This window comes from Streptomyces aureoversilis (assembly GCF_042657885.1).
Lineage (GTDB): Bacteria > Actinomycetota > Actinomycetes > Streptomycetales > Streptomycetaceae > Streptomyces > Streptomyces aureoversilis.
In genome coordinates, this window is the sequence record NZ_JBHSKJ010000004.1 from 1 (window position 1) to 57,671 (window position 57,671).

At 69.4% G+C, this 57,671-nt stretch carries 47 protein-coding genes, 1 tRNA gene and 3 pseudogenes (1 of these 51 running past the window's edge); 25 read left to right on the forward strand and 26 right to left on the reverse strand.

The window, feature by feature from the left end:
* Positions 1-860: 860 nt before the first annotated feature.
* From ACFPP6_RS07820 to ACFPP6_RS07830, 3 genes are all read right to left on the reverse strand, one after another.
* The gene (locus ACFPP6_RS07820; RefSeq protein WP_382038531.1) at positions 861-1,442 is read right to left on the reverse strand and encodes a hypothetical protein; all 582 of its coding nucleotides are present in this window, start codon (positions 1,440-1,442) and stop codon (positions 861-863) included.
* Complete coding sequence (locus ACFPP6_RS07825) at positions 1,443-2,942, reverse strand: helix-turn-helix domain-containing protein (RefSeq protein ID WP_382038532.1); 1,500 nt, start codon at positions 2,940-2,942, stop codon at positions 1,443-1,445.
* 137 nt (positions 2,943-3,079) lie between these two features.
* The gene (locus tag ACFPP6_RS07830; RefSeq protein ID WP_382038534.1) at positions 3,080-3,385 is read right to left on the reverse strand and encodes a hypothetical protein; all 306 of its coding nucleotides are present in this window, start codon (positions 3,383-3,385) and stop codon (positions 3,080-3,082) included.
* A 210-nt stretch (positions 3,386-3,595) separates the two neighbouring features.
* Here ACFPP6_RS07830 and ACFPP6_RS07835 point away from each other — a divergent pair, with 210 nt between their 5' ends.
* The 3 genes from ACFPP6_RS07835 (at position 3,596) to ACFPP6_RS07845 (ending at position 4,480) form a co-directional block, all read left to right on the forward strand.
* On the forward strand, positions 3,596-3,817 hold the full coding sequence (locus ACFPP6_RS07835; RefSeq protein ID WP_382038536.1) for a hypothetical protein: 222 nt from the start codon (positions 3,596-3,598) through the stop codon (positions 3,815-3,817).
* A 2-nt stretch (positions 3,818-3,819) separates the two neighbouring features.
* Positions 3,820-4,035, forward strand: coding sequence for a hypothetical protein (locus ACFPP6_RS07840; protein ID WP_382038538.1), 216 nt, complete (start codon positions 3,820-3,822; stop codon positions 4,033-4,035).
* Between the two features lie 250 nt (positions 4,036-4,285).
* Positions 4,286-4,480 carry a hypothetical protein gene (locus tag ACFPP6_RS07845; protein ID WP_382038540.1) on the forward strand — a complete coding sequence of 65 codons (195 nt, stop codon included), beginning with the start codon at positions 4,286-4,288 and terminating at the stop codon, positions 4,478-4,480.
* A gap of 280 nt (positions 4,481-4,760) precedes the next feature.
* On the opposite strand, the gene ACFPP6_RS07850 is transcribed toward ACFPP6_RS07845, so the two are convergent.
* Positions 4,761-4,964: a hypothetical protein gene (locus ACFPP6_RS07850; protein WP_382038542.1), complete on the reverse strand. Its 204-nt coding sequence runs from the start codon at positions 4,962-4,964 to the stop codon at positions 4,761-4,763.
* 30 nt (positions 4,965-4,994) lie between these two features.
* Positions 4,995-5,321, reverse strand: coding sequence for a MerR family transcriptional regulator (locus tag ACFPP6_RS07855; protein WP_382038544.1), 327 nt, complete (start codon positions 5,319-5,321; stop codon positions 4,995-4,997).
* Between the two features lie 743 nt (positions 5,322-6,064).
* Between ACFPP6_RS07855 and ACFPP6_RS07860 the strand changes: the two genes are divergently transcribed.
* Positions 6,065-6,340: an ATP-binding protein gene (locus ACFPP6_RS07860; RefSeq protein WP_382038546.1), complete on the forward strand. Its 276-nt coding sequence runs from the start codon at positions 6,065-6,067 to the stop codon at positions 6,338-6,340.
* A gap of 687 nt (positions 6,341-7,027) precedes the next feature.
* On the opposite strand, the gene ACFPP6_RS07865 is transcribed toward ACFPP6_RS07860, so the two are convergent.
* Positions 7,028-7,417, reverse strand: a complete 390-nt coding sequence (locus ACFPP6_RS07865) for a hypothetical protein (RefSeq protein ID WP_382038547.1) — start codon at positions 7,415-7,417, stop codon at positions 7,028-7,030.
* A gap of 45 nt (positions 7,418-7,462) precedes the next feature.
* The gene (locus ACFPP6_RS07870; RefSeq protein WP_382038549.1) at positions 7,463-8,962 is read right to left on the reverse strand and encodes a hypothetical protein; all 1,500 of its coding nucleotides are present in this window, start codon (positions 8,960-8,962) and stop codon (positions 7,463-7,465) included.
* A gap of 328 nt (positions 8,963-9,290) precedes the next feature.
* Between ACFPP6_RS07870 and ACFPP6_RS07875 the strand changes: the two genes are divergently transcribed.
* Positions 9,291-9,629 carry a hypothetical protein gene (locus tag ACFPP6_RS07875; RefSeq protein WP_382038551.1) on the forward strand — a complete coding sequence of 113 codons (339 nt, stop codon included), beginning with the start codon at positions 9,291-9,293 and terminating at the stop codon, positions 9,627-9,629.
* A gap of 1,392 nt (positions 9,630-11,021) precedes the next feature.
* Here the strand turns inward: ACFPP6_RS07875 and tpg are convergent.
* The 4 genes and pseudogenes from tpg to ACFPP6_RS07895 form a co-directional block, all read right to left on the reverse strand.
* Positions 11,022-11,577, reverse strand: a pseudogene (gene tpg / locus ACFPP6_RS07880) (telomere-protecting terminal protein Tpg).
* 6 nt (positions 11,578-11,583) lie between these two features.
* A pseudogene (locus ACFPP6_RS07885) lies at positions 11,584-11,871 on the reverse strand (telomere-associated protein Tap); the annotation flags it as partial.
* A 355-nt stretch (positions 11,872-12,226) separates the two neighbouring features.
* Entirely contained in the window at positions 12,227-12,691 is a 465-nt protein-coding gene (locus ACFPP6_RS07890) for a recombinase family protein (RefSeq protein WP_382038553.1), read from the reverse strand.
* A gap of 564 nt (positions 12,692-13,255) precedes the next feature.
* Positions 13,256-13,408 (reverse strand): hypothetical protein, encoded by a 153-nt coding sequence (locus ACFPP6_RS07895; protein ID WP_382038555.1) that lies wholly within the window; start codon positions 13,406-13,408, stop codon positions 13,256-13,258.
* Positions 13,409-13,605: 197 nt separating this feature from the next.
* On the opposite strand from ACFPP6_RS07895, the gene ACFPP6_RS07900 reads away from it, so the two are divergent.
* Entirely contained in the window at positions 13,606-14,382 is a 777-nt protein-coding gene (locus ACFPP6_RS07900; RefSeq protein WP_382038557.1) for a hypothetical protein, read from the forward strand.
* Entirely contained in the window at positions 14,379-16,400 is a 2,022-nt protein-coding gene (locus tag ACFPP6_RS07905; protein ID WP_382038559.1) for a Z1 domain-containing protein, read from the forward strand. Before ACFPP6_RS07900 ends, ACFPP6_RS07905 begins: the two co-directional genes overlap by 4 nt.
* Before the next feature lie 1,622 nt (positions 16,401-18,022).
* Here ACFPP6_RS07905 and ACFPP6_RS07910 read toward each other — a convergent pair.
* A tRNA-Met gene (locus ACFPP6_RS07910) sits at positions 18,023-18,099 on the reverse strand.
* A gap of 335 nt (positions 18,100-18,434) precedes the next feature.
* On the opposite strand from ACFPP6_RS07910, the gene ACFPP6_RS07915 reads away from it, so the two are divergent.
* The 3 genes from ACFPP6_RS07915 to ACFPP6_RS07925 all read left to right on the forward strand — a co-directional run bounded on the left by ACFPP6_RS07915 (position 18,435) and on the right by ACFPP6_RS07925 (position 25,929).
* Positions 18,435-21,521 (forward strand): helix-turn-helix transcriptional regulator, encoded by a 3,087-nt coding sequence (locus ACFPP6_RS07915; RefSeq protein ID WP_382038561.1) that lies wholly within the window; start codon positions 18,435-18,437, stop codon positions 21,519-21,521.
* Positions 21,522-22,577: 1,056 nt separating this feature from the next.
* Positions 22,578-23,525, forward strand: a complete 948-nt coding sequence (locus ACFPP6_RS07920; protein ID WP_382038563.1) for an alpha/beta fold hydrolase — start codon at positions 22,578-22,580, stop codon at positions 23,523-23,525.
* Positions 23,526-25,503: 1,978 nt separating this feature from the next.
* Positions 25,504-25,929: a hypothetical protein gene (locus ACFPP6_RS07925; RefSeq protein ID WP_382038565.1), complete on the forward strand. Its 426-nt coding sequence runs from the start codon at positions 25,504-25,506 to the stop codon at positions 25,927-25,929.
* A gap of 637 nt (positions 25,930-26,566) precedes the next feature.
* Here the strand turns inward: ACFPP6_RS07925 and ACFPP6_RS07930 are convergent.
* Positions 26,567-26,716 (reverse strand): hypothetical protein, encoded by a 150-nt coding sequence (locus ACFPP6_RS07930; protein ID WP_382038566.1) that lies wholly within the window; start codon positions 26,714-26,716, stop codon positions 26,567-26,569.
* 18 nt (positions 26,717-26,734) lie between these two features.
* On the opposite strand from ACFPP6_RS07930, the gene ACFPP6_RS07935 reads away from it, so the two are divergent.
* A complete protein-coding gene (locus ACFPP6_RS07935; protein WP_382038568.1) occupies positions 26,735-27,376 on the forward strand; it encodes a hypothetical protein in 642 nt (213 codons plus the stop codon).
* 60 nt (positions 27,377-27,436) lie between these two features.
* Positions 27,437-27,601 carry a hypothetical protein gene (locus tag ACFPP6_RS07940; protein WP_382038569.1) on the forward strand — a complete coding sequence of 55 codons (165 nt, stop codon included), beginning with the start codon at positions 27,437-27,439 and terminating at the stop codon, positions 27,599-27,601.
* Positions 27,602-27,663: 62 nt separating this feature from the next.
* Here the strand turns inward: ACFPP6_RS07940 and ACFPP6_RS07945 are convergent, their stop codons facing one another.
* On the reverse strand, positions 27,664-28,353 hold the full coding sequence (locus ACFPP6_RS07945; RefSeq protein ID WP_382038571.1) for a DUF4345 domain-containing protein: 690 nt from the start codon (positions 28,351-28,353) through the stop codon (positions 27,664-27,666).
* Between ACFPP6_RS07945 and ACFPP6_RS07950 the strand changes: the two genes are divergently transcribed.
* Positions 28,352-29,089 carry a hypothetical protein gene (locus ACFPP6_RS07950; protein ID WP_382038572.1) on the forward strand — a complete coding sequence of 246 codons (738 nt, stop codon included), beginning with the start codon at positions 28,352-28,354 and terminating at the stop codon, positions 29,087-29,089. The genes ACFPP6_RS07945 and ACFPP6_RS07950 overlap by 2 nt on opposite strands.
* A gap of 3,256 nt (positions 29,090-32,345) precedes the next feature.
* Here ACFPP6_RS07950 and ACFPP6_RS07955 read toward each other — a convergent pair.
* On the reverse strand, positions 32,346-32,501 hold the full coding sequence (locus tag ACFPP6_RS07955) for a hypothetical protein (protein ID WP_382038574.1): 156 nt from the start codon (positions 32,499-32,501) through the stop codon (positions 32,346-32,348).
* A 79-nt stretch (positions 32,502-32,580) separates the two neighbouring features.
* Positions 32,581-33,186 carry a Ku protein gene (locus ACFPP6_RS07960; protein WP_382038575.1) on the reverse strand — a complete coding sequence of 202 codons (606 nt, stop codon included), beginning with the start codon at positions 33,184-33,186 and terminating at the stop codon, positions 32,581-32,583.
* A 225-nt stretch (positions 33,187-33,411) separates the two neighbouring features.
* Here ACFPP6_RS07960 and ACFPP6_RS07965 point away from each other — a divergent pair.
* From ACFPP6_RS07965 to ACFPP6_RS07985, 5 genes and pseudogenes are all read left to right on the forward strand, one after another.
* Positions 33,412-35,037 (forward strand): annotated as a pseudogene (locus tag ACFPP6_RS07965) (beta-ketoacyl synthase N-terminal-like domain-containing protein); the annotation flags it as partial.
* Between the two features lie 188 nt (positions 35,038-35,225).
* Positions 35,226-41,120, forward strand: a complete 5,895-nt coding sequence (locus ACFPP6_RS07970; RefSeq protein WP_382038577.1) for an SDR family NAD(P)-dependent oxidoreductase — start codon at positions 35,226-35,228, stop codon at positions 41,118-41,120.
* 5 nt (positions 41,121-41,125) lie between these two features.
* Positions 41,126-41,473, forward strand: a complete 348-nt coding sequence (locus ACFPP6_RS07975; RefSeq protein ID WP_382038579.1) for a hypothetical protein — start codon at positions 41,126-41,128, stop codon at positions 41,471-41,473.
* 56 nt (positions 41,474-41,529) lie between these two features.
* Positions 41,530-41,721: a hypothetical protein gene (locus tag ACFPP6_RS07980; RefSeq protein WP_382038581.1), complete on the forward strand. Its 192-nt coding sequence runs from the start codon at positions 41,530-41,532 to the stop codon at positions 41,719-41,721.
* A 431-nt stretch (positions 41,722-42,152) separates the two neighbouring features.
* Positions 42,153-43,175, forward strand: a complete 1,023-nt coding sequence (locus tag ACFPP6_RS07985; RefSeq protein ID WP_382038583.1) for a PIN domain-containing protein — start codon at positions 42,153-42,155, stop codon at positions 43,173-43,175.
* Between the two features lie 73 nt (positions 43,176-43,248).
* Here ACFPP6_RS07985 and ACFPP6_RS07990 read toward each other — a convergent pair whose 3' ends face one another.
* From ACFPP6_RS07990 to ACFPP6_RS08025, 8 genes are all read right to left on the reverse strand, one after another.
* Positions 43,249-43,416 (reverse strand): hypothetical protein, encoded by a 168-nt coding sequence (locus ACFPP6_RS07990; RefSeq protein ID WP_382038585.1) that lies wholly within the window; start codon positions 43,414-43,416, stop codon positions 43,249-43,251.
* 284 nt (positions 43,417-43,700) lie between these two features.
* Positions 43,701-43,883: a hypothetical protein gene (locus ACFPP6_RS07995; RefSeq protein WP_382038587.1), complete on the reverse strand. Its 183-nt coding sequence runs from the start codon at positions 43,881-43,883 to the stop codon at positions 43,701-43,703.
* 11 nt (positions 43,884-43,894) lie between these two features.
* Positions 43,895-44,371, reverse strand: a complete 477-nt coding sequence (locus tag ACFPP6_RS08000; RefSeq protein WP_382038588.1) for a hypothetical protein — start codon at positions 44,369-44,371, stop codon at positions 43,895-43,897.
* Positions 44,372-44,469: 98 nt separating this feature from the next.
* Positions 44,470-44,793 (reverse strand): hypothetical protein, encoded by a 324-nt coding sequence (locus tag ACFPP6_RS08005; RefSeq protein ID WP_382038590.1) that lies wholly within the window; start codon positions 44,791-44,793, stop codon positions 44,470-44,472.
* A 140-nt stretch (positions 44,794-44,933) separates the two neighbouring features.
* Entirely contained in the window at positions 44,934-45,080 is a 147-nt protein-coding gene (locus ACFPP6_RS08010) for a hypothetical protein (protein WP_382038591.1), read from the reverse strand.
* Between the two features lie 969 nt (positions 45,081-46,049).
* The gene (locus ACFPP6_RS08015) at positions 46,050-46,466 is read right to left on the reverse strand and encodes a hypothetical protein (RefSeq protein ID WP_382038592.1); all 417 of its coding nucleotides are present in this window, start codon (positions 46,464-46,466) and stop codon (positions 46,050-46,052) included.
* A 233-nt stretch (positions 46,467-46,699) separates the two neighbouring features.
* On the reverse strand, positions 46,700-47,101 hold the full coding sequence (locus tag ACFPP6_RS08020) for a hypothetical protein (protein WP_382038594.1): 402 nt from the start codon (positions 47,099-47,101) through the stop codon (positions 46,700-46,702).
* A gap of 295 nt (positions 47,102-47,396) precedes the next feature.
* Positions 47,397-48,014 carry a CBS domain-containing protein gene (locus ACFPP6_RS08025; protein WP_382039211.1) on the reverse strand — a complete coding sequence of 206 codons (618 nt, stop codon included), beginning with the start codon at positions 48,012-48,014 and terminating at the stop codon, positions 47,397-47,399.
* Between the two features lie 326 nt (positions 48,015-48,340).
* Between ACFPP6_RS08025 and ACFPP6_RS08030 the strand changes: the two genes are divergently transcribed.
* From ACFPP6_RS08030 to ACFPP6_RS08050, 5 genes are all read left to right on the forward strand, one after another.
* Entirely contained in the window at positions 48,341-50,014 is a 1,674-nt protein-coding gene (locus ACFPP6_RS08030; protein ID WP_382038596.1) for a TIGR03767 family metallophosphoesterase, read from the forward strand.
* A gap of 314 nt (positions 50,015-50,328) precedes the next feature.
* Entirely contained in the window at positions 50,329-50,847 is a 519-nt protein-coding gene (locus ACFPP6_RS08035) for a hypothetical protein (RefSeq protein WP_382038598.1), read from the forward strand.
* A gap of 312 nt (positions 50,848-51,159) precedes the next feature.
* Positions 51,160-51,756, forward strand: a complete 597-nt coding sequence (locus ACFPP6_RS08040) for an SMI1/KNR4 family protein (protein ID WP_382038600.1) — start codon at positions 51,160-51,162, stop codon at positions 51,754-51,756.
* 1,459 nt (positions 51,757-53,215) lie between these two features.
* Complete coding sequence (locus ACFPP6_RS08045) at positions 53,216-53,830, forward strand: hypothetical protein (protein WP_382038602.1); 615 nt, start codon at positions 53,216-53,218, stop codon at positions 53,828-53,830.
* A 142-nt stretch (positions 53,831-53,972) separates the two neighbouring features.
* Positions 53,973-54,752 (forward strand): transposase, encoded by a 780-nt coding sequence (locus tag ACFPP6_RS08050; protein ID WP_382038604.1) that lies wholly within the window; start codon positions 53,973-53,975, stop codon positions 54,750-54,752.
* A gap of 345 nt (positions 54,753-55,097) precedes the next feature.
* Here ACFPP6_RS08050 and ACFPP6_RS08055 read toward each other — a convergent pair whose 3' ends face one another.
* Positions 55,098-55,226, reverse strand: a complete 129-nt coding sequence (locus tag ACFPP6_RS08055; protein WP_382038606.1) for a hypothetical protein — start codon at positions 55,224-55,226, stop codon at positions 55,098-55,100.
* Positions 55,227-55,471: 245 nt separating this feature from the next.
* The gene (locus ACFPP6_RS08060) at positions 55,472-55,846 is read right to left on the reverse strand and encodes a hypothetical protein (protein ID WP_382038608.1); all 375 of its coding nucleotides are present in this window, start codon (positions 55,844-55,846) and stop codon (positions 55,472-55,474) included.
* A gap of 401 nt (positions 55,847-56,247) precedes the next feature.
* Between ACFPP6_RS08060 and ACFPP6_RS08065 the strand changes: the two genes are divergently transcribed.
* Both ACFPP6_RS08065 and ACFPP6_RS08070 read left to right on the forward strand, forming a co-directional pair.
* A complete protein-coding gene (locus tag ACFPP6_RS08065; RefSeq protein WP_382038609.1) occupies positions 56,248-57,291 on the forward strand; it encodes a winged helix-turn-helix domain-containing protein in 1,044 nt (347 codons plus the stop codon).
* 204 nt (positions 57,292-57,495) lie between these two features.
* Positions 57,496-57,671: the 5' portion of a helix-turn-helix domain-containing protein gene (locus tag ACFPP6_RS08070; protein WP_382038611.1), read on the forward strand. It continues 520 nt past the right edge of the window; only the first 176 of its 696 coding nucleotides appear in the window; its start codon is at positions 57,496-57,498; the stop codon falls past the right edge of the window.

Below are 57,671 nucleotides of genomic sequence, written 5' to 3' on the forward strand. Positions count from 1 at the left end.
GCGCGCGGTCTCCTCCGGAGACACGACGCGACGCTCGTTCCGAGCGTCAAGACGGCTGCGGCGCTCCGCGCCGCCAGGTCGAGTCCCGGCCCGGGCCGTCACCTTCGGTAACGGCGGGGTGGTGCGGCGCCGTGGCGGTCGAACGGTGGGGCTGGCAAGGAGAGGGGGTCCCGGTCGGGGGCCGGCTGTTGTCCGCCGGACCGTCCTGGGCCTCTCAAAATGCCTCTGACCTGCATCTTCTGACGCACTGTGTAGTTCCTGGGACCGGGCTCCACCACCACCAGGCCGTGGGCCGTCTCCCGGGGCCCGACCTCCGGCCGACTCCCCGTCGGGACCGCTCCGCGCTCCCGACCATCACAGCATGCACCCGTGCTCGAATCCCCGTCAAGCCACCCCGGCCGATCCCGTAGCTGACCAGACATCAGAAACACCTCTCACGAGAGGTCTACACCAATCCTGCAGGCCCGACGAGGCCGACCACACCCGACAACCGGCGCCGGCTCCCCACACACCACCGGCAAGCACCCGACAGACGCCACCACGACACCCCACCAAGACCCCTGAACGACCCGCTGAACAGCCAAAACAACGACCGACAGACGGAGGGGGGCAAGACGCCACACGAGGACGCCAGACGGCCACACAGCAGCCCAGCACAGCACGACGAGGAAACCTGACGAGACGTCAGCAATCAGGATTCGGCACCAACCCCCGCGACCCCCAACCACCCCACCCCCAACCCACGAATGCAAAAAACGCATCCACCACCCAACACAAAACCCAACCCAACGAATACCAAAACCGCATACCAAAACACCCCGACCCCATTCAGGAACGGGGGGCTTTGTGCTGATGGAGACTCAGGCGAATCCGACTGCGGAGACGTAACTGTACGCGTCGTATTCCGAGTCGAGGTCACAGATGATGTCGTCCCAGATGGCGTCTAGGGTCTGGTCATCGCCGGTGGCCCAGGCGTTGACCATGTCGTCCCATACATATCGGACGGTGATGCTGCGCTGCTCGATGTCGCGCCTGCGCTTTTCGTGGACGCGGCTTTGGTCGACGGGGTAGATCTCCATGCGGGTGCCGCGGCCGCCGTTGTTGAGGTGGCGGGCCAGGGCACCGGAGCGGACGAGGTTGGCGGCCCGGTGTTCGAGGTAGGCGCGCTCGATGCGGTCGAGGTTGACGGGGCGAGGCTTGCGGGTGCCTGCCTGCCAGGCCCGGATGACGGCGGGCCTGGCAGTGACGCCGGCCGCGGCGAGCGCTTCGCGGCCGCGGGGGCTGTCGAGGTAGCCCAGGCGGGCTTTGAGCCCACGCGGGGAGTCAACGGGGGACTTGAAGCCGCCTGCTTTGACGATTTCCTGCAGTTGCTTCTGCAGGGCTTCCCACCCGGGCATGCCCTGGGCGCCGTAGTGCCCGAAATCCTTCCAGCGACCGGCCATTTACTGACTCCCCCCAAGGGTGTAGGACTTACCGTCCTTTTCCTTCATTTCCGCGAGGCTTCGTCCCTCGGGAAACACCTTGCGCCAGTCTCCACCGGCTACTTGGAGTTCGTCCGTGCCGGAGATTTCTACTACGGTGAGCCCTGCCGCGTGTGCCTTGCGTGCCTTCAGCCAGAGGTTGGCGAAGGACTGGGAACGGATGATGTGCATCCAGTCCGGGCGGCGAATCTCGCGATTCATAGTGGACTCACCGATGGTCGACACGAACTTAGAATACATGGATTTCACGTATTCCAGGGTCAGTTCGTCGCCTTTCTCGATGGCTTCTTTGCGCACATCCCGCAGGGTTTCCCGGAGTTTTTTCAGCAGTGCCTCACTGCTGCCGGAGGTCCACGATTCGTGGATTACCGGTGCCTCGCAGAGTTCCTCACGGTGGCAGCGCTGCAAAAGACGCAGCGTCGGTTCCGTGACCCAGAGGGGTCCGGGTTCCTGGCGGGCGCCGAGGGGGTTGGGGAGGTCGGGGTGCTCCCAGGCGGGGGGCTCGATGCGGTGGATGCCAGCTCGCTTGGTGTGGTGGGTGCCTGAGGTGTCGTGCTGCAGTTGCCCGATGGGCAGGTGGGTAGTCATGGCGGACAGGTAGGCGGCGTTGACGTCCAGGACGTGCACGTCGACCGGCACGTCAGAGGCTTTGGCGGCCTTGATGAAGGCGTTGTTCCGCCACTTGGGGCGGCCTTCCCAGATGTCGTCAGCGCCTTTCTGGGACTTCTTCTTGAGGATGTCGCTGGTGGGCGGGAATTCGCTGTGTTCGTAGCGGCCGCCGATGCGGGACTGCCGGAAGAGCTCCATGACGTCGGGGATGGCCTGTTTGATGAGCAGGGCCTGTGCTGCCTCGGTGTCGCCCTCGGCGGTGATCAGGGCGTCTTTGACGGCCGCGCCGATGCGTTCCATGAGCGGCGCGGCGGTGCTGCTTGCAGGGTGACGTCGGGTGATGGCGGTTGACGGGGTGTCCGCTGGCTGCTCGGTGACGGGCTGCTGGCCCGTGGTGGGGGCGGTGGCGGGCGCCGGGCTCTGCGGCGGCGCGGCAGGCTCGTTCGGGGCCTGCGGGGGGCCGGGCGCAGGGGCGGGTGCCGGTGCGGCCGGGGCCGGGGCCGGCTGTTCGGGGGCGAACGTGGCCGGAGGAGCTGCGGGTGTCTGCTCCGGGGCGGCGGCCGCGGGGAGCGTGGTCTGCACGCCGTGGCCGGGGGTGGGGTGGTGCGGGGACAGGCGGGATGCGGCGTGGGTCGGGCCGGCGAGCAGGTCGAGGACTGTCATGCCGTAGTGCGCGGCCAGGCGGTCGCAGTCGTCGAGGGACCAGTGCATCAGGCCTTTCTGCTTCCGGCTGACCTGCGTCTGCGAGAGGCCGATGCCCGCGCCCAGGTCCGTCTGGCGCTCGCCGGTCTGTGTCATCAAGGCCGTCACCGTGAGGCGCAGCAACGCCTCCGTGCTCAGCGTCGTTGTCATGCCTCCATTTTAGCCTAGGGAATGCTGATTCTGCATACAGAATCCTGAATCAGCATGCCGGATTTCCGTTCGATCCCATGCGAACGGGGCCCTCGCGTTGGCCGCGGGCCCCGTTCGTCGTGCCGGTCGGCAGGTCGTCAGCCACCGATGGCGCGCAGGTACGCCAGCGTCTCCCGGGCGGCCTGCCGGTTGGCGTCCTCCCCGGCCGCCTCCGCCAGGCGCTCGAACTCTTCCATCAGGCCGGCGAGCCCGCCCAGGACCACCACGGGAACCGGGACGGTCTGGACGGCGGCCAGGGCTGCGCGGGCGCGTGCGGCCGGCGATTGCAGGTCGGTGTCGTCGTCGGCGGGGATCAGGGCGCGGCGGCCTCTCCCCAGGGTGGGGCCGGTGCCCTCGCGGTCGCGGGTGTCGCGCAGGGCAGGCGTGGGAGATGTGGTGGTCATGCCCGCAGTCTCCCGCGTCACCCACACGGGCCCCGGCACCGGCTCCGCCGCCGCGTTCCCCCCGGCCGGCGCTCGGCCAGGGGGGGCGTCTAGCGGCCTGGAGGACGCACTCCGGAGGATGAGTCACCCCGCCAGAGGCACATCACGAGACATGCCCGTCCCTTCACTCTAGACTCAAACGGGTATTTCCCCTCATAAAAGGAGAAATTCATGGGCCTCGGGATTGATCCGACCAAGCTCGTCTCCAACGGCGGGTACTTGAATGCGCACGCGCCGGACAAGCTCGCCAAGGACCTGAGCGTCCAGGAGGCGTGGGCGGCGTTCACCGCGACTGTCTCCAAACTGGATCCGAAGCAGCAGCGGGATGTCGCCAACAGGATTGCGGTGGGTGTCCTGGCTGCCATCGGCGGCATCGTGGACGAGGAGGGCTGATCATGCCGTATGCGAAGGCAGGCAACCAGACCTATTTCATCCCGCAGGGCGTGGCCGACTCGCTGGGCTACAAGGACCCGCACGCAGGTGTCAGCGGAGAACAGGGCAGTGACGTAGTCGAGGCGATCAAGCTGTTCAACGCCATCGCCAAGTCGCTGGGCGCGGAGCAGGTACCCATGCTGAATCTGGCGAACATCGTCAGGATGACGGACACGTGACGGAGAACCCTCAGAGAGTGCGGTGGGGAGATCGACCGAGGTGAGCCCAGAAGGTGCCATGGGGGATGCCAGGTGTTTCCAGCGGATGCAGGCTTCCTCGCCCTGTGCGCCCAGAGCTATGATCCACCCCTGAACTGAACGCGTTCAAAATGGGGGTGGCTGATGTCAGGGCAAGGCATGAGGGAAGCCACTGCGTATCGAAGTCCCCGGTCCGGCATCAACTCCTGTGCCACAGAAGGGGTGTGACGCCGTGGGTGCCGGCCTTGGCCTGCTCTTCTTTCCTCTCGCCCTCTATTTCGTGCTGGCACTGTTCCTCTGCCGCAAGGTGGCCGCACGCACCACTCCGGCGGTCACGTGGATGTTCATCACGGGGCTGCTCGTCCTGCCGGGCGGGCTCATCGTCGCTTGGTGGCTGACTGGGGTGGTCGCACAATCGGGTTCCTAGCGGGAGCTCCGTTGTACGGACGGTTCGCCCGCCAGCACCGCTATCCCTGTCTCCGCCTGGCTCCGGGCAGGCAGTCTCACGCCCGTGGCCGGTCGGCCACGGGCTGGCCATTACACCTGAGATTCGGCCACGGGATCTGAGATCCCACAGCCGGTGGCGCGGCGACGGTCACCCGCACAGTCTCCCGCCCGGCCCTGCACCGGCTCGTGCCCGGGGCGGGCGGCCGAGGCAGGCCTCGGCCAGGCCGACTCGAACCTGCCCTGCCGCGGCCGCCGGTGGGTCAGCGGCGGCGCAGGCGCCGGGCGAAGCGCCGGACGGCCAGTTCGTGAGCAACCACCGGGCCCGCGTAGTGAACGAGGATGAAGCCGGCCCCGCCGGCGAACGTCACCCACGGGCCGAACAGCGCGTCAATGGTATAGGCCCAGCCGCCCTGGTGGGGCCACCACTCGCCGTCGCGGGTGATCAGGTCGTTCCGGAGTAGCAATCGGTTCGGGCAGGTCGGTATCGAACGCCGCTACGAGGTGGTGCCCTGGGCGCGCAGCTCCTCGTTGATGCGCAGGGCTTCTTCGAGCTGGTCTTCGAGGATGACGATGCGGCAGGCGGCCTCGATGGGGGTGCCCTGGTCGACGAGTTCGCGGGCGCGGGCGGCGATGCGGAGCTGGTAGCGGGAGTAGCGGCGGTGGCCGCCTTCGGAGCGCAGGGGGGTGATCAGGCGGTGCTCGCCCAGGGCGCGGAGGAAGGCGGGGGTGGTGTCGAGCATCTCGGCGGCCCGGCCCATGGTGTAGGCGGGGTAGTCGTCGTCGTCGAATTTGTCGGCGGGGCGGGTACTGCGAGGGGGCATAGACCTCTTCTTTCGGGGGCGCGTCGAGGGGCCCGGGTGCCGTACTGGCACCCGGGCCCCGAGCTTTCAACACCATCTACCGGCTGACTGGGCCGGCTGTCTGTTTCCGCTGGTCCGCCTGGGATGGCGGAGCTGCGGGGATCGCGGTTGCGTGACCGGGGACCACCTTCCAATCCGGGGCCTGCGGTACCCGGGCGGACTTCTTCCTCGCCCGGGCGATCCTGATGGCGTCTGCTCCTTACCTCATTCGGTTACTCGGGTTTGTACTGCTGGATACCGCGGGGTACTGCGCGCGGCCCCTGGGGCCGCCCGGCCCGGCAGCCAGTGCCGGAACCCAACGATTCCCGGCCCCGTCACTCCACTGCCGTTCCGCCTACTGCTTGACCTGCTTGCACGGCAGTTCATCTCTGCCGTGCCCTCTTCGACTCCGTGGGTACGAAAAAACAGTAACCCCGCAACAAGCCCATGTCTACTGTCACCGCTACAGATTTTCTTCAGGGGTGACGCTTGGACTTCTGTCTCACCTGCACCCGAAAGAGTGCCCCCCAGGGTTGAAGCCGGGCTCGGCGGGCACAAGCCGACGCAAAGGCAGGGTGGCAGCGCATGAACAACACGAAGACGACCCGCACAGCAGCCCCACGACCCCAGGGGTTCTTGAAGGCCACAGCTCTGCCGACATCACTCGGGCCCGTGGCATCGCCCGCACCTTCGCCGACGTCCTGGGCCCCGTTCAGGGCCCCCAGGTGGCGGAAACCCTCACTCTTGTTGTCTCCGAACTCACCACCAACGCCCTGCGGCACGGCGGCGGCCGCTACATCCTCCGCCTCGCCACCACCGCCGGCACGGTGGACGTCGCTGTCAGCAACCTCAACCCCGCACCCCGGCGCGAGCGTGCCCCCGACCTCAACGGTGGCTCCGGCGGGTTCAGATGGCACATGATCCGCTACCTCACCAGCAAGGTAGCCGTCACTCCCGGCCCCGGACCTGTCAAGATCATCCACGTCCGCCTACCACGATGACCCCACCCTTAAGGGCCTTGCACCGCTTGCCCCACCCTGCAACCCCAAGCGCATGGCCGCCCTGGGCTTCGGCCGGGCCAATTCTCATGCTCCCCCGGGCCACCTGACGCACTCATGGGCCGTCGGGCACTCAGCCACACGTGCGCGGCCGGGCTTCCGTATCCTGCCTCGCTGGCCACGCACCCACTACGACACCGGCGGCCTGGCGGTGGAGACGGCGGATCTGGTGGTGCCGGACGAGCGGTGGTCCGTCACCTACGACGTCCCACCACCCACGCCGGCGCACGGCTGAAGACGCGGGCACATCACATTCGTGGCCCCGCGTAAGCCGAGGAGGGGAACGACTCGTGACTGCACCACCGCACCGCTCACCCGGAGTCAGGGCCTTCGACGCCCTGGCCTCACCCGCGCTGCTCCTTCAACTTTTCACCGTCGGCTGCCCGTCGAAGTCCGTGCCGGGCAGGTCGCCAAAGCAGGTCATCAGCGCAACTCCGTCCGATGTCGCTCCCATGCCGTTCTGCTCACTCACGCAGGCGCCTGCAGTCGACGACCGGTCGCGACGTGAGCTCCTCAACCCGTTCCTTTAGATCGTATTCCTGGCGGCCTGGGAGTGGCGTTGTCCGCAGAAGCGCCCCCTCTGAATTCACAGCTGAGCTTCAGGGGGTCACCGCATCGCATCTGCCACGCCTATTTCGCCGACCGGAGCGCCTGCACCGCGTCCGTCAGTTCCATGAGGCGCTCCTGCCCGACTGCGGGCACCTGGAAGCCCGCTGCACGGGCCCGGCCGACGAACTCGTCCGGCAGAGCAAGGTGATAAGTGGTCACGTAGAACGAGAGATCTCCTCGCCACACCCATTCACCGTCGGTGAACAGGGAACCACCACCCACGATGGTCTCACCCGATCCCAGCACGTCGTCCACCACACCCATGGACGCGAAGAGCACGTGCCCGCCGCGCAGGTAGGCCGCGATCCCCTGCTCGTCGGGGCCGGGCGCATTCCTCACGACATCACGGATGCTGCCCACGGAGCCGGGGGTTGCGGGCCAGGTCTCTTCGTGGAAACCGAGGACCTTCATGGGGCAGTTCCTTTCGCTGGGTCAGTCGAGGCGGCAGTGGAGATGTCAGTCAAGAAGGGGAAGGAAGGTCCGCCAATAGCCACCATTCTGCACCTCCGGTTCCTGACCCTTGCCACGGGACGGATAGATACCCACCTCGTGCGTCGGCGCCGTCACCGGAACCTTCATCTCATTCGCCAGCGCCTGGGCGGCGGGAATGCCCACTGCACCCTCCTTGAGGGCACCGGTGTGGCAAGAGATGAGCCTGATCGGTCCCCCCTTGTAGCTGGGGTTGTTCCGAATCGCCTCGGCGATGTGACCCGCGCTCACTTCACCCGGCGGGAAGTCCACCCCAGCGGCGTTCTTCCTGCCGGGCATGAAGAAGCCCTTGTCGTTACCGTGCACGATGATGTCGTGGTGGCCCTCGGTCCGGGCCGTCATCTCCCGGTTCAGCTGGGTCATTTGGTCATACCCGATCGTGGTCAGGTCCGGCTCAAGGTACACATGGTCGCCGGTCGAGAGCACGATATCGCCGGGCTCCTCGGGAGACGCCGGAACTCTCGACTTGGGGTCGTCCGGTGCGACGTAGTCGGACCGCATCGTGTGCGAGACGCCGTCGGCGCCGCGCGGCAGCGCGGTGTCCTCACCGTGGAAGGACGAGAGCTGGTCTCCCGCCGCGCTGTCAGGGGACGGAGCCTCCCAGGGGTCAGGAGCCTCGTCACCCGAACCGTCCCTAGCGGGCCCATCGCCGGGCTCCGGAGTGTCGGACAGGCCTTCCGACTGCTCCGAGGGGACGGTGTCCGGCACCTCGGCCCGCTCCTCTGCCGCCGAGTCCTCCGCAGGGGCATCAGCCCCTTCCACCTCCCCGTCGCCGGAGTCCTCCGCAGCCGCCGGTTCCGGAGCGTCATCCGTCTGCTCTGCGCCCGCGCCGTGGGCCTCTACGGGCCCTGATTCGGAGTCTGCGCCCGCCGCATTCACAGGTTCCGGGGCATCGGTCTGCTCGGCCGCCTCCGGCTCCGGAGTGTCGCTTTCTTCTGCGTCCGTCGGTTCCGGGGCGTCGTCTGTCTGCTCGACATCCGCCTCGCGTGCGTCTGCCGGGCCGGTTCCCGGGTCTGCGTCTGCGTCTGCGTCTGCCGCATCTTCGGGTTCCGCGGCGTCAGCGCCCGGCTGCTCGGCCTCCGGCTCCGGAGTGCCGGTTTCCTCGGGTGTACTGACGGTTTCCTCTACGGCCTCCGGCTCCGGGGCCTCGTCCACTTGCTCGGCCCCCGTTTCCTTCGAGCCCTCCGCATCCGTCGGATCCGGGGCGCCGGCATCGGACTGCTCGGACCCCGGTTCCTGGGCGTCGGTCTTCTCCGGTGCGCTGTCGACTGCCTCTGCAGCCGCCGGCTCCGGAGCGTCGTCCGCCTGCCCGGTGTCCGCCTCGCGTGGGCCTGCGGGTTCCGGCGCGTCCGCCGGGCCTGTGCCGGCGTCCGTATCCTCTGCCGCCGCCGGCTCCGGAGCGTCGACGGGCTCGGGAGGCAGGGCTTCCCGGGGTGGCGGGGGCTGCTCGGTCCGACGGTCTTCCATGATCGATATTCTGACATTGCCACGTCAAAGTGCTTGAGCCGCAGGCGCACGCGGAGACCCGCAGCGGCCCGTGTCGGCGATTCGCCTTTCAGGAAGGCCGTTGCCGCGAGGGCTTTCCTCCCAACGGTGCCGGCCACACCCGCCGCGCACCAGAAACCTGGCAGGACCTCGACCACGGGTCGGGGCCCTGCCGTCTACGCGTTCTCGTTGCACCATCCGCCAGGCGGCGCATCCCTCCGCCGTTCTGCCGGAGCAGCGCTGCGCCCCCACGCTGACGGTGCGGGGCTCCCGATCGGTACTTCGGGCGGCCATTCTCGTTTCAGACTGGATGACCGCTCCCTCCACCGGTACCACTGCCCGCCCCGTCATCTCCCGCGGCGGCCGACGTCGCATCACACACGTCAGCGCCGGTCTCGCCGAAGCGCTCGGGCCCTTCGTGCGGGCCGTCACCCCAGGCGAGCACGGCGCCGTACTGGCCGCCCTGCTCCTCCTGATCACCGTCACCGACTCCGACAACAGCAGCGGCCACCCCGCCCCCGGCGTCCGGTCGACTGCACTGCTGTCTCCGCCCTCGGCAGCGGGGCGGCTCCACGCCCTCGAGCCCGGAGGCAGCCTGCTCGCCGCCCTCGCCCACGAAGACGCCCCACCCGCAGGGCGGGCCAGTTGATACCCGGTCAACCTGAGACGAGCGGGTCCGAGGGCTGCCTCATGATGGTGATCGAAGCCGACCAGCGCCGGGGCGACGGTCGTGGGCGTGAGCATGAAGTTGTCTTCCGAGCCGGGTCCAGGGGGGAAGGGCCGCCGAGGCTGTGGTCCTGGCCGCCGCCGGCCCTGCCCCGCACACCGGCCCCCAGGGCCGGTGGCGCAGCGCTGCGGAACGGCGGAGGCGCGGTGGCCGCCCTCGGCATGGCCTTCGCTCTGCCCATTCCGGTATGCCATATGGCGGTGGGGCGAGGCCCGGCAGCCCCGTCCCTCCGAAGGAAGGAGCCCGCTAAGCGAGCCTTCCGTACCTCACGGTCCTGCCTGGGGCCAGCTCGCGAGCCACCCGCTCGGTCGGTTCCTCACCGCGGCGGTACGGCTCCGTGCGGCAGGCATCGTTCTTTCCTTGTCACGCTCCCGCACGTAAAGGTCCACGTTGGTATGGAAGTCGGCCGACGGCTTGTACAAGTGGTCGACCAGGTCGTCGGAGAGTCCGAGAGCAGCAGCGGGATCGCCGGCGCGGTCACCGAATCCCTCGGCGCGGGGCGGACCCCCCTTGTACTCGCCCTCGACGACCGTGTGAAGGGGATGAGGCGGACTGTCGTGTGCATCGAGGGTCCAGTGCCGGTGTTGGCATCCCTCGCACACGCACTTCGCTGAGCCGTGCCGCTCATCCCCGTAGGGCACGACCCACCCGGGGCCCAGGTGCTTTGCCGGTGCCTGGGCCAGTTTCAGGCCCTTCTTGACGTGCTTGCGCAGCGGGGGCCGGGAGGCAGAACCCGCCGGCGGGCGGGCCGTGTGCCGAAGCACGCTGGGTGTCACCAACGGGCTTGTGCCAGCTGGCCATTTGCGGGGGGCGAAGCAGGGGACTTGTCACCACCGAGGCACCCTGCTTGTCGCCGTCGGGAGGTTTGCAGTCTTGTTGCCGTCGTGGTTCCAGCGGCTGTCCACTCGGTGAGCGCGATCTTCACCTGGTGGTTGTGCTCGGCATGCCCGAGGACTGTGCCCGTGACGTGCGCACCAACGTACGGCAGTTCGGCCCCGGGAGGCATTGCCGTGATCTCGGCCAGTCCGACCGCGTCCGGAGCACCGTCGATCCGCAGGAAGACACCGAAGGGGCGCCGGCCGATGGCTTCGAGCCGCCCACCCCGGTTCCCACCGCGAGAGCCTCACATGTCTCGGGCCAAGCCGCCCGGGCCCTCGCCGGCTCGGCGCCGTCATCGAGACAGGAGTATGCACTTGTGCCCACGGATCTTCCCTTCAGCGGCCTGGTTCGCCTGATGACACCGGGCAGGCCTTGGTGGCAACTATCGTGCTTCGGCTCACCTTCGCGCAGCCCACGGTCGGCGCGTGCCCGGCCTCAGAACGAGACGTCGAAGGAGTTGATGCCGGTGAAGGCGGCCTCGAGGCCCGCTGCGCGGCGTCCGCCGTTCTTGAATAGACCTCCTGCAGCCCCTCGGCGACGATGTTGCGCAGCTGCTGATCGTCGGCTCCCTGCTCTTTGGCAGCGAACGGGCGGCGGGCGTAGGCCGGGGGAAGGTGGGCGGTCAGGCGGTGGAAGCAGCCGTCGTCGGTCGTGCCGATCGGTGCGGTGTAGCCGAACTGTGCGCGGGTCTCGGCCGTGATGCCGGTGGCGGTGGCGGCCTTGCGGCGGCGCCGTTTGCGGACCTGCGGTTGCCAGCGGGCGCGGACGGCCGCGTCCATGCGGTCGGCGATGGGCTTCGGCGGGTTCTTGCGCTCGCCGGTGCGGTAGCGCTCCACCGACCGCTGGGTGACTCCGAGCTCCTGGGCGACGGCCTTGGTCGTCTTGAGTCGTTTGATCAGGAAGTTCACGCGGGCCTGGGCGGAGACTTGGGTGGCTCGCGGGTGAACGCCTCCTGGTCGGCGCGCTCGATGGCCTCGTCGATGTCCCCCACGGTCTGCTCCCCTTCGTCCAGCGATGCGTCGCGACCGTCGCCCTTGATGTGGCGGGCCGGGTTGAAGCCCTGCTCCATCAGGTCGACCGCCCAGGACATCTCCTGCACGCCCTCCACCTTCGCCCGGCCCGGGGTCGGCCCGAGGCGGAACGCGCCGGGCTGCGGCTTGCCGGAGGCGCTGTAGGGCAGGAAGTCCAGCGGCGAGCGGCCGGGGCTCGGGTAGACGACGCAGTCGGACAGGACGGCCAGCGGGTACAGGCCTGTCAGCTTCGCCATGTTGGCGAGCTTGCGGTGCCTGCGCCTGATCGACACCCTCATCGATATCGCCGACGGCTCCTCCCCCGACGGCTACGCCTGCCAGGTCATCGCTGCCGCCAACGACCCCCTCCCCCCTATGCCGGCGTGCGTGAAATCCGCATCGATACCGGCCACCGGTTCTTCGACCATGCCCTGGCCGTGGAGAGCTGAACCGCGCCAACGGCAGACGGCGAATGGGGAGCATGGACGTCGTGCCGAGGCAGGCCACGGGTTGTTCAGGTTCGCGAAAGACGCGCGAAGCGATCGTGCATGCGGAGGGGGCGCCACCGCCCTCCACGACAGAGCCCGGTGGCACTGGGGGCGCGGCGTCCACGGGCGGTACCAGAAGGTCCTAGATGTGATCTCGCCTCAGTGCTTTCAGCAGCTTGGTGTGGGCAGGCCCGAGACCGCGTGTCTGTTTCATGCTGCGCCGCAGGTCGTAGGAGTCGGGCTTGACCATCGGCCGGGCCCGCACACCGACGATGCCAGGGCCGAGGAGGTAGTTCGTCGTCACGACAGTGGCTTGATGCGCCAGGAGGAATTCCAGGACGCGCAGCTGCTTGCCGCTGTTGCGTGACAGCCGGCTGAGCGCGGAGAGCGGGACGGTGAAGCCGGGCTGGTTCTTCACCTGCCGCAGCAGGTGGATCAAGGCCTGGTCGAAGCGTGGGTCGGTGCCGGAGGCCAGTACGGACTGGCCTCCGGCGACAGGCTGGACACTGCTGGCCTCCGCGTGGAACATCTCCTGGGCACCGGGCAGTTCGGGCTGCGGCTCCTGCGGAAGGGTGTAAATGTCCTCTCCGCCGGTCCCGGATTCCATGACGTTCGACAAGGCGGTCAGGCATGCCCACGCGCGGGGGTAGGCAGCGTCGAGATCTGCCAGGGCGTTGGAGTTGACCGGCTTGCCGGGTTGTTCCAGGAAGGGCCTGAGCGGGCCGGCGGCGGGCTGGGCCCGGCGGGGTCAGGCCTCAGGAGGGCGCATCCCCTTGTGGTCTGCCCCGGTCCTGCTCGTGGGGGCAGAGGTCGTGCAGAGACAGACGCTCGTGCCGCCGGCACCGTTGTGGATGGTGTATGACGCGCCGTTGGTTTCGCCCGGACCTGGCCGTCGACCACCACGACCAGCTCGGCGCCGCAGACCTGCTCGGCAAGAGCGTCCTGCCCGGAACCGGGCTCGCCCGGCGCGTCCGACGGTACGGCACGCAGTTGTGGGAGTGCTCCCGCCGGCGGTCCGGGTTTGCCCCCGCCCTCCCACCCGGGCGGCCTCACGCCGCCGGTCCAGGGTCTTCACCTGGACGGCCGGGCAGGGCCGGACCTCATCCCGCGGGGCTGTATGTGCCTGGTTCACCCCCGAGTGCCTCGTACCGGGCCGGGTACGCCGACGCGGTCATCTCACGTGGCCGGCGAGCAGCGCATAGACGACGGCACCTGTGCCGATCGCGACGGCCCAGGCCGCGCTGTGGAAGGCGGCCGCACCCGACCCGATCGCGAGGGCGAGGAAGACCAGGGTGCGGATGTCGAAGGGGGGCGGTGTGGGCACGTGCTGCTCCTGGATGACGGGGCCGACCGGCGTGTCAGCCGCTATCCACCGTCTAGGTGCCGGTGTGCTCATCCGCCCCCGCGGGCCCGGGTGTGACGTGGATCGCAGAATGGCCACGGGGGAAACCGCGGGTGCACGTACCTAGAAGACGGAAGGAGTGGCTCGATCCGGAGTCCGATCGTCTAGGAGGACCGTTCGTGGGGTGGGCAGAACCGGCAGGCGGCGACGCGGAGTCGCCCGCCGCCCCGGAAGGCGGGCGTACCGCCGGCTCCCGGGCACGCGGGGACGGGCAGGAGCCGCTCGGCGGGGCCCGGCCAGCTGATATCCGGACGGTGGAGGCCTTGCGCAGGCACGATTTCCAGGGTCCGGCATGGGATGTGTTCATCGGCATGCTGCAGCAGGAATGCCGCGGCCCGGTGGAGGCCTGGATCAGGGACGGAAGGATGCTCGACAGGGCGAAGAGGATGGGGCGCGCGGTGACTGCCCTCTCGCCGGCCCTGAGGGAGCTTCTCCGGCACGACGAGATCGCCCGGTACGACCTCGCCCAGGACGCCCTGCTGGCCGGGGCCCGAGTGCTGCACAAGGTACTCAAGGACGGCAGATGGGACCCGCAGCGGTCGTCTTTGAAAACCACCTTCGTCAACATGGTGATCTTGCAGTTCTCCACCGTCGCGAAGGCCTGGGCCGCCTCCCAGGAGTACCGAGAGCATGAGGACATGGGGGAGGACCTGCCGGACCCGCCGGCCCTTGGGGCGGCGGATCAGTTCACGGCTGCCGAGAACTGGGCCGATCTCGACGCCCGGTTCCGGGGGGAAGGCGAGACGGTCCGCGCCATGATCCGGCTGCGCGGGATGGGCCGGGCGCCGAAGGACATCGCCACCGAACTCGGCCTCCCTTACCGCTCCGCCGAGGGAATCTGGCGTCGATTCACGACGAAAGCACGCGACCAGGGATCCGATGGGAGGCCCGCATGAAGACGCCCGACACCGCATCCGCCCTGCAGCAGACCGCTCGTCGCGCATGGGACATCCTCGTCCCGAACGCGGCCGACGGCACATGCACGGACGAGCGGTACGCCGCATGGGAACAGGCGCTGGAACACTTCTCGGAAGGCGGCATGCCGGTCACGGCCGAGCAGGACGAGATCGCCGATTTCCTCGCGCTCCTGGCTGGTTCCTCCATCACCGATCCCATGGACGACGACGGATACGAAGACACACAACACTCGGCCGAAGGCGACCTCGGACACGAGGACCGCAGCCCGGTCTCCCGGCCCGGCGGATACTGGTCACGTCATCAGGCTGCGCTTGCTTCCCTGGGGCAGCCGGCCGAGCACGCCGCCGCGTACCTCGACCACAGCAGCAGCGAGGTGCTCGGCCACCTCGCCGAACCCACCCGGCCGGACGCGTGGCGGTCGCGCGGACTCGTCATGGGCCATGCAGGGTCAGGGAAAACGCACGTCTTCACCGCTCTGGCTGCCAAAGCCCTGGATGCCGGGTACCGGCTGGTGATTGTGGTCAGCGGCCCACAGAATGTGCAGCGCGTTCAGATCCAGCAGGCACTGGACGCGCATCTCGTGGATGGGGAACAGGATCCGGTTCTGCGGGGCACGACCACCGAACACGACTACCGGGGAACAGGGAGCGACAGTACATTCTGGGAATTCGGGCGGCGGGATCCGGCGCTCCCGCTCAATACGGAATACAACCTGCGGCACACTGCGCCACGTCTGCTGGCCGTGAAGCGTAACGCGAGCATACTGCGCAGACTGGTACGCGATTTGGCCGCGCAGGGTACCGGCCTGTCGGAGGTCCCGGCGCTCGTCATCGACGACGAGCCGGACCCGTGGTCCGCGGTGAACGCGGTACGTCCAGGACACGTACGTCCCGTCACCAGTGAGCTCGTGTCACGACTCCTGGAACTGCTGCCACGGTCTCAGTACGTCAATTACGCCTGGACACCCTTTGCGCGTTCCCTGCTCGACCCGGCCGGGGAGGGAGCTCCCTTCCCGGCGGACTACATCATCAGGCTGCCCAGACCGGACGGATATCTCGGGGCGTATGAGGTAAGCGACGGCAAGGCGCAGGTAGCCCGGCTGTGGCGGGACCAGGGCATGTCCGGGGACGACGACGGCAGCCTGCGGCAGGCCCTGGACATGTTCGTGCTCACCGGGGCAGTCAAACTGTTCAGGCAGACGACAAGCCGGAGCTACCACTACCGGCACCACACCATGCTGGTGCACGGGACGAACAGGACCGCGGAACAGCAGCAGCTTTCCGGAAGGCTGCTGCGCCTGTGGGAAGAAGCGGACTACAGCACAGGAGGAAGCACACAACGGCTGAACCGGCTCTTCGACACCGACCTGCTCGGAGGTGCCGGTTCCTACGAGGAAGGGGCCTGCCTTCCGGCGGCATTCGAGGATCTGCTGCCGTACATCCGGGACGCGGCGGAACGGATCGGATCCTCACCGAGTCCTGTGGCCGGAATGAGAGCCACGCATCGGAGATTGTGGAAGATCCTGGTCGGCGGATCAGTGCCGCCGGGGGATCTCGAAGTGGAAGGACTGACGGTCACACATCTTCGGCAGCCGGCAGGGGACGGTGCAGGAGTCCGCTTGTTCGGAGAATGGTTCGGACGGCACCACGGGTACCGGGACCTCGTCCGCATGTACGTGCAACTCGACGCAGGGCAGGACGGGGACTGGATCCGGGCGAAGGAACGCTTCGAGTCGCTGTGCCGTGCCGAAGTCGCATTCAGATCCCAGCTGCAAGCCATCGCCGCTTCCCCTGGGGCGGACCGTCTCCGGTCGGCCGAACTACCGGCCCTGGCCGCGGATCACCTGTCCCGGCAACGCAGGCAGGCCGACACGGGCAGGGGCATCAACACAGTCTCTCCATGGCACTCCCACCGTTCCGGGGACCAGGCCGCCGGGACCCGCCGGGGTTCGGGCGTGCTGATGCCAGATCCCTGCGGAACGGGATCGGCAGGGTAGGCCGCGGGGTGCGTGCAAGGGCCGGTGGGAAGGAGACCGGCCCCACCAGCCCAGAGGCGGAGCCCGGCCCACAGCTGCTCCGCCTCTCCCCGGCCTGCCCTGAAAGACCTCCTGACACCTGGCAAAGCGCTGGTGATGGCCGGGAGCTGCCCCACTGCCCACCCGGGCGCTCCTGCGCGGGGCTGTCATCGCGGCTTGACGAAGCGGCGTACGCGCGGAAGATCTGCCCGGGCACGCGGCATCCCCATGAACCGGAGGCATCACAGGGGTGCAGCCGGCACGTCACCTATCCCGGGCCCGCCGGCCCCGGCCGTCTTCACCCCCACCCGCACGCCCGGCGGGAGGGCCGAGTGGCAGAGCCGACCGCCGGGTGCATCCGGGTGCCACAGATGCCGGACGGGCAGATGGCTGCAGCGGTGGGGGAACGTTCAGCGCACGATGGGCTGAACCGTGAAGTGGAATGCCGCAACCCATCGGCCGCCACCGTGGTTGATGAGGACACCGACGAGCTGGCCTGGTCTCGTTCGCACCGCTCACCGGTTCCAGGACGCAGATGGGCATACGGCCGCTGGAGCGGTGCTTGACGGGTGCCGGGATCAGGATGCGGCCGGCTCACGGGGCGGAGCACCGCAGGCTGCCGTGCACCAGGCGCGTCAGATCGAGGCGGACGCCGGTGAAGTGGCGGGGCATGAGCCCCGAGTGCCGGTACCTGCCCAGGCACGTCACCCTGGATCTCCTCGATGACGACGCACCGGCTCGTGCTCCGGGCAAAGTGGTCCTGGCCGGCCCTGTGGTGCGTCGTGATTCCGTATCACGACGCACCGGGCAACGAACCGTGACGGCGCGGTGGCCCAAGCACCAGCGACAGACCAATCATGATCAAGAACCAGCGTCGCTTGATCCTTCGATTCACAGACGCCAGCCCGCAATGCAACCTTCTTTTCAAAGGAGGCACAGCGAAAACATCCCATGTACTCAGGCTGCGGCAGGAACAGCAACCCGCACGTGCCGGAAAGCAGCACCAGACCACCCAAACATCCGCGCAGTCCCCCCACGCACACAAGGACAGTCCCACCCTCATCCTGCACCGCATCAAGCCGGGATCCGTCCCCGCAACTCGATCGCAGAGCCGGCCTCGGGCAGGGGGCATCCCCACGCACATGAGGAGCACACACGGTGTCGAGGCTGACGGCGGGGAACCGGGCACCTCCATCCCGCGGGCACCGGAACAGGAAACGTCCGGCAGAGCATGCAGCCCAGCCGTAGGCCCGTCCCCGCGTACACCAGGAGCAGCCGGCCCCCGCCATACCGGGGCTCGGAGGCGAGGATCCACCCCGCAAGCGCAGGGAGCAGACAGGACAGGCCGGAGACCGACGGAAGCCGGCGGGTCTTCTGTCTCTCCCCCGGGGTGCACGAGGAGCAGCTACGCCGTCGGGGTCAGCCCCATTCCAGCGCTCTTCGCCTTCGCCGGCCCGGCCGCCATCCGCTTCCCGGGACAGCTGCGGGGCCGCGACACCCCGTACGGTCCGGCGCAGGAGGCCGCGAAGGGCGTAGCTGCCCCTGGTCAGTTGCAGCACGGACGCGGCAGGGCCCGGATCCATGATGGATCCGGGCCCTGTCAGTGGTAGCGGGGACAGGATTTGAACCTGCGACCTCTGGGTTATGAGCCCAGCGAGCTACCGAGCTGCTCCACCCCGCGTCGGCAGACCCCACCGTACGCCATCACAGCGGGCACCGGTTACCACTTCCCGGCCCGGGGGCTTGTGCGGGGCGGAGCCGATGCTGGTGGCGTGCTCGTGCCGGCGGGGTGAGCGCGGTCCGCCCGGACGGGGTGCCGTCGTACCCGGCGGACGATGTCGGGATGGAGGGTGAGACTGGGGTGCGACCTCGGAAGCCTGGGGTGTGACCTGGTCAGCCTGGGGTGTGACCTGGGGAAATGGTGTGCGGGGCCGGGGAGGTACAGTCGGCCGCGCCGAAAAGGGAGGGCGGCACGGGCCGTCCTTGCGGCGTTCACCGGGGGCACGGGCAAAGCACATGGTGGTCGAGCGGATCAGCGGGCGTGAGAGCGAACTCGAAGCGATCGAAGGCTTCCTGGCGGAGGTGCGCTCCGGCGCCGGCCCGGTCCTGGTGCTCCGCGGTGAGCCCGGCGCCGGGAAATCGACCCTCCTGGACTACGCCGTCCGTCGTGCCGCTCCCGTGCGGGTGCTGTCGGCGACCGGTGCGGAGCCCGAGTCCGGCATGGCCTTCGCCGCGTTGCATCAGCTGCTGCGCCCGGTGACCGCCCTGGCCGAGGCACTGCCCGGGGCGCAGCGGGACGCGGTCCGCGCCGCTCTGGGGCTGGCGGAGCCTGCGGCCGCCCAGGACCGGTTCCTGGTCGCGGCCGGCGTGCTGTCCCTGCTGGCGGAGACGGCCGCGGCCGGGGGGCTGGTGTGTGTCGTCGATGATTTCCAGTGGGTCGACCAGGCTTCTGCCGATGCCCTGCTGTTCGCGGCCCGGCGGCTGGGGGGCGAGGGGGTGGGGCTGCTGATCGGTACCCGGGACACCGCAGGGGCGAGGCAGGCGCTGCGCAGCCTGCCCGCCATGGACCTTGCGGGACTGGACACCGGGGGTGCGGGCGAGGTGCTGGCGGCGTGCACGGCTGTGAGGCCTGCGCCTGCTGTGGTTGATGTCCTGACCGCGGCGACCGGCGGCAATCCGCTGGCGTTGCGGGAGACGGCCGGCCTGCTGAGTACGGAGCAGCTGACGGGACGGGCGCCGCTGCCCGACCCGCTGCCCCTGGGCGACGGCATGGCCGCCGTCTACGGGGAGCAGATCGCGCGCCTGCCCGAGGACACCCGCCTCATCCTGCTCGTTGCCGCCCTGGAAGGGCGCGGTGACGTCCGTCTGATACGGGCGGCCGGGGAGCGGCTCGGCGTGTCCCCCGATGCGCTGTATGCCGCCGAGGCTGCCGGTGTGGTCGAGATCCGGCCTGCCGACATCCGCTTCCGGCACCCGCTGATCCGCGCCGCCGTACACGCCGGGGCCGGCCCGGCGGCGCGCCGCGCGGTGCACGGCCACCTCGCCGCGCTGCTGTCCGCAGCGGGCGACCGCGACCGCGGGGCCCTGCACCGGGCCGAGGCCGCAACCGGCCCCGACGAGGAGACCGCCGCCGAACTCGCCGCCGCCGGCGAGCGGGCATCCGCCCGCGGCGGCTACGCCGACGCCGCACGCATGCTGTCATGGGCCGCCGAACTGACCCCGGACGAGCGGGGCAGAGCCCGGCGGCTGAAGGACACTGCGGCGGCGGCATGGCTCGGCGGGCATCCCGGGCGGGCGCAGTCCGCCCTCGCAGCCGCCCGGGACCTCGCCGAGGATCCTGTCCTGCTGGCCGAGATCGCGCAGCTCAGCGGCAGGTTCGAGCTGTCCTCCGGTAATGCTGCCGAGGCACTGCGGGCTTTCCTGGACGCGGCCGAACGCGCCACCGCGCACGTACTGCCGGTGGGTGGGCTGCCGGTGGACGGGCGGATCACGGACGAGCGGGCAGGAGAGGGGAGGACGGCGGACGGGCCCGCTGCATCCGGGCATGTGGCATCCGGGCATGTGGCATCCGGGCATGTGGCATCCGGGCATGTGGCATCCGGGCATGTGGCATCCGGGCATGTGGCGGGGCCTGAAGGCCCCGCCACCGTGGCCCCGCGCAGTCTGGCGGGTGCGCCGCACCCGTCGCGTACCGGCGCTGCCCGGCGGATCGTCCTCGCCCTGCTCGCCGACGCCGCCGAGGCCGCCTCCTACGTCGGCGACACCGGCGCCGCCGTGCTCATCGGCAGCCGGGCAGCCGAACTGGCCCTCCCCTCCGGGGCACCCGCGGGGTCCGAAGATGCCGCCGATGCGTTCCTGCGCGACATCCTGACCGGAATGGGCGCATGGCACGCCGGGGACACCGGTGAGGGCGCGCGTCTGCTGCGCCGTGCCCTGGCCGCCGTCCCGGACCTCGCCGGCGACGGCAACAGCGGCGGCCGTGACAGTGACGGTGACGGCGGTGGTGGTGACGGGCGGCACGCCGCCCACCTGCTGTGGGCGGCAGCCGCCGCCAGCCTGCTCGGCGAGAGCGACGCCGCCGCCCGCCACGGCGCCCGCGCCGGCCGCGTCGCGAAGGTCTCCGGCATGGTGGGCACCCTGCCCGTCGTCCTGGAGAACGCCGCCACCGCCGAGCGCATGAACAGCAACTACGCGCTCAGCACCGCCCTCTCCCAGGAAGGCCTGGCCCTCGCCCGGGAGGCCGGCCTCGACAACTCCGCCGCCGCCCACCTCGCCAACCTCGCCGTCTGCGCCGCCGTCCGCGGCCACGAAGACGACTGCCGCACCTACGCACACCAGGCCCTGGCCATCGCCATCCCGCACCGCCTCGGACTGCGCGCCGGGATCGCGACATACGCACTGGGCCTTCTCGACCTCGGCCTCGGCCGCCACGACCGCGCCCACGAACGGCTCACCGCGCTCACCACGGCAGGACCGGGCGCGGGCCACCCCGTCGTGGCGTGGGGCTCCACCGCCGACCGGGTCGAAGCCGCCGCCGCAGCCGGGGACCACGCGGCCGCCCGTACCGCCACCGCATTCCTGGAACGGTGGTCGGCCCACGCCACCTCACCCCGGGCACAAGCAACGCTCGCCCGCTGCAAAGCACTGACCACCGACGACAACGCCGCCACCGCTCTCCTGCAGCAGGCCCTCGAGCTCCTCAACACCGGCGATGACCACGATGCCACCGCCTACGACCGGGCCCGCACCGCACTCCTGCTCGGCGAACGACTGCGCCGCGACCGCCGCGCAAACGAAGCACGCCCCCACCTGCGCGACGCTGCAGAAACCTTCCACCGCCTCGGGGCCACCCCGTGGGAGCAGCGCGCGCAGGGCGAGCTGCGGGCAGCGGGCGAGAGCCCCGAACCCGCCCGGCCCGCCCTCCTGCAGACCCTCACCCCCCAGGAACTGCGCATCGCCCGCCTCGTCGCCGAAGGAGTGAGCAACAAAGACGTCGCCACCCGCCTCTTCCTCAGCCCCCGCACCGTCGAATACCACCTGTACAAGGTGTATCCCAAACTCGGCATCACCTCCCGCACCGAACTCGCCCGCCTGCTCCAGTAACAGACCACGAACCAGCACCCCACCGGTGAGGCCGCAAGAAACCCTGTAACCCCCGTGCACCGGCGCACCCGTGGGACCGGTGGGCCGTAACCCGTGGACCCGTGGAACAGTGGGCCGGTGGAACCGGGGGGCCGGTGGAACGGTGGGCCGTAGCCCCGGTGCACCGGTGGACTGGTGCACCGGTGGACTGGTGCACCGGTGGACTGGTGCACCGGTGGGAAACCAGTCGTCCAGCGCCACGGCGGGGCCCGTCCGCCGGCCTGCGGTCGCCGAACGCCGCGCGCAGTGGCCCCCCTGTCCGAACCGGACCGCCCTCGCGGGTGACGGACCAGCCCGCACACCACCAGTGAAGGCAGCCCCCGCATCCGCCTGCCGGACGACGCGGCCGGCTGCCACCATGCCCCCCGGCAGGAAGCTCCGTGGCACCGGTGGGAAGCCGCCGGTGATCCGGCACCAGCGGCCCTGACCGGCCGGCCGGACCACCTGCCACGGTGGGAGGAAGCCCGCACGCCACCGATGGAGGCGCAGAAAGCGCTGTAGCACCGGCGGGGCCGGCGGACCCGTGGACCCATGGACCAGCCGACCGTGGCCCTGGTGGACCGATCCACCGGTGGCAGACCAGTGGACCAACGCCGGTGGCCCTGACCGGCCTGGACCGCCGGCCGAGGTGACAGGCGGCTGCCGCGCGGCCCGCCACCCGCCACCCGCCGCGGGGCAGCCTCGGCAGGCGCTGACCGGACGGCACGGGGCCGGGCCGCGCGGCGGCCGCCTGTCACCGTGCGTGCTTCTCCGCAGGAGGCTCCATGGCGTCGGCGGGGAGGCGGGGAGGCCGGTGGCCCGCCACCGGTAGTCCCTGACCGGGCCGGACCGCCTGCCGCCGGTGACGGGCCGGCACCCCACCCGTGGGCGCCAGTGGCCCGGCACCAGTGGTCCTACGGATACCACCGGTGGACCCGGGACGGCAGAGTTCTGCCTGTCCGCAACGACAGGCGGACAACAACGAGAACACGAACACCAAGCACGCAACACCGAAAGCGGGGGCAAGGAATGTCAGCCATGGGACGCATGGTCACGGTGGGCGACATCGAGCTGTGGACGGAAGAGTTCGGCGACCCCTCCCACCCGGCGGTACTCCTCATAGCCGGCTCGATGAGCCAGGGACTGCTCTGGCCGGACGAGTTCATCGGCCGCCTCGCCGCCGCCGGCCACCACGTCGTGCGCTACGACCACCGGGACGTGGGCCGCTCCACCGCCCGCGACTTCACCGAACACCCCTACACCTGGGCCGACCTCAAAGCCGACGCCGTAGGCCTCATGGACGCCCTGGAAATCAGCTCGGCCCACCTCGTGGGGCACTCGGCGGGCGGGCTCCTCGCCCAGTGGATCGCCGTCGAGAACCCCCAGCGTGTCGACAGCCTCACCGTCATCGGCTCCTCACCCCTGGGCGAACACGAAGGACAAGTCCTCGTCCGCGCCCTGACCGGCCAAGCGCAGCCCGAGGGCAGCCTGCCGGAACCGGCACCGGAATTCACCGCGTTCTTCCGCCAGGCCGCCACCAGCCCGCCCCCCGCCACCCGGGCCCAGGCCATCGACTTCCAGATCGAACTCGCCCGCGTCCTCCACGGCACCGAGCGCCCGTCCGAGTTCGACGAGGACGCCCAGCGCCGCCTCGAAGAACGCCTCCACGACCGCATGCGCGACCCACGCACCGCAGCCAACCACCGGCTCGCCGGAATGGCAGACCTCGACAGCGAACCGGTCGGCGCGCTGGCCCGGGTCACCGCCCCGACCCTCGTCATCGAAGGCACCGCCGAACCCGTCAAACCCGGACACGGCCACCTCATCGCCCAAGCAATCACCGGCGCACACCTGAAAACGATCCCCGGCATGGGCCACATGCTCACCACCGGCGCCATAGGGCCGGTCACCGACGCACTCCTGACACACCTCAACACCACCACGCAAAAGACCACCCCGCCCAGCCCCCAGCCTGCAAACAAGTAACAGAAGCAGCCGGCCCGGCAGGGCGGACCGAGCGGAACCTGAACCGCTCCCCCGCCCTACGCCGCCGCGCCGCCGCCACGGCGGCCGGCTGCACCCTCTCCCCCGGGGCCGGGACGCCTCCAGGGCAGGGCAAGGGAAACGGGGAGGCCACGTACAGGCCCCACCAGGATCCCCCCGCCCAGGCTGCGCAAACGGGCAACCACCGCGCACGGGCGCAGCAGAAGCCCTCTGACGGCAGCGCCGAAACCAGCACCCCCCCTGCAGCCCACTCCATCACAGCAACCGGGGGCCCCTCAACGAGCAGCTGCGCCGTCTCCGGCCCCGGGGCACATCCTCGGCCCGGAGACGGCGCACAATCTTGTTCCGGCAACGGACCCTGCGGCGGCATAGCGTGCACGGAAGAATTCCGTGTTTCATGCCACGGCACAGCAAAACGAAATCCCGGCCTCGACTGACAACAACCGTGGGCCCCGCCCCGGTTCCGGAGACGGACCCCCGGCACCCCCGGGGTGCCAGAGGGCTTCCCTCATCACGTCATCAGACACCGCCGCCCACGGCATAAGCGAACCCGGCGAAGACTGCAGCCACCGCGAAAACCGCACCGCAGCGCCGGAAACACCTCCGCGCATCGTCATACTGCCCCGACCCCACGGGAAACCTGAACGGCATCCTGCACCAGCTCAGCCCATGCGCCATTCGAGAGAACGAGATACATCCTGCCGCCGATACAGGCCTTGCCGTCAACCTGAAGACGGCCCCCAGCCGCAACACCCACAGCCTTCATGGCAGCCCCCCGACACCGGACATTCACCGCGCCCGCAGAACGCGCCTGGAAGGAGACTGCGTTCCCCCGGATCCACGGCCACTGAAGCATGAGTTCACTCACACGCCCCCTACAGGCACACACGTCCCCCGCGCACGTGAAGACTCTCCGGCCGCCTCCGCCAAGCGCTCCAGCCCTTCCATCAGGCCGGCGATCCCGCCGAGGACCACCAGCGGGACAGGAACGGTCTGGACAGCGGCATGAAGCATGCACAAACCAGTACGCGAACCCGCCCCACAGACCACAAGATCAAAGGCAATGACGTGACCTTACCTTCACACCGAAGACGCCAGCCCGCGGCAGCACCTTCGATGCAGGGGCCGGAGGCCGGACAGGCCGAAACAGCGCACGACACAAACAGCAGACACGGAAGAGGAAGCGGCGGGCCTGGCCGCCCACCCCGGTGCCAGGACCGGGACCAGGGCGACGCCCCGGGCCCGAGCACCGACAGCCAGACCCACCGGCTACGCGGCACAGAACCCGGACGCCCACCTCCGGGGCCCTTGCGGCTGGGGATCAGCGGTCCTTGGAAACCCCCGAAGCCCCCCCGCACCGCCTCACTCCCCGCACAACCCGAGCCCCCGAAACGCGCAGCCACACCCCGAGCCCATCACCGGAGCAGCCCACTTGGCCGCGTACTGCTTCCCCCTCGACAGCAGCACCGGCACCACCATCACGAGGGAGCAGTGCCCACAAATGACATCCATGCAGCAGACCGACGCTATCCGCACCCCGGCGCGACCAGGCCACACGCCTCCCCCAGCACCCTTCGCCCGTTACAGGCCAGGCCGTGACTGCGGATCAGGAAACTGACCCGCATCATCCGTAGTCCGAGCCCGGCTCCCGAGGAGCCTGGTAGTCCGCTTCCCGCCAGCTTCGGCGTTGCAGCCGCGTCATGGCTGAGCACGGCGGATTCACCACCGAGGGTCCGCCTGTCCGACCTCGCGGGGCAGCTGGGCCGCCCTGTCCGGGACAGATGATCGTCACTCGCCTGACCTGCGGCTACAGCGTCCGGGCTGTCCGGAGCCGTCCGGGACGAGGAACCGATGTTGTTTCGCCGGCCAATACCTGCCACTCATAGGACAGAAACGCCGGTTCGAGCGGGATGTGATCCCGGCCGGCCAACAGAGAAATCAGAGCTCCAGGAGGACCTCAATGACCAGACGAGCTGTCCGCGTCTTAGCCTCCGTCGTGCCCCTGGCAGCCGTAGTGGCAGCCATGACGGCGGCTCCGGCCCAAGCAGCGTCCTTCAGTGGATGCACCGCGCACGCCTGCGCCGGCGTCAACAACTACAGGTACTGGCCCACCGGCGGTGGCTGGTACACGGCCGACATCAGCCTCCCCTACCTCAACGACCTCAAGAAGAACGACGGGTACAGTCCTACGCTTCGAATCGTCTACACCAACCCCAACGGCGTCCAGCGTCTTTACATACGAGACTGGGACAATGGCACCATCACGTACCACGACGACAAATACCTGCTGCAAGTGAAAAACCTGTACTTCGAGGTATGCCACCTGGACAACGGCCACGGCACCCTCACCTGCCGCCGAATGTCACAGACCTCCGCCCTGTCATAGCAACCTGGGGCAGTGGCCCGCCACCGTTCATACCTCGGGATGCGCCACAGGCCGAATCCTCGTACCCCCTGCCTGACTGCCGCAGTAACAGCGTGCCGCGGTACATCCGCTGACACCCCAGCATCAAGAGCCGCAGCCAGATGGCGGGCCTGACGGGCCACCACGCAGGCCGCTACCCGCAACCGGTGGCACTCCTCGTTCCGTTACCTGCAGCCAGTCCTCCCACCGCTCCACACCGCGAACGATGCGCGCATGATCCGTCGCTCACGCGAGCGGCAGCGCTCGGAGCAGTACCGCCGAGGCCGCCCGCCAGCGGACCCGAGTTCCTCCACCCTCCGCAGAGGACCCCGCCTGTGCTTCCGAAACAGCCATACCCACCGACCACAAGCAACCCTTCCAGCCCGCCCAGCTCCAAACACGACCACCTGACCACGACACCCGAAAGGCGAGGACGGAGCAGCAACAGCTAACGGACCTCAACCCGTCGCCGAAATGCAAGGTAGACCTGCGCAACGGTGGCACCGACTGTGCAGCGAACCTTTCACCGCGCTGCTCACGGCCATAGGCAGGTACAGCCTTCTGCCACATCGGAAACAGGCACTCGCGGAACCGGGACTCGACTGGGCCGTCCAACCCATCAGTCTGTCACCTGGCGCCGTCCCGGCTCCCGGCCGGAGCGGCGCCGCGGTGAACCGCACCGCCCGTCCGCTTTCTCCACACGCGCGGTACCTGCGTCGAGATCGATACCCGCCTTCTTCGGCACACCGTCCTCCTCGCCGTCACGCAAGACAAGCCCGATCCGACGTTGTTCCAGCTGGAGCCGGTCAGGAAACGCTCGAGTAGTGGTACCGCAAACGGGATCTGCTCATCGACTCCCACCTGGCAGTTCGGCGTCGCCTGCGGCCTCGCCGTCCGCAAGCACCTGCGACCCGATCAGACCGTCGATTTCATCATCTTCGCGGACGCCGCTGTCCTCATCGAGGAAGAACAGGGTGACGCCGACTACCACCGCGGTCGCAACAGCGTGTACTTCAAGGATTCCGCCCGCTGGGCCCAGCGGTTCGAGTCCGCCTGGGGCCACGGCGCAGATTCCGCGCCCATGGCCCTGCAGGCCTACGACCTCTTCACCCGCCCCTTGCTGGACGGCAGCAACTGGGACACCGGCCGCGTCACACAGGCTGTCGACGGCCTGCAGAAACCCGGCACCGGCATCACCAAGAAGAGCCCGGCGAGTAACATCTCTCGCCGAGCTCTCCCCCGCCCTTCACCGCCCACCAAACTGCTGTGGAGCAACACTTGGCTCGCCGCCCGCGGCGAAACCCTCGACGACATCGCCGACAACGACGAACGCGGGTTTCTCCGGCGCTGGCATCTTGAGAAGCAGGCGGTCGAGGAACAGCTCGACGGCATCGCCCGCGCCAGCAGCTGCGGTGGTGCCGATGCGTAGCCCATGAGGAGCACGCCGGAGCGCCACAGCCGCAGCGACCGCGCTGTGCAAGGAGAAGCCGTGGACGAGAGCCGGCCGCCGGGCGGCATCAGCCCGGAGATACGGCAAGCCTTCGTGGTCGCGCAGGAACGGAGTCTGCAACACGACCTGCGCATCCTCGCCAACCGGATCCGGGCCACAGCCGAGGCCCGGCAGGACCAGAGCGCACTGTCGACGATCACGTGATTCCTCACCGGCAGCGTCAGCTTCCCCACCCAAGCGTTCGATCTGGACGCGCTCAGGCGCGTTCATCGCCCAACGGGCATGGCCTCCACGTCACCGCGCAGGGCCCGCTCCTCTGCGTCGGCCAGCCAGAAGAAGACCGGCGGCAGACCGAGCTCGATCACCGCCAGCACGATCTGGAACCACTGCGGCCAGCCGTGCACGGCGAGGGAGAGCAGCCGGCCCACGCCGCCCAACAGGAAAACGCCAGCCAGCCACCGCCGGTGCAGGAACCGCAGGTGGCGGTCGCGCAGCACGGCCGCGTTCTGCAGCGGGTTGAGCCGGACCTGGTACTCAACCTGTTCGGTGCCGACCGAGCGCAGCCTGCGTTCGTGGCGAGGGGGGGGGCGGCGACGCCGGCGACGGCCACGAAGTGGTCCGCGAGTTCGCGGGGGTGCCAGAGGTCTCTGGGGAAGTCGGGGTAGTCGGGAGCAAGGGCGGTGAGGTCGAAGGTGTCCCGGGTGTGGCACACGGCCTCGAGCACCGCCCGCGCCAGTTCCTCCTGCCGCCCGGTGAGGACCTCGCCGTCCAGCACCGCGAGGGGTGAGATGTGGCGCGCCTGCGTCTGGTAGTCCCCGGCCCTGGACTACGTTGGCGAGTTCGACTCCGCCCTCGCCCCCTGGCGCCGGAAGCCGACTGTCCGCGAGCTCCTCCACCGAATCCGCGAAAGCCCTGGGAACCGCCGCTTCACAGTGCACCGTAAGCTTCTCGATCATGTGCGAGAACCGACTGGGTGCCTTGTTGGAGGCCGGATTCACCGACCGGCTGGGACAGCGGGACAGGAAGCTGCTGGCGCGCCGCGCCTTGCTCAAGGGCGTGGGCGAGAAGCCGCCGTTCTACCTTCCGACCAGTTGGTGGTACGTGGTACCGGGTGAGAACTACGAGGGCTTGTTCGCGGCGCTGGACCTCCACGACCGGGTCCCGGTCACCTTCCGCGAGGGACTCGACGTGGCTGACCTGCCGGCCTGGCCGGACGCCGACCCCGTCTTCGTCACGCCTGAAATCGACGGCTGGCGTCTGATATTCGGAAACCTCGACAGTGTCATCGGCTGGGACTGGGACGACATGATGGGCGCCGTGGAGCGGCTGAGCGCCCGGTGCGGCCAAGCGCAGATGTTCTTCGAGGACATCGCGGGCGGAGCGGATATCTGGGTGGTCGCCGAAGCGGGTCGCATCCGGCGCCGGTACGCGCGGGAGAGCAACCCCGAGTGGGTGGGCGAGCCCCTGCCGTGGGAGACGCTGGCTGTCGACGACGAGGATTTCGACCCGGAGTTCGACGAGGCCGAGTCCAACGAGGGCACAGCCGACGCCATGACGGCGTGCGAGTACCTGTCCGTACACCCGAGCCCGGTGGACGCCGACACCGAGATACGCGGCCACGGCTGGCTCGCCATGAGCGCCCCGAACGTAGGCCACAAGGGACTGGAAGACCTGGCTCGATCTTGGAAGTGACACCAAAGAGAGCCGCTCGAACATGGCGACACGGTATAGGTCGGGCCGGCGGCGTGCCGAGGATGCGCTGACGCCTGAGGACGATCCGCAAGCAACTGTTCACTGAAATCCTGGCGTCGTTACGCCTGGCGGCCACCGCCGCGCTGGCCGCGGAAGCGTGGCGAGGCTGCGCGGTGTCGTTCATCGAGGGCCTCTACTGGAAGCCGGACACGGTCAACTCCGTGCTGACGATCCACGCTTTCGAGCGGTACAGGGTCGTGATCGGGCGATCGACGTGAGATGTCCGTTGATCGTATGTACATGGCATACACAAAGAAGGTGGGCAGGCTGGTGCGCGGTGGCGTTCTGGCCGTGACGGCTCTGTCGGTGGTCGCTGCTATGACCACGGCGGTTGATGCGGCGCCACAGCTGGGCCCGGCTGCCCACGGACACGCGGTCTTCACCACAGACGGTGACTGGACCGCGCCACAGGGCGTGGCCGAGTTCGTCGTCTACATGTGGGGAGGGGGTAGTGGCGGGGCCGGCGGGGCCGGCGGTGGCGGCGGTGGCGAGGGCGGCGAATCCGGCGGCGGCGTCGCCCCCAACTACACCGGGGGTAGCGGCGCAGGCGGCGCAGGCGGGTCCACAGGAGGCGGAGGAGCAAGCGGGGCGTTCCTGGAGTGCACCCCAGTCGGAAATGTCCGCCATGTCAAAATCGACGTGGGTCATGGAGGCAAAGGCGGCCAGGGTGGCTCAGCGGGTCGAGGCGGAGCAGGAGGCTCGACCTTCCGCGGGAACGGTTCGAAGGGAGCGGACGGCGGCCTCGGAGCGCGGGGCGGCCTCGGCTCCACAACTTCGCTGAGTTCTGGTAGCGAACACGGTGCGGCCCGTGGCGCGTGGGGTGCACCCGCGACACGCAAGCGGGCCGGCGGCGGTCACGGCGGGAATGAGTCGATGACAGCGACCGGCGGAAGCCCCGCCGACACGAGCCCCGGTTCCCCCATCACCGGCGTCGCGGACCGCGGCCAGGGATGGTGTGTGGGCCAGACCGCCAGCGGCCGTAAAGCGGGGACGGCATGCCCGGTGGCCGTGGCGGGGACGCCTCGAACCACTACGGCACAAGCCTGGCGGGTGGTGGAGGGCAGCCTGGCGGCGGCGGTGCCGGAGGCGCCCGGACCGGCCCCGGGACCCTGACGCTCCCGGGTGGTGAAACGTACACCGTGCCGGCCACCGTCGGCATTGGCGGCCAGGACGGGGAAGGCGGCGCCGGCGGCGGGGGAGGCACGGGCTTCCAAGGCGGATACCGCGGAGAAGAGGGAAAGGCAGGCAGTCCCGGCCAGCAGGGCGGCGACGGCCTGGTCGTCATCGCCTGGTAGGCACAGCACACACGGGCCCTGGCCCCGACCTCCTCCGAGGCGGCCGGGGCCCGCACGCACACGCCGCGCCAGGCTCTCGCGCGCACGGGGATGCCCTGCTGGTGGATGACGGCCAGCGTGAAGCAGGCTCCACCGGACGGAGCGCTGCGCACGTCCTTTGGCTCTGGTCACAGGGCATGCCGAGGCCGCTGGTCTTCCGCATCCGTATCCGACCGTCCTGCGGGACTGACGCCGCGCGTCACCCCTTGCGGTTGCTTCTTGTCCCAGCCGTCCGTCCGGGGCGGTTGCAGGTGGGCCCGCGCCGGGTCGTCGCACCCCGCCGGCGCCCGCAAACCACGTGCAAAGGGGCGAGACGCACGAGGCCGACGCGGCCTTCGCCTACCGCGTTTCCGTAACACCGCCCATGCACGGCAGGCCGCACCCGGCACCGCGACGAGCAGTAGACCACCGATCGGCCCCGCTCCACGCCCACCGTCCAGCACCGCCCGCACACCGGGCACTCCGCCTGTTCCCCCAGCTTCAACGCGATCACACGCTCACGGGCACGCTGAAGCCTCTGCCACCGCCGCGACCTGCACCTCGACGAACAGAACAACGCCGACTTCGGTATCAGGGCGGCAGCGGATCAGAGCACTCCCGGCAGTACTGCGGCCGACGCCACGACCAACAGCTGCGGACCCCGCCCGCGGTGCGGGACCGCGTGCCCCGCACCCGGGATGCAGTGCGCCCTTGGGCCCATCGGATCACGCCTCGTGACGGTGCGCCGCACTGTCCACGGATCCGATGGCCCACCGCACCACGACGCGCATCGCCGACGCATACCAGGACATATGGGGGAGGTGTCAGGGGTTGTCCAGGAGAAACGCGCGCACCGCAGAACCTGGTCAAGGGGTTCAGCATGATGAGGACAAGGGGGTGGTCAAGGGGTTGACCACCTGCTGACGCACCCGCATCTACTCACTCTTCGTGTTCGTACCCGTGCTGCGCGGGCGATGCGCCGCGCTCGATGCGGTGCACTCGAGGCACATCGGCGCGGCCAAGAGTGCGGCGCACCGCCGGTGCGCACTCGGTTCGCGCGGTGCGGTGCACCGTCCCGCACCGAGTGCGCACCGGACTGGAGCCGAAAGCCGACGGTGCGCGCGTCACGGCAGGCACACGGTGCTGCCAAGGACGGAGCCGACCGGAAGCGCCCGCGTCTGGGCGGCGAATTCCAGCAGCCCGGGCCACATGGCGGCGTGGCGGGCCGACCGTTGCCTTGGGCGGCACGGGCCAGCCGGGCACTACGAGGGGTTGGTGAGCTGGTCTGCTCCGCATATCGCGCAGGCGCTGGCTCCGGGTTGGTGCAGGGCTTGCCGGGCCGGTGAGCTCGGCCGGGTCCTTGGTCCGGAAGCAGCTTTCGTGGTGGGCGACCGCAGGCCGGGGGCCGCTCTGGTTGGAGGGGTGGCCGGGGCCGTTCGATCTTCCGGCGGTTGGTGTCGTCTCCGCGTACCTGTGGCCAGCCCGGCCCGGGCCCCGGTGCCGGGTCCTGCGTACCGGCCGTGGTGCCGGTGGTGGGGCGGGGGCGGCGGCCGGTGCGGGCGCGGGCGATCACCAGGGGGTGCCGGCGGATGGGCACCCCGGTGCAGGAGACACCGGGCAGGGGGCGGGCTTGGTCGGCGGCGACGTAGAAGACGGTGTCGACGGGCTCGGTGGTGTCCCGCCCGCCAAGGCGGACGTGAGCCCATAGGGGCAGAGCGACTTTGTACAGCCAGAGGCCCTCGGCGGTCTGCCGCCGGGCAAGAAGCCGGCAGACGACCACCTGCCCGTCCAGCAGCCGTACCCGCACCGGAGGCTGCGGGGTCTGCTCCGGCACTTGGCCGTCGCCGACCATGGCCTGCTCGCTGTCCATCGCGCGCTCCCTGCTACGCGGCGGCCGCCGGGGCCCCGCCGTCGGGGTATTCCTGCTCGTGGGCGTGCTTGAGCGCCATCCGCGCCGACACCAGCTGGCCATGCTCCAGCGTGGACCAGAACGGGTGGCAGGAGACGGCGGTAGCCAGCTCCAGCTCGCGGGCCCGCAATGTTTGAGCAATCTGCTGCTGTTCCTCGGTCCAGCCGGGAGTGGCCGGCCGCTGGGTCGGGCGCCAGCCGTCCTGGGGGTCAGCCCAGCCGTCGTGCGGCTCGACGGACCATGATCTCCTGCGGGCGCACATTCACCGACGCGGGCGGTGCGAGGCCTTCCGGGTCACGTACCTCGTCAGGCCAGAGCACCGTATGGACGGCTAGCAGGTCGCCGTGGACCCTCAGCAGGGCCAGGGATTCGCGGGTGCGGAGGGTGATCTTGCCGACGGCGATGCGATCGGTCTGCCGGAGGGTGTCGCGGAGGAGCACGTAGGGCTTGTTCGCTGCGGCGCCGGCCGGGGCGAGGTGGTAGGCGCGGTCCAATTGCAGCACGTCGATCTCGGAGGCGTCGACGAACGCCCGGACGTCGAAGAGCTTCTTGCTCGGCAGGGCAGCTCGGCCATGTCCTCCTCGGTCAGGACCGCCTGCTTCCCCTCCTGCTCGAACCCCCGGGCCACGTGCTCGTACGGCACGTCCTCCCCACACACTCCACACTCCCGGCGACGACACACCCGCCCGCCATCCGCATCCGTGCGCCTCGTGCAGTTCCAGGCCATGCTCGCTGATCGCAGGCACCAGCTGCACCGGCACGGACACCAGCCCGAACCCGATCGCACCCGACCACAACGCACGCCCTCCCGGCATGCCACCCGCCTGCGCGAGAACACCCCACCCCGCAGCCCGGGCCGGGTCACGGGGACGCCCTCTGGCCGCCGGCCCTGCTCAGGACCAGCACCGGGACGGGCCTTCTCGTCGCTGCTCTGTGTCACGCCGTCCGCGTGACCGCCCCTCCGGCCGGATCGTTCGGAGTTTCGAGCCACTCGTGATCATTTTGTATCAAATGGGTGATTACTCGGCCTAGCCCATTAGATGGCGGAGGGACGGAGATGCCTGTGTTTGGTTGCGGTGGTTTCCGGCTGTCACTGGCCAGGCCCTCGCCGCCATACCGCTGTGAGTGCCGGTCTGTCTGCCGTGCAGGAGGTGGTCGTGGAAAACCGTGTTCCCCAGCCGGTAGCAGCGTCATCGTCATCGTCCGGGCCGTCCGTTCCCTTGGCTGTAGTAGGTACGGCGTGTCGTCTGCCGGGCGGCATCACTGATCTCCGCGGGCTGTGGACGGCGTTGGCCGAAGAACGGGACCTGATCACTTCGGAGCCGCCCGCAGACCGTGTGGATGCGGCGCGTTTCCGCGATCCCGATCCTGAGCGGCCGGGCCGGGCGTACACCATGGCGGGCGGGTATCTGGGGGACGTGTCGGGGTTCGACCCGGAGTACTTCGGGATCTCGCCGCGTGAGGCGAAGCACATGGATCCGCAGCAGCGGATGCTCCTGGAGATGACGGCGGAGGCGTTCGACGATGCAGCCATCGACCCGGCAGGCCTGGCAGGGTCGGATGCCGCGGTGTTCATCGGGGTCAGTGACTTGTCCTACGGTGGGCTGCAGATGGCCCGGGTGGAGGAGATCTCCGCCCATTCGATGAGTGGTTCGGCTCTGTCCATCGCAGCGAACCGGCTGTCCTACGTCTTCGATCTGCGTGGCCCGAGCATGGCGGTGGACACGGCGTGTTCCTCGTCGCTGATCGCTGTGCATCAGGCGTGTGAAGCGCTGCGTGCAGGCCGCAGCCGGGTGGCCGTCGCGGGCGGGGTGAACCTGCTGCTGAGCCCCTCCCACTTCGTCGGGTTCTCGAAGGCGATGATGCTCTCACCACGCGGGCGCATTGCAGCATTTTCAGCCGAGGCAGACGGGTATGTGCGGGCCGAGGGCGGCGGTGTGGTGGTCCTCAAGCGGTTGCCGGACGCTCTGGCGGACGGCGACCGGGTGCACGCGGTGATCGCGGCCAGCGGCGCGAACTGCGACGGCAGTACATCGGGTATGACGGTGCCGAGCGCGGAGATGCAGCGGCGGCTCCTGCAGGATGTGTACGCCCGGGCCGGGGTCATTGCGGATCAGGTGCTGTATTTCGAGGCGCACGGGACAGGCACGCCGATCGGTGATCCTTTGGAGTGCCGGGCGGTGGGTGAGGCGCTGGGGATGCGGCGTGGGGCCGGACCACTGCCGGTCGGCTCGGTCAAGACCAACCTGGGGCATCTGGAACCGGCGTCGGGCACGGCCGGTTTGTTCAAAGGCATGCTGGTCCTCCAGCACGGTGTGATCCCGGCGTCCTTGCACGGTGAGCCGCCGAATCCCGCGATCGATTTCGCTGGACTGAATCTCGCCCTCGTCGGCAGCATGCGTCCCGTCACGGAGGGCGTGGACGGCGTGGTGGGGGTGAACAGTTTCGGTTTCGGCGGCGCGAATGCGCACGTGGTGCTCAGCGCGGCTCCCCCGTCGCGGCAGCCTTCGGTGCCCCCGCAAGCGGGGCGGCGGTTGCCCTTGGTGGTCTCTGCGCGTACCCGCAAGGCGCTGGGCGAGGCGGCCCGGGCGGTCGCCGCCCGCCTTCGCGACGTACCGGAGGAAGGCTTCTACGATGCGTGCTGGACCGCCTCCGCGCGGCGAGGCCGGCATCCGCACCGTATGGCTGTCCTCGCCCGCGGCCCGCAGGAAGCGGCCGGGCAGCTGGAGGCACTGGCCGAGGACGAGGCGTCGCTGACCGCTGCCGCGGTCCATGTGGAGGGTCGTCGGCGGCCGGCCCGGTGTTCGTTTTCTGCGGCAATGGCACCCAGCGGCAGGGCATGGGTGCGGCTCTCATGGCACAGGAACCATCCTTCCGCGCGGCCGTCGTGGAGGCTGACACCTGCCTGCGTCCGGTGCTGGGCTGGTCGGTGGCGGCCCTGCTGTCGGAGGATCCCGGCGGGGCGGGCATGGAGCTCATGACGGACATCGAGCGCGCACAGCCGGCCCTGTTCGCCTTCCAGGTCGGCCTGACCGCGCTGCTGGGCACGTACGGGGTGCGCCCCTCCGCTGTGGTGGGGCACAGCTTCGGTGAAGTAGCGGCGGCATACGTCAGTGGGGGGCTGGATCTTGCACAGGCGGCGCGCGTGGCCGCTGAACGCAGCCGAGCGCAGGCAGTGACGGCCGGCTCGGGCCGCATGGCCGCGGTCAGGATGAGTGAGCGCGAGGCGCAGGAGGCGCTCGCCGCGTACGGCGGCCGGCTGGAGATCGCCGCGGTCAACAGCACGCGGGACGTGACCGTATCCGGACAGGCCAGTGCGCTGCGAGCCCTGCAGCGTGACCTGGCCCGCCGGGGGGTACCGTGCAGGGAACTGATGGTGAGCCACCCTTTCCACAGCGCAGCGATGGATGTCATCGAGGAGCCGCTGCGGAGGGCCCTGGCCGGACTGGCCCCCCAGGCGCCGAAGGTGCCGATGTACTCCACGGTGACCGGTGCGCCGGTACGGAGCGGGGAGCTGGATGCGGCGTACTGGTGGCACAATGCCCGCCGTCCGGTCCGTTTCGCCGATGCGATGACCGCCGCTGTACAAGGCAGGCTTGTGACAGTGGTGGAGATCGCCCCGCAGCCGGCCCTGTCCGGGCCGCTGAACCGCATCGCCGCAGAGGCCCCCGGCGGTGGTGCGTTCCCTGTCGTCTCCGCGGTGCACCGTGGCGAGTGCACGCCCGAGGGCGTTCGCCGGACGGCCACGCGCCTGCTCGCCGCCGCCGGACAGGGGGCCGTGGACAGCTGGTTCCCCACCGCCGGTTCTGTCACCGACCTGCCGTCCTACCCGTGGCAGCGCCGGCGGTACTGGCACGGAACACCGGAGCACTGGATCCGTACCAGCGGTGACGGGATGCTGGTGCATCCGCTGCTGGGCGAGCGCCTGCCGGCTCTGGATCCGCTGTGGCAGTCGTCCGTCGAGCGCACCCGCACCCCCTGGCTGGCCGACCATCGCATCGGCGGCACAGTAGTGATGCCGGCTGCCGGGTTCGTGGAGCTGGCCCTGGCCGCCGCCCGGGAAGTGTCCGGCGCCGGTGCTCCGGCGGAGATCGACGATCTGCAGATCACCCGGGCTTTGGCGCTGCCCTGGGACGCGGCCATGGACATCCGGCTGCAGACCTGCCTGAGTCATGAGGACAACATCTTCCATATCGCCAGCCGCACCGGCGAGACCGGCGCCTGGAGGCAGCACGCCCGCGGCCGTGTCCGGCGTCTGGCCGCCGTACCGCCGGACCAGCTGGACGCCGCGGCATTGTTCAAACGGCTGCCCCGTCGTATCGCCGCCGACACGTTCTACAGCACGCTGGCCCAGGAGGGGCTGGAATCTGGTCCGGCCTTCCAGGTGCTGAGCGAGCTGCACGTGGGAGCCGGTGAGGTCCTGTCGGCCTACCACTGCGAAGCGCCGGATGACGGCTACGGCGGGTACGTGGTCCATCCCGCCCTGCTGGACGGCGCTCTGCAGACCGGGGGACCACTGCTGATGGAAGCCGGGACCGGCTACCTGCCGGCGGCGATCGACCGCATTCGCCAGTGGGCACAACCGGGACCGGACGGCCTGGTGCACGTGCGCCAGCGTTCACGTACAACCCGGGAAGCGGTGTGGGACATCACCGTCACCGGCACCGGCACCGGCACCGGCACCGACGGCACGGTCGCACTGGAGCTGACCGGCTGCCGCCTGCACCGCATCGGCCTGCGCGCCACCGACCGTGGCGAGGAGTACACCTCGGTGTTGCGCGCCGCGCCCCTGTCCGGGCAGCCGGTGCCGGCGTGGGCGCCGCCGTCCCCGGGCGAGGTGGCCGCAGCAGCGGAGGAAGGGCTGCTCAGGCTGCAGGGGTCGGCTGCCACGCATCAGTTCGTGACGGGATGGGCGCTCCTCAGGTCCACCACTGCTACGTACGCGGTCAAGGCCTTCGCCTCGTTGCTGCCTGGCCATGAGACCTTCACGTTCGATGACCTGGCTGCGGCCGGCGTGCTGCCGCGGCACGAGAGGCTGGTGCATCTGCTGGCCCGGATGGCTGAAACGGAGGGGCTGCTGGCCCGCGAGAACGGGTGCTGGCGGCGCCTGCGCGAGGGCGCTCCGGTGGAACCGCCGGCCGTCGGTGTCCTGTCCGATCTCGCCTCATGGACTGCCACGGGCTGTCTCAGTCACCGATTCGCCCTGCATCTGCGGGACCTCTTGCGCGGACGGCGCGACCCCCTGGATCTGCTGTTCCAGGACAGCGGACCGGAGCTCATCCAGCAGTTCTACGACCTCGACCCACCGACCCGGTTCCACAATCGCATCGCCGCGGAGCTGCTGGCCTCCCTGTTGCGCCTGTGGCCGGGCGACAGGCCCCTGCGCATCCTGGAGGTCGGCGCGGGAACCGGCGGGCTGACCGCGCATCTGCTGCCGTTGCTGGACCACCGCGCCACGTATGTCTTCACCGACGTCTCCGCCGCGTTCTTTCCCGCCGCCCAAGCACGCTTCGAGGCGCACGCCTCGCGCATGAGTTTCCGTACCCTCGACCTGGACGCCGATTTCGCTGCACAAGGCTTCGAAGAAGGCTCCTTCGACGTCCTCGTCGCCGGTTACGCCTTGCACGCGGCAGCCGACCTACGGGCCTGTCTGCCCAGGCTGGCCCGGCTCACCGCGCCCGGTGGGTACCTGCTGGCCCTGGAAGTCCACGACCCCCAACTGCTCGCGCTGATGTTCGGGATCATCGAAACCTTCTGGAACCCGCGCGACCGCGACCTGCGGCCGGACACGATTCTGCTGCCCCGCCGGCAATGGTCGCAGGTGCTGGCCGACAGCGGCTTCGAGTCCACGGTCGAACTGGACGATCCGTCCATGAGCGAGCACTTCTCGGTACTGTTCACCCGGACGTCCGCCTCATCCGAACGGGTACCTGCCGCTCCCCCCGCAGCACCAGAAGGCGGCCGCTCGTGGATCCTGCTCGCCGAAGACGCCGGCGAAGCAGAACTCGCCCGCCTCGTGGCCGAGGAACTGACCGCCACCGGGCGTCCGGCAGCAGACGCCCTGTGGTGCCTGCGCGAGGACCAAGCCTGGCAGGCCACGCTCGTACATGCCCCGGACGCCGACATCGCACTGATCCTGGGCAGCGCCGGCGACCTCCAGGCCACAGGCGACCCCGAGGCCGGAGTCGAGCTGGCCGTCCGACGAGCCGGGCTGCTGCGGTCCCTGGTCCATGCCGAACAACAACGGGCAGGCAGTCTGACACGCCGCCTCGTGCTGGTCACCCACCCCAGCGGGGCCCTGCCCGCACCGGAACGTCCCGCGTTCCCCGGACAGGCGGCCGCCTGGGGCATGTCCCGCACACTGGCCCACGAACATGCTGTCCCCATGCGGCGCATCTCCCTGGACCGGACCCCCGACCTCGTGCTCAACGCCGCCCGACTGGCCCGGGAGCTCCTTGCCGACGAGCACGCCGACGCCGATCAGGGGCCCGCGCACGACGAGATCGCTCTCACCTCCGGCGGTCGTTTCGCGCGCTGCGTCGAACGGTCGGCCTCCAGCACGCGGCCCACCCGGCCGGACAGCGGGAGTGCATTCCGGCTGGAACTGCAGGACCAGGGTTTGGCCTTCCGTCTGCGCTGGATCGAGACCACCCCAGGCCAACCGGGCCCGCAGGAAGTCGCCATCGCGGTGCGCGCCGCGGCGCTGAACTACCGCGACGTCATGGTGGCGACCGGCCTGCTGCCGCCCGTGGCCGAGGACGGCCTGCCCTCGGAGGCCTTCCTCGGGCTGGAGGGCGCCGGAGTGGTCACCGCCGTGGGCGAAGGCGTCACCGGGCTCTCGCCCGGTGACCGGGTATTCGGGTTGTTCCTCGGCGCCTTCGCCTCACACGTACGCGTGCCCGCGGCCGCGGTCCGCCCCATCCCCGACGGCATGTCCTTCACCGCGGCGGCGACCATGCCGGTGGCGTACTTCACCGTCCACCACAGCCTGGAACACCTCGCGCGCCTCCAGCCCGGCGAGACCCTTCTGGTCCACGGGGCCACCGGCGGCGTCGGACTGGCGGCGCTGTGCTACGCCCACCGCGTCGGCGCCCGCCTCATCGCCACCGCCGGCAGCCCGGCCAAACGGGACATGGCCAGCGCGTTGGGAGCCGAGCTGGTGCTGGACTCCCGCACCCTCGACTTCGCCGACGAGATCCGCCGCCACACCGAAGGACGCGGTGTCGACGTCATCCTCAACTCCCTCAGCGGCGAGGCGGCCGCACGCTCCCGGGAACTGCTCGCCCTGCGCGGCCGCTTTGTCGAACTCGGCAAACGCGACATCTACTCCAACCAGCGACTCTTGCAAAAGGCCCTGGCGGAGAACGCCGCACTCTTCATCGTGGACGCCGCCAATCTGCTCTGGCAGGACCGCGGCCACGCCGTCACCGTCTTCGACCGGGTCGCCGAACTCTCCCGTGCGGGGACCTACCTGCCACTACCCCACCAGACCTACCCCGCCCACCGCATCGGCGAAGCCTTCCGCCTCATGCAGCACTCCCGGCACATCGGCAAGATCGTTATCGGATTCGACGATCCCGTACCCGTCCACAGGACGGCGCTCCAGCCCCTGCAACTGGACGGCAAAGGGACCTACCTGGTCACGGGAGGACTGAGCGGGTTCGGTGCGGAAACCGCCCGCTGGCTCGCCGAGCACGGCGCCCGCCACCTGGCACTGGTCAGCCGCCGCGGGCCCCAAGCCCCCGAAGCCGAGCAGCTGCTGGCAGACCTCCACGCACGCGGCGCACAAGCCCGCGCCCACGCCGCCGACATTGCCGACGCCACCACCGTCCGCGCACTGCTCCAGGAGATCGCCTCTACGGGGCACCCGGTGCGCGGCATCGTCCACGCCGCCATGCACGTGGACGACGGCGCGTTCGCCGAACTCGACGACGACCGCATCCGCTCCGTCCTGGCACCGAAATGGGGCGGCGCCCTCGTACTCGACGCACTCTGCCCTGACGCCGACCTCCTGCTCTACTCCTCGATCAGTCCCTTGCTGGGAAGCCCCGGGCAGAGCAGCTACGCAGGCGCGAACCTCGCCATGGAAGCCCTCGCACGTCACCGCCGCGCGGCCGGCCGTCCCGCACTGGCCGTGGCCTGGGGCGCCATCGACCGCATCGGTTACGTCGCCCGCAACGGACTCACAGCCCACGTCATGGCCATGGGATCCCCACCGATGGACCCCCTGCACGCTCTCACCGCTCTGGGCAGTCTCATCCACCGGCGCGTGGAACGGGCGGTCTTCGCCCGCCTGGACTGGCAGCGTTTCTCAGCACTGATCGGCCCCGGGGAACATGCCCGGTTCGCAGCCGTGCTCCCCGCTCCGGTCGAAGGATCCGCCTGGCAGCTCGAGGAGTTCATGGAGCGGCTCACCGCTGCCGGGGCCGGCGAAGCTTTCACCCTGGTCGAGGACTTCGTCGCCGCCATGGCCGCGAAAATCCTCCAGATGCCGCCCGACAAACTGGACCGGCACCGTCCCCTGATCCAGTACGGCATGGACTCGCTCATGGGCCTGGAACTCCTCGCCAAGTGCCGTACCCACTTCAAACAAGAGGTCCCCGTCATGGAACTTCTCCACTCCGACGGCTCCACCCACGGCATCGCCGAAATCGTCCTGCCTCACCTCCTGCGGCAGGCATACACCCAAGCCTCGACAGTCCACATCCCGCCCGGGGCGACAGGCACGCAGCACATCCGGGGGACGTGAGGCCCGTGCCCATCGCATCTCTGGCAGTGACCGCCCTGCTCGGGCTGACAGGCGTCGCCGCCCGCGCCCTTCTCCAGCGACACCGCACCGGCGAGAGCGGAATGCGATGGCCTTCCGGCACCCGCCACTGGTGCGCGTGGCTCGTCAGCGTCGGGGGAATCCTGCTCGCCGGCATCGCAGCCCCCCTGGCAGAGCTCGGCGGCCTGCGGTCCTTGCCGGTACTGGACCACTCCGTCCTGCGGATGGCCAGGGCGGCGCTGGCGGCCTTGAGCACCGGGGTGGTCTTCGCCTGCCAGCAGGCCATGGGAGCCTCCTGGCGCCTGCACCCGACCCGGGTGAGCACCCCCTCCTGATCACCACGGGCCCGTTCCGCCTCGTACGCAACCCCATCCTCACCACACTCGCCGTCATGACCGGCGCCTTGGCCCTCACCGTCCCCAACGCCCTCTCCCTGGCAGGCACGGCTGCCGTGCTGATCGGCAACGAGCTCCAGGTACGCCACGTCGAAGAGCCCTACCTCATGGGCATCCACGGTGCCGCCTACCAGGAGTACGCAGCGCGGACCGGCCGGTTCCTCCCCCTCTTGGGGCGCAGAAGATAAGCAGACGACCATTCCGGACGGGGCCGGCCGCGGCGTCCGGAGGGCGGACAGTGCTGTGAGCTTCAACGTCCGGTCGACAGCGGGGGCCTCTCGAGGAAGCTGCACTCGTGGCCTCCGGCAGGAAGTACACAGGAAGGACGGCCACGCTGGACAAGCGCCTCCGCGGGCGCCTTAGCCCGGTGAACTGCCGGGGCACCGCACCAAACGGCGGGCCCCGGCACGCGCTCGGCCTGCGACAAGCGGGGCTGAGGCGGCCGACCCCACCGTGCGCGGCCGCCGCGGCCGCCGCTTCACGCGCCGGACGATCCCCCGGGCACCTCTCCCCACACGGCCCTGTCCGCCCGCCCGTCTACAGGGGCTGAAGGAACGCAAGGGACCGATTTTCCGGAAAGCGGTCCACCTCAGGAATGCAGGCTCCTACCCTCTCTTGAGTGATCGTCCTCGACAGCAATCAGCTGCGTCTCTTCGCCCCTGGCAGTCCGGCCCTCAGGCTCTTCGCTGCAGTGGCCGAACGAGCCGGCCACACCGTCGCCACCGCCGACACAGCCGTTCAAGAAGTGGTCCGTCAGCGGCGTGACGAGCTCTCTTCCGCCCATAGCGCGCTGATACGGGCGGAGCGGGAGATCAATGCGCTCACCACCAGTCCGGGGAACTACGTCAGGTTCGCGCATCCGACCCTGCGGAACCGGCCCTTGTTCATCGCGGAGGAGACCTCGCGGTTCGAGTCGGAGCTGCGTGACACCTTCCGCGTCCTGGAGACGGCACCGCAGGACGCCCTGGAAGCCCTGCGGTGGGAAGCCGAGCACCGGCCGCCCTGCCGCAACGGCTCGGGAGCCCGCGATGCCGCCATCTGGCTGACTGCCGCACGCGCCTGCCGGCGGCCCGATACCGACAAGAAGGGCCGGCCGCTGCCCGTCATCTTCGTGTCCAAGGACAAGGACTTCACCCAGCCGGGTGACCCGTCCCGCCTCGACGAGGCGCTGCGGTCCGAGCTGACCGACAGCGGGATGCTGATCCTGAAGTCCGAGGTCGTCCACGCCATGGCCGAACTCGGATACCCCAGGCGGAACGTCAGCGCGGAAAAGATCACGAACCGTGAGGACTTCCGGCAGACGCTGATCGAGGTCGTCCGCGACGGCGCGGGACCCGGATGGGTCCCGAACCTGATCGAGTCGGCAGAGGCCATCGTCAGCATGGCTCCCGGCGGCAGGGCCTACGAGTGCCGCGGAGACGGCACGAGACTGATCAGCGTCTCCGGCACCTGGAACCTCCAGTTCGTGACGGAACCGCTGCCCCCTCAGCCGAACGGCCAGCCCGGCGGTCACAAGGGACTCCCCATGGGCGTCCAGGGGATGGCCCTGCTGGTGGAGGACGAGCAGACGGAAGCAACGAAGATCGATTTCTTCCCTCAGATCACGAGTTTCACCAGCATGGGCGAGTACACGAGTCGGTGAAGAACTGTCCACGATGGCGTGTGGGGCATAGAAGCGCCCCTGGAGTGTGTCCGCCGCCGTGGCCGATCCCCGGCTACACCTGCTTGTCCCTGTGACTGTTGGGGGCGTTGGGGCCGGGCGGTCGCCGCAGCGCGCGGCGCTCCCGGAGCTTCGTGACGACCCAGCCGGTGGTGGCGAGGGTCAGGCCAGCGGCGAGGCTCCCGAGGAACTCGGGCAGGGTCGAGAGCAGGATCTCGTACACGGACAGCACAGCGCGCCAAAGGGGGCCCGACCGCGCGCTGATCTCCTTCGCGTACGAGTCGGTGTCAGGGATGCGCTTTCACCCCGGGCCCGAAGGTGTCGGTGAGGACGGTCGCGCTGCCGCACCTAGGTCTGGCCCGGCAACACCCCGGAAGATTCTGCCAAGGCAGGACGAAGACAGGGGTGGTGTTGAGTTTTTATCCCGTTCCATCCCAGTACCTCCGACTATCCGGGTATGAGACGACGGGAAGGCCTCCCAGGGGAAGCACGTCGGATACACCCTGGTCACCCGACGCGATGATGGTGGGCCCAGCTTCGAGTGACGGCTATCAGCACTCCTACGGCGGTGACCATGAGCGTCATGGCAGTCAGCGTGGTGGCGACAGGGGTTGCCCAGGCAGGGCGGTGTCGCAGGGCCAGGACGCCGCCGACGACGAGCAGGGTGACCACAGCAAGGAACAGGATCACGAGCAGCGCGGTCAGGGTCGCACCTGTTCCTTCCGCCAGGCAGCGGCTGCGGCGGCGCGCTTCGTGTACTTGTCACCGAGACGCTGGAGCTTGCGGCGGACCCGTTCGCCGTACGCCTCCCCCAGCCCAGCGCCAGCTGCAGCCACAGCCCAGGTGTCCCCGGTGCGGGCCCAGTTCCGGGCGACCGCCGATTCGGCGGGGCATAGTCCGCGCAGCACGACAGCGAGGCGGCTGTCCGTGAACTCGTCGGCCAATATGGCGGCTTCGGGGCTGCGGTCGTCGCGGATCGCGTCCCCGAGCGTCAGGCCTTCCGCCGGTTCGTGCCTCAGCGATGTCACCCGTTTCCCCCGTACGCGACGCTCCCACAGCGGCTGCAGGCGACGGTGCTCCGTGTCCGCGTGCTGACGCGGCAGTGCTGCCAGGTACGCGTCCGTGGCCGTGCCGTGGCCCAGCGCGCCCACCCAGTCTCCGAGCAGCGCCGTCTCCACCGCTTCGCACCACTGTTCGGGGTGTGAGAGCCCCAGCCAGGTCGTGCTGAAGGTGTCGACCGTCTGGTGATCGCCTTCGACGGCGGCGTTGCGCGCGGTCAGGGCGGCCAGCAGTGTCTCTTGGGCGGGCGGGGCCGGGCAGCCGGGCAGCCGGCCATGGCCTCGGCCAGCTTTAGGAGACAGTCACTGATGAGGTCAAGGAACACCAGGGTTTGCGCCTCGTTACCGTCTGCCTCGTACTTGAGCCGCATGATGCCGACGTTGCGCGCCAGTCGAAGAACAAGCGGTTGGGCAGTACTGGCGGACGGGGCCTCGTCGAAACGTGCCCTGACCTGGCGGCAGAAGAACACCGCGAAGATCTTCCGCAGCGAAAAGCGGGACCAGTTCTCCCTGGGGTATTGCGAGGGCGGGTAGCAGGTCACTGCATGTTCCTTCCCGTGGTGACAGCGTGCTCTCACCTATTCGGCCTGGCACCCGCCTCCACCGGCAATAGATCTTGGATCGTCCCCTGTGCCCCCGTCGCGGACCACGCGGGTCGGTACAGCAGAAGGGGCGGTCAGGCTCACGACGCGGCGCCTCCGGTCGGCGGGCACAGGACCCGCGTGGTGATCCGGTCCAGCTGCTCCGGGACGTCGCGGGTTCCTGCCGCGATCCTCGCGCGAACGATCAGTGCGTGGGAGACATCGTGGGGGCCCGCGAATCCGCCCACGCGCTCTCCTCCGAAGATGACACCAGGCCGATGGCCGAGCTCGGCGGGGCCGTTGGGAGTAGGTAGAGGGTGTTCGGCTCGTTGTCGCTGTCCGTAGGTGCTTGCGTGAGGAGGCGACGGAGCCCGAAGGTGTCGGGGAGGGAGCGGGGCCTGAGCCCTGTCGGCGCCGAGGTGTGCTCGGCAAGGGCCGCGGTCGTGGTCACGAGGGGTGCTCCTCCAGTGCAGATGTCAGCAGCTTCACCCTTTGGCCGTGTGATGGCCGTGTTCCGGCACAGAATCTTGACCCCCTACTTGTGATCTGAATCACTTTGGAGAAGTCGGCCGCCGGTTCGCATGACAGGCAGGCCACAACGGCACCGGACAGCCACCGCCGGTACTGAAGCCGTGGTTTCACCGGCCGGGCAGACTTTCTGGCTGCCCGTTACACATCCGGCAGCCGACGGACGCCATAGGAGGCTGAGGAGCCACGGCCGCTGGCACCGGCCTCCGGCGCCCGCGAACGCGGCGGCGCCCCTGAGGTGGGACCGCTGCCTTTCCAGCGGAAACGGGTGGTTCAACCGGCAGATGCAGCCTGACGCTCTCTGTGCTTGTTTGAGCAGGTTGAGCATCTCGTCGAACTCGTCCGTCGGCATCGTACGGACCAGGTGTTGTGCCACGTGGACGCCGTCTTCATCGGGGAACCGCATGGGCTGCTGGCCACTCCCCCAGCCGTCACTTCCGGTGGGTTGGCCTGTCCAGGAACGGCTGGCGCACCCTCCTTCGCTGCGTTGGCAGGCGGCTCTTGCTCCGTGGCAGCCGGTTCCTCAGGTGTGGCTGCTGGTTCCTCCTGTACCGGGTCGACCGATCCGTTTTACGGCCGTAAAACGGATCGGCTCCCTGCTGCTCACGCCCGGCAGGCGGACATCATTCCGGGTACGGAGCCCCCTGGCCTCGAGTATCCGTCTATACGATCAAGCCCAGCACCGGCACTCAGATGCAGGCGTGCAGGGTCATGAAAGACCGTCGCTCAATGAAGCGGTCGAAAGCCGGCTGCACCTCGCTGCCCACGAGGTCAACTCCGCACATGTACAGCTCCGGGCGGTTGGACAAGAGCTCGAAGTCCCTCACAGCATCCTCGAAGCGACACACCACTCCCGGCTCGGAAGCCGAATCGATCAACAGCACATGATCGTGCAAGGCCATGGGCGTCTGCCGCGCCCACTTCACTACCGCATCATCCGAAACGCCCTCCAGCGCGAGCGAGCGGTGCGGGATCTCCCGCCAGTCGATGCCCGATCCCGCCCACGACAGCGTGCAAAGGTACGCATCAAACTCGGCCGAGAGAGCCACGGACCCCGCGCTCGCGCCATGCTCGTCGAGCCAAGAAGAAATCTCATCCATACGCATACACAGAGGCTAGAACAACGGCTCTCCTAGGGATTTTCCGGGCAATCATGCCGGGCTGCTCGGCGATCACAGTCCGGGGACAACGGCCGGCCGAAGGCGAGCGAGGCCGTTGAAGTCCCCTGCTTGCACCACGACAGCTGATGCGTCGGAGCGAGGGATGAAACACAGGCCAGAGGTTGGCCTAGTGAGATCGAGGCAACGGCGGAACAGCGCTCGCCCGGAGTGAAGTATCTCTAGCTCAAAGTCTCTATCTCGTCGAGGTGGTCCCTGGCGTCACCTGGTGGAAGTGCCACGAGCCGGCCACCTTCGCGGGGAAGCCCGACGCGGCCGAGCGACGAGAGTTCGGCGACCCCTCGGCGTTCGTCGACACCACCCTCGCCCACCTGCTCGGCAAGTCGCAGCAGATCGTGGCGCCCGGCGCCGAGCACGCCGGGGGCGACCAGGCCACCCCCGACGCTGTGGCCGCCGCAGCCGCACAGGAGCGCCTGCGGCAGTGGGCCGAGACCGAGCTGTTGCCTCTGCGCATGCAGGCCTGCGAACGCAAAGCCGTCCTCCTCGGAGATGGCGTGTATCTCCTCGCCTGGGATCCCGAGAAAGGCCGGGTGCGTCTGCGGACCATCGCTCCGGGCTTCCACTCCGTCGTCCTCGAGGACGACGCCGACCCCGGGGACTGCCCAACCGCCTGGGAGCTGCCCGAAGTCCCAAAGCGCGGCTTCAAGGCCCGCCTGCGGCGCATCACCTACGAACTGCCCCCTCCTCCTCTCTCCCCCCGCATCCTCGCCCCGCGGCGACCACCGGCAGGAGCCCGGCCGCCGGGCTCCTGCCGGTTGGGCATCATCGTGAGGCCGGGTGAGGCCGGCCGGGGAGGCGCTGCGGGGCGACCGCGGCCGACGCCTGACGACGGACCGGCGCGCACCGGCCGCGTCGCCCTCACTCCCCGGGAGCGTCAGCAGCGTCATCGACGTCGAACGCCAGGTGTTCCCGGACGGCGACGACTCCGTCGACGCCGCGGCACATCTGCACCAGTACGGGGATCAGGGACTTGCGGCGCAGTGAGCCGCTGAGGGTGACCAGTCCGTCGCTGACCTCGACACCCACCGCGGACGGTGGCTCGTGCAGTGCTCGGACGACGACGTCCTCGATGATCTCGGCACGGATGGCGTGGTCGGGCCGGAGGAAGACGTCCAGGAGGTCTCCCCTGCTCACGATGCCGACGAGCCGTCCCTCCTCGTCCACGACGGGCAGTCGCTTGACGCGGTGCTCCTTCATCACGTGCGCGGCTTCGACGAAGCTCCACTCGGGCCTCGCACAGACGGCAGGGCTCGTCATCAGGGTCTCGGCCGTTGCCGCGGCGTGCCCGCCCTCCCCGCCGCCGGTCAGCAGGTCGGCCTCGGAGACCACGCCGACCGGGTGGCCGGCGTCGTCCACCACGGGCACGGCGGTGATGTCGTTCTCCTTCAGCACCGCGACGATTTCCCGGAACATCGTGCCGCGCTGCACCCGAGCGACCTTGGGCGTCATCAATTGGCCGACGGTCCTGTGCTCCAGCATCCGTGGTTCCTCTCAGCGGGGATCGACCGGTCCATGTCCAGTTTCCTCCCTGACCGACGGAGCAACGGCGCGGGTCGCGCACGCCGGTCGCCGTTCTCGCGCTCCGCTCCCCGGGATGCGAGCAGCGCACACGCCGCAGGCCGTCGGCGGACCGTGCAGAGCACGGGTTTTCCCGGCCCCTGCGCGAACCGGGCCCCGGACACCTGCCCGTGCCGCTCCGGCCACCTCCCGCCGTATTCGAACATTCGTTCGCATGCGTTGCCGGGCCGCGTCGCGCCCCCGCGCTTACGATGACATGCGCATGGGTCGGAAAGGGTCCGCAAATGCCGCATTCTTCGTCCGCCGGCATCCGGCGGCGCGTGTTCCTCGCCGGGGCCGTCGCAGGGGCGGGGGCCGCCGGAGGAGTCGTCCGGGCAGGATTCACCGGGCGCGCCGACCGGCTGGGGAGGGACGGGGAGCCGTTCGCTGCCGGAACCACCCTCGTGACCGTCACCACCCGGCCGGACGGTCCGGGGTACCAGCGCCTCGCGGACGGTCCGGGATGGCCGCGCATCGTGCGGAGCGACATCGCCGGCCCTCGGCCCGGCCGCGCCGATCGCCGTACTCCCCTGGCCGCCTTCGTCCACTTCACCGACCTGCACATCACCGACGTCCAGCATCCGCTGCGCTACGAATTCCTCCGCGCAGGGAGCCCGAAGGCGTGGCGGCCGCAGGAGGCCCTGACCGTGGCTGGTGCCGTGTCGCTCGTCGAACGGGTCAACGGCCTGCGCGGCGGACCGGCCACCGGGGCCCCGCTGTCCTTTGTCATGGCCACTGGTGACAACACGGACAACAACGCCGCGATCGAGCTGGACTGGTTCCTGACCGCCATGAACGGCGGCACCTGCACTCCGGACACGGGCGAGCCCGGCCACTACGAAGGCGTCCAGGACAGCGGTCTGGAGCTCTTCTGGCACCCCGAGAGCCTGCTGCGGGACCTGGACAGCCTCGCCGGCTTTCCGAAACTCGAGGGCTTCCTCGGCGCCGCCACCGGACCGGTGCACAGCCCCGGCCTCGCCATCCCCTGGTACTCCACGCTGGGCAACCACGACGGGCTCTCCGGCGGCTGCTATGCCTCGGGTCACGGCGCCATCGCCGCCGCGGCCACGGGGAGCCGGAAGCTGCAGACCGTCCCGCCCGGTGAGGCCAGGACCCTGATGGCCGGCGAGGGACGGGGCACCGACCCCGCAGGGCACGGTGTCGAGGCGCTGCTGGGGCGCGGGTACGAGGCCCGCACCGTCACTCCCGATGCCCGCCGGGCTCCGTTCAGCATGCGGGAATACCTGGCGGCCCACCTCGATCCGGACCACGTCGGTCCCGGGCCCGCCGGCCATGGCTACACCACCGCCAACCTCGCCGAGGGAACCCTCTACTACGCGTTCCCCGTCGCTGACGGCGTCATCGGCATCAGTCTCGACTCGACCGATCCCGGCGGCGGCAAGGCCGGGTCCATCGGCCACGGGCAGCTGAAGTGGCTCGACGAGACCCTGACCCGGCACCGGGACGAGTACGCGCTGGTCTTCAGCCACCACCCCAGCTGGAGCATGAACAACGGAACCCCCGATCCGGCCCGTCCCGCCGAGACCCGCCACTCGGGTGCCGAACTGCTCCGGCTGCTCGGCAGCCACCGCAACGTCGTGGCCTGGATCAACGGCCACAGCCACTGCAACCGCATTCGCCCGCGCCGCACCTTCTGGGAGATCTGCACTGCCTCCCACATCGACAGCCCTCAGCTCGCCCGTGTCATCGAGGTCACCGACAACCATGACGGAACGCTGTCCCTGTTCACCACGCTGATCGAGTCGGCGGCCCCGCCCCGCTCTTACCACCACGACTTCTCACGGACCGGCCTCGCCTCCCTCTACCGGGAGCTCGCGGCCAACGCCCAGGGCGCCGACCCGAGCTTCCCCGGAGCACCGACGGACCGGAACACAGAACTCCTCCTGCACCGGCCATGAGCCCGGACGGCCGCCGCCACCCCGCACAGGCCCCCGGGCACCCCGGACCTTCGGCTTCGGCTTCGGCTTCGACCGAACCCGGTCCGTCCTGCGGCACTGGTTCCTGCCGACGCTGTACGGGGGTGACGATCCCCGAAGTGGGGGTCGCCGTGCCGGAGTTCCTCGGCGCCACGGTCTCCTTCTTCCCTGATCGCCCATGAACCGGCGGCCGGGCATTCAGCCGCTGTTCCGGCCCGTTTGCACGAGTCGAAGCGTGGTGAAACGCTGGGAATGGCCGGATCCGGACCTCGGTTCAAGCGAGGAACGGAGAGATCATGACGAAGATTCGCTCGTTGCTGAGAGCCATGTTGTGCGCGGTCTTCGCGCTGCTGTTTGCGGCCGTCTGGACGCAGTCGGCGCACGCCTACACCTGGGCCCGGGGAGTCACCTTGTACAACGGCCCGGGCTTGTGCGTCCAGGGCGACGCGGGCATCGACCACGCCCGGCCGAACGTGTTCTCCGGCAATCTCGCGTACGGGAACGCCTACGCGCTGACCCAGGGCTGTGGTGCCGGGCTCACCAAGCCGGCCAGCCAGGCCGGCGTACAGGTCCATGTGTTCCGCTGGAACGGGTCCGAATGGCAGCTGTGCCGGAGTTCCGACTGGAAGTTCGGCCCCACCGGCCAGACGGGTGGTGACCTGGGCAGCCCCTACGGCCCTTCGATCGTTTTCGACTACGGCGGATCGGCGTCCTGCGGACCCGGTAGCTACGGAGCGCAGGCCCACGTCATGGTCTGGGACGGGTCCCAATGGCGCGAGGGCCACGTGTGGTCGGGAGCCGAGACCGTGCCGTAGACCAGTCGGCAGCCGGTGAACGACTCGGCGGCGGAGGCCGGCGCCGGGCACCCTCGTTGGTGCCGGCGCCCGCCGTCATGAGGTCGAAGTGTCAGTAGTGTCGCGTACGTCTGCGCATGGTTGATCTGAGCTCCTCTGTGCCGTCGGTGCGCGACTTCGCGACCTGGGAACCCCTGCTGCGGCTCCTGTTGGACAGCCGTCCCGGCATGCAGGCCGTCCGTTCCATCCGCGTTACGGGGCACATCGGGCGACGCTCACATCGATCTCGTCCAGCCCGGCATTGGAACCGCCATCGCCTCCTCGCGCCTGGGAGTGCTCGTCCTGGTCGAGGGCTCCGTTCCCGAGCCCTGGCGCCGCCTCCCCGATCCGACGCCCGAGGCGGCGCCGGCCCCGTCGGCGGACCTGGAGTTGCTTGAGCGGACGCTGCGCGGGCGGTTGCCCGACTCCATCGGCGCGACGGACGAGGAGGTCGCCGCCGCCGAGGCGCGCCTCGGCGTCACGCTGCCCGACGAGCTCAAGCTGCTCTACCGCGTGACGCGGGCCCAGTGGGAGGACTGGGCTGACGACTACAAGGCGGCGCACCGCGTCACCCGGGCGATCGGCTGCGAGCTGTCCTCCTTGGAGTACCTGCACAGCGTCGAACGGGGCCGCCCGTCACTCCCGCTGGGCGTTCCCGGCGACGAAAGCAGTCATCACCCCCCGCCGGACGCTGCAGTGCAGGGTTTGGCCGGCTCACCCGGCTGGATCGTCTTCGGCGGCAACGGCGGGGACGGGCTGGCGGTCGACCTGCCCCCCGGGAACGCCGTATCCCTCGCGGGGACCGGCTGCCGGTCGTGGCGGGCGTCGGCAACGGAGGCGTGCCGACCGTCGAGGCCGCCGCCCACCCCGACCTGGAAGTTCTGTCACTGACGGGGACCGACGGCGCGCCGTACAGCCTCGCCCCTGCCCTTTGCTGCCCCTCCTGTGCACCGTCATCGCCGCCCCGGCACAGTCGCCGACCCTCGGGAAATCGCCCGGCTCACAGGACTGGAGTTCCTTGAGCTCGCCCCGCAGGATTGGCGCGTCCTCCTGGCGCGTTCTCCTGGATGCCGGAACCGTCCCCCGCACGCTGTTGGCAGCCGCCGACGCCGCGGACGGCGATCAGGATGACCTCCGCGACGTGGCCGTCGCCAACGAACTCCTGGCCCTCTGGGGCCGTCCCCGGATCGTCCGGAGCACGGTCGAAGGTGAACTGGGGCCTGTGGCGTGGGGAGGGCGGTGCCCCTCGCCGGACATGCCGCATGCCGCCCGACCTGAAGGGGTGCAGATCACAAGTCGAGTGCCGAGATTCTTTGTCGGTGGGGGTCCACGCCGACCCTGTAAGACAGGACAACCTTTCGCCGACGCCCTCGAGGAACCAGCCCCCCTGCGGCAAGCATCTACGCGATGGTCGGGGCGACCCAGAGGACTTCTGCTGTCACCTCACGCGGGTGTCCGTCCCCATACGGTCGGCCGACGAGCCGCCCGCAAGGCCCTGAGCCCTGAGCCCTGACCTGACTGCGATCGCGGAACGGCCGGTTCCCGGCCAAGTCCGCTCCCGGCCTACCGGGTGTTCGTGTCCGCGGGTAGCGTCACCCCGCGCATCGATCCGAACACACATCAGCAAGGGGGCAACATGAGTACCCGCTGTCGTGTCGCGGCCGTCAGCCTATCCCTCGCGCTCGCGGGCGGAGGCGTGGTGAGTGTCGCCGCGCCCGCCTGGGCTTCGGCATCCGAAAGCACGGTGAGGGCTTCATCCAGCACCGCGGGGTCCGCGTTCTCCTGCGACGCCTGGCAGTACGAGAGGGGCACCAGGGGGCACGGCGCGTCGATCACTTGTTACGGCAGTTCCTTCACCGCCTACGCCGTCTGCCATCGGCCGGACGGCTCCCTGTACTTGCGCTTGGGCCACCGCGCCCGTTCCGGTGGCGTCTCCATCGTCTGGTGCGGCCCGGACGCGGAAGTCAGCCAGGCGGGGGCCTTCCCGGTCTGACCGCCCGGATCCGGCTGCCCGGACGCCGACCTCCCGGACCGGATGGGAAAGGGACGGTGCCACCGGCCCGCGCTTCCCGGAATCCCGATCGCACCGCCGGCCCCGAAGTCCGGTATCTGGCGGAGAACGCCGAGTTGTGCGGCGGGATTTCGGGGCCCCTCCGTCGCTGCTGTAGGGTCGCGCCGTCGATGTCGTGAGCCGACGCCTCGCCCCGTACCGCCGTTGCCGTGTCACAGATGCTGTATGTGTGGGTCGCACTGTCGCGGTCCTTGCCACCGCGCTCCTGCCGCCGTTCCGGGTGATGCAGGCGTTCGCCTCCGTCACTGCAGGAACGTTGAACGGGGAAAGTGAGACAACATGCGTACGTGGACTCGCGCCGTGCCGGCAGCCGTGGGCGCCCTGGCTCTGGCCATGGTGCTGACCGGCTGCAGCGACTCGGGCTCGGGCAAGCGCCGGGGCAGCTCCGGCTCCCACTCGTCGAATTCCGGTGCGGGCAAGTCGGACGAGAAGACGACCTACCGCCTGGGTGAGACGAGCCCCGAGCAGGAAAGCAGCATGCAGAAGTCCTCGGATGCCAAGTACACGGTCACCCCGACCAAGGTACAGATGGGTACCCGGGCCGACATGGACAACTCCGGCCTGAAGAAGGACGACAAGGACGGGCCCAAGATTCCCGTCTACGTCTGGTCGACGCTCACGCACAAGAGCGGCACGCCCATGGGGCTCGGCGAGATGGACAACGACCTGGTCATCAAGACGAACGGCGGCCAGCGCACCCGGGCCCTCATCGTCCTGATGGGCGAGGCGAAGTGGCCGAACTGCCCGGCGCCGCAGAGCAGCAAGCAGCTCGGCCCCGGCCAGTCGGAGAACATCTGCACCGCCTTCCTCATCCCGGAGGGCCAGAAGGCCGCCGCGGTGGAACTGACCCGGGGCTTCACCAAGAAGCCGCTGGAGTGGCCGGTCGAGAGCTGACCGGCCTGCCCGCAGGCCCGCTCACCAGGTGAGCGCATAACGGTGCGGCCCTCACCCCCCGGCCCCGGCCCCCCGACTCGTCGGAACGGACGCGCTAAAGCCTGTCTCGTAACTCCAGATCGGGTGCGGCGTTGAGCTGGTCGTGCAGGTCGTTACCGCTCAACGCCATGAGCTCATAGAGGTGTTCACCGGGCTTCGCCCGCGCCAGTTCCAGCGTCTGGTGCGGGCTGTCTGCCGCAACGGGGGCCGGACCCTGGACCCTGACCGGCCGGGCCGCCCGTGGGCGCTGACGCTGGAGGACCGGGTCCTGCTCGTGGCGATGTACTGCCGCACGAACCTCACCATGCGCCAGCTCGCCCCGCTCTTCGGGATCTCCCCGGCCGCTGTCGGCCGCACCATCAGCCGGCACGGGCCACTGCTGGCCCTGGCCCCGGGCAAGCGCAAGCCCGGACGGCACCACATCCTCATCGTGGACGGCACACTGGTGCCCACAAGAGACCGGAGGGTGTCGGCCTCGTCGAAGAATTACCGCTACTCGGCGAACCTACAGGTCCTGATCAAGGCGGACACCCGAGTAGTACTGGCCGTCGGCCGGCCCCTGCCCGGCAACCGCAACGACTGCACCGCCTTCGCCGAGTCCGGTATCAAGGACGCATGCGGCACCGCAACCGTCCTCGCAGACGGCGGCTACCAGGGCACCGGCACCCTCATGCCCCACCGCCGCCAGGCCGGACAGGACCGGCTGCCCGACTGGAAGGAACAGCACAACACCTCCCACCGACGGGTCCGTGCCCGCGTCGAGCACGCCTTCGCCCGCATGAAGAACTGGAAGATCCTTCGCGACTGCCGCCTCAAGGGCGACGGCGTCTTCTGGGCTACCAGCGGCGTCGCCCACATGCACAACCTCGCCCTCAGCCACTGAGCGCGGCGTCACGAGACAAGCTTTAGGGAGAACACGAACCGGGACATGGGTGACCACCATGCCATAGGCAGACCTGGCTCGTCCTGAGCAGTCCCGATCCCTGCGACAGCCTCCTCGATGTTCACGACCCTCATCCTTCCCGACTCGATCCGGCCACTGTGATCCGGGGGAGGAAATTTCATCGGAGTCGGAGTATGGGCCCCTAGAACAGGCCCGACTCAGGCCCTGGAAGGGCAGGGTGGCCGGCGCGCTCCACGTGGTGCCGTGCGGATGACGCACTGCAGGTCGCCGGCGGGGGAGGGAATCCTGTCGCCGGTGAACCTCGCCTTCAGTTCGCGGTGACCGTCACCGCTGAAGTGCCAACTGAGCGCTGCCGGTGTGGGAGAGCGCGGCCAGTGCCTTCTGGTCGAGGTAGAGCGACCGTGCCGAGGAGAGGTCGTTACTTGCGATCAGGTTGGTGACGGTGATCGCCATGGACGTGAGGTCCACCAGACAGGGGCGCCCAGTGATCTGGGCCAGTGGTGCGCGTTGTAGTCACAGTCTCCGAACGACGAGGTCGAGAGCACCGCGCGCAACTACAGGCGAGGCGACCACACCAACACCGCAAACACACACTCAGGACTCAGGCTGCTGCCGGTGAGCCCCCACAGAGACGCGAAGTCCTACTCGTTGAGTCCGGCGGGGAACTGATGGCAGGCCCCGCCGGACGACGGGTCGGGTCAGTTGGCCTTGGCCAACTGCTTGCAGATGCCGTTCTGCTGACTGCAGACGCGGAAGTACACGTCCTTCACCATGAAGAGAGACTCGTTGTCCTGCAGGACTGCTTCACCGTTGTCGTGGCCGTGCACATAGACGGTGCGCCACTTGCTGCTGTTGTCGTTCTTGTATTTGATCTGCAGTTGGGGCCAGATACCGTCGCCGTCCACCTTGTCTGTGAGGACGATGTGGGTCATGTAGGCGTCGTAGGAGCGCGGCAGGGCGTCTGAGGGCTCGTAGTAGTAGTTCAGGCTGGCGCAGGCGAGGGGGACGCAGGCGGTGAAGTACCCGCCACCGGTGACGCCGCTCTCGCCGGCGTGGGCTGGCGTTGCCGTCATGGCCGTGACCAACGCCGTCGCGGGCGCGATGCTCGCCAGAGTCCGTAAGATCTTCTTCCGCATATGCCCCTCCGATGGGAATGCTGACCGTTCGCGCACAGGTGTGCGGAGTTCGCCGACGCTTGCCGTAGGCACCCGGTAGGTTGTGCTGCTTTCCGCGGCAGGGATCGGGCCTTGTCGAGCATGCTTTGCTTGACCGCCGGGCCGAAGTCATACGCCACAGCAGCGGCTGCTGTGGTCGCCCAGCTGCCGTAGTCCCCCGCACTTCCTTACCTCGTGACGGTCGCCCGCGTGACCGAGCAGGTACACCCTGCGCCCAGCCCGGTGCGGAATTCGACTCGTTTCGGCCTATCCCGAAACGTCAGCGATGGGAAGGATCATCCGAGGGCGAGGGGGATGTTGTGCTACGGGTTCACTTCACTGTCGAGGACCTGGCACAGGTACAGGTCATGGTGTTGGGGCCGCTGGCAGAGACGCAGCTGAGTCTGCGGACTGTGCAGCAGCGTGACCGTGCGGCGCTGTTCGATGGGTGGCGTGCGCGTACCGGTCCGCGGATCAGTGCCGACAGGAGGGAAACGGCGCGGTTCCTCAGCTCTCCTACCGGTGGGCTCGTCGATCTGTTCACTCTCGTGGGCACAGCAGGCTGTATGGACGAGGGGATAGAGCGACTGATCAGTGCGTCGGACCGGCGGCTGCGCGCGGAGTTCTCCGTACTTCCGCGCACGCGTACGCGGTGGGCACCGTGGCTGGCCGAAGCGACGGATGCCGACCCGCGGGCGGTGCGAAGGATGGCCGTCGCGCTACAGGGCTGCCACCGTGCGGCAGTTGACCCGTACTGGGGACGTATCGACCGGCATCTGGAGGGGGAGGTGGCCCGGCGTGGGCGGCTCATGGTGCGGGGCGGGGTGGGGGCACTGCTGGACGGCCTGCGCCCGATGGCCTTGTGGCAGCCCCCCGTGCTGGAGATCCCGGGCTATCGGCCCCTGGTCCACCCGGAGGCCGACTTCCACTTGGCGGGCCGTCCGTTCCTTCTGGCTCCGTCGGTATTCTGCGGGCCGGTTCCACAGCTGTTCGCCGGCTCCCAGGCCGACACGGTCGTCATGGTGTATCCGGCTCTGAACAACCCGGTCGACGCGGCTGCCCTATGGGCTCCTTCCACGGATGCACGCCCGGTCGATGCCCCGGTACCGCCGGCTCTGTCCGCGCTCCTCGGCCGTACCCGGGCAATCGTACTGTGCGTGATAGCCGACCATCCCGCGTGCACTACTACTCAACTCGCGCAGCGGGCAGGCATATCGCCGGCCAGCGCCAGCGAGCACGCCACCACCCTGCGCAGCGCCGGGCTGACCACACTCACCCGAGAACGGAAAGCCGCCCTTCACACGCTGACTCACCTCGGCCTCACCCTGCTGAACACCAACGGTTCCGCTCCAGCCAGCTCCTGAACGCCACACGTCACATCTCAGATGAGCTAGTGCTCGATTCCTCTTTCGATGGGTACATGTCCTGGTGGCAGGTCGGTCTCGGGGTGGGGTGCCGGGCGATGGTCTTACGGGCACGGCAGGACAGCAGGCCAGGCGAGCGGGGGGGCGGTCCTGCGACTGGCAAGAGCGAGGAAGGCTCCGCGGGACCTGACGATGCGAGCGCGGATGGTCGAGCTGAGCTGGGACGGGGAGACCGTACCGGTGATCGCCTACGAACTGTGCTGCAGCGAGAAGACCGTGCGCCGCTGGCTGCACCGCTTCAACCAGGCCGGGCACGAAGGGCTGGAAGACCTCGGAGGCCAGGGACGCAAACCCAGGATCACCCAGGTAGAACTCTCACA

What these genes read in the sequence shown, in the direction of transcription:
- ACFPP6_RS07820 (WP_382038531.1), bottom strand. Translation starts at nt 1,442, where the DNA reads ATGGCCGGTCGCTGGAAGGATTTCGGGCACTACGGCGCCCAGGGCATG.
- ACFPP6_RS07825 (WP_382038532.1), bottom strand. Translation starts at nt 2,942, where the DNA reads ATGACAACGACGCTGAGCACGGAGGCGTTGCTGCGCCTCACGGTGACG.
- ACFPP6_RS07830 (WP_382038534.1), bottom strand. Translation starts at nt 3,385, where the DNA reads ATGACCACCACATCTCCCACGCCTGCCCTGCGCGACACCCGCGACCGC.
- ACFPP6_RS07835 (WP_382038536.1), top strand. Translation starts at nt 3,596, where the DNA reads ATGGGCCTCGGGATTGATCCGACCAAGCTCGTCTCCAACGGCGGGTAC.
- ACFPP6_RS07840 (WP_382038538.1), top strand. Translation starts at nt 3,820, where the DNA reads ATGCCGTATGCGAAGGCAGGCAACCAGACCTATTTCATCCCGCAGGGC.
- ACFPP6_RS07855 (WP_382038544.1), bottom strand. Translation starts at nt 5,321, where the DNA reads ATGCCCCCTCGCAGTACCCGCCCCGCCGACAAATTCGACGACGACGAC.
- ACFPP6_RS07865 (WP_382038547.1), bottom strand. Translation starts at nt 7,417, where the DNA reads ATGAAGGTCCTCGGTTTCCACGAAGAGACCTGGCCCGCAACCCCCGGC.
- ACFPP6_RS07870 (WP_382038549.1), bottom strand. Translation starts at nt 8,962, where the DNA reads ATGGAAGACCGTCGGACCGAGCAGCCCCCGCCACCCCGGGAAGCCCTG.
- ACFPP6_RS07875 (WP_382038551.1), top strand. Translation starts at nt 9,291, where the DNA reads ATGACCGCTCCCTCCACCGGTACCACTGCCCGCCCCGTCATCTCCCGC.
- ACFPP6_RS07890 (WP_382038553.1), bottom strand. Translation starts at nt 12,691, where the DNA reads ATGGAATCCGGGACCGGCGGAGAGGACATTTACACCCTTCCGCAGGAG.
- ACFPP6_RS07905 (WP_382038559.1), top strand. Translation starts at nt 14,379, where the DNA reads ATGAAGACGCCCGACACCGCATCCGCCCTGCAGCAGACCGCTCGTCGC.
- ACFPP6_RS07915 (WP_382038561.1), top strand. Translation starts at nt 18,435, where the DNA reads ATGGTGGTCGAGCGGATCAGCGGGCGTGAGAGCGAACTCGAAGCGATC.
- ACFPP6_RS07920 (WP_382038563.1), top strand. Translation starts at nt 22,578, where the DNA reads ATGGGACGCATGGTCACGGTGGGCGACATCGAGCTGTGGACGGAAGAG.
- ACFPP6_RS07925 (WP_382038565.1), top strand. Translation starts at nt 25,504, where the DNA reads ATGACCAGACGAGCTGTCCGCGTCTTAGCCTCCGTCGTGCCCCTGGCA.
- ACFPP6_RS07950 (WP_382038572.1), top strand. Translation starts at nt 28,352, where the DNA reads ATGTGCGAGAACCGACTGGGTGCCTTGTTGGAGGCCGGATTCACCGAC.
- ACFPP6_RS07945 (WP_382038571.1), bottom strand. Translation starts at nt 28,353, where the DNA reads ATGATCGAGAAGCTTACGGTGCACTGTGAAGCGGCGGTTCCCAGGGCT.
- ACFPP6_RS07960 (WP_382038575.1), bottom strand. Translation starts at nt 33,186, where the DNA reads ATGCCGGGAGGGCGTGCGTTGTGGTCGGGTGCGATCGGGTTCGGGCTG.
- ACFPP6_RS07970 (WP_382038577.1), top strand. Translation starts at nt 35,226, where the DNA reads ATGGCACAGGAACCATCCTTCCGCGCGGCCGTCGTGGAGGCTGACACC.
- ACFPP6_RS07980 (WP_382038581.1), top strand. Translation starts at nt 41,530, where the DNA reads ATGACCGGCGCCTTGGCCCTCACCGTCCCCAACGCCCTCTCCCTGGCA.
- ACFPP6_RS08015 (WP_382038592.1), bottom strand. Translation starts at nt 46,466, where the DNA reads ATGCGTATGGATGAGATTTCTTCTTGGCTCGACGAGCATGGCGCGAGC.
- ACFPP6_RS08030 (WP_382038596.1), top strand. Translation starts at nt 48,341, where the DNA reads ATGCCGCATTCTTCGTCCGCCGGCATCCGGCGGCGCGTGTTCCTCGCC.
- ACFPP6_RS08035 (WP_382038598.1), top strand. Translation starts at nt 50,329, where the DNA reads ATGACGAAGATTCGCTCGTTGCTGAGAGCCATGTTGTGCGCGGTCTTC.
- ACFPP6_RS08045 (WP_382038602.1), top strand. Translation starts at nt 53,216, where the DNA reads ATGCGTACGTGGACTCGCGCCGTGCCGGCAGCCGTGGGCGCCCTGGCT.
- ACFPP6_RS08055 (WP_382038606.1), bottom strand. Translation starts at nt 55,226, where the DNA reads ATGGCGATCACCGTCACCAACCTGATCGCAAGTAACGACCTCTCCTCG.
- ACFPP6_RS08060 (WP_382038608.1), bottom strand. Translation starts at nt 55,846, where the DNA reads ATGACGGCAACGCCAGCCCACGCCGGCGAGAGCGGCGTCACCGGTGGC.